Here is a 57,671-nt window from a genome sequence, read left to right on the forward strand (position 1 = left end):
TCCCTAACTTTTATTCCCCTGTGTTTTCTGCGTTCTCTGTGGTTTGATTTTGCGTGACCTGTGCGTAAGTCCTAAAAATCACCATGAGAAAGCATTCAAGCATTTTGAGTCAGTCAAAGGTCGTTTTGCTTGCGGAAAACACCCAAATGAGAAAGCAAACTGGGGTTTGAGTAAGTCAAAGCTCATTTTGCTTGCGGAAAACACCAAAATGAGTAAGCAAACACAGCTTTTGAATAAGTCAAATGCCATTTTGCTTGCGGAAAACACCAAAATGAGTAAGCAAACACAGCTTTTGAATAAGTCAAATGCCATTTTGAGAAAGCATTTAAGTATTTTGAGAAAGTAAACAGGTATTTTTATAAAGCAATGAGGCTTTTTGATAAAGTAAACAGCAAATATACTTGACGATTTAAAATCGCACCTGGACAAATGAAGTCGGCGATTAAATAACTTAATAGCTTTTCAGTAAAATCTCTGAACCGTAAGCAAGAATAAAGGATTAATTACCTCAGCTACTCATCTTCGATTAGAACTGTAACAGCAGCGATCGCAATCAACATTTCGTCATTTTTATCGTTGAGTTCGGGAATCGCCCGTCCTTGAACTATCATCCCCCCAGATTCTACGACAAGAGTTTTGCGCCCAAATGGTAGTACAGCGAGTACCTCTTCTTCCCTAACTTGTTCTGGATATGGAACTGCTACTTGAACCTCTATAATCATTTCATTGGGGTGACTTAAACCTGCAACCTCCCAAACACCAGGTAAGGCATTGTGAGCGATCGCATTACGTACTGCCCTAGATGCTGCTACTGTCGGTTCTTGTCCATGCTGATCTATTCCCATCCCCATCTCGATAATCAAGCGTTTACGCGCCATTACTATCTCCCGTAAATCCTGCACCTTTCACTTTATCTTTTTATTGCATAGCAATACAGAAATTCTCCAATAGACCCCCTCCCTTTGCTAAGGGGAGGGGATTAAGGGGTGGGGTGTTAAATTTTGGTTTTCAGGCTATCTTCTATAATTAATAAAACCTGCACACCTAATTCTAGGCATGAGATTGTGACCGAATCAGGAAGTTACAAAGATACTGTAAACCTACCCAAGACTAACTTTGATATGCGGGCAAACGCCATCAAGCGTGAGCCTGAAATCCAAAAATTTTGGGAAGAAAATAAAATTTACGATCGCCTTTTTGAAAATAACCCCGGTGAATTATTTATACTGCACGATGGGCCTCCCTACGCTAATGGCTCACTCCATATTGGTCATGCCTTAAATAAAATTCTCAAAGATATTATTAACCGCTACCAAATGTTACAAGGGCGTAAAGTTCGCTACGTTCCTGGTTGGGATTGTCACGGATTACCGATTGAGTTGAAAGTTTTGCAGAACATGAAGTCAGCAGAACGGCAAAATTTAACGCCTTTACAACTGCGGCAAAAAGCGAAAGAATTTGGTCTAGCTACGGTAAACGACCAACGCAATAATTTTAAACGCTACGGTATTTGGGGTGATTGGGAAAACCCTTATCTAACTCTGAAGCCGGCTTATGAAGCGGCTCAAATTGGCGTGTTTGGTCAGATGTTCTTAAAAGGCTACATCTATCGCGGTTTAAAGCCTGTTCACTGGAGTCCCAGTTCTCATACCGCTTTGGCTGAAGCTGAGTTGGAATATCCAGAAGGTCACGTTTCCCGCAGTATCTATGCAGCTTTTGCAATCACAAGTTTAGCAGAAACTGTAAAACCACTGTTGGCGGAATATCAGTCAGATTTGGGTGTGGCTATCTGGACAACTACACCTTGGACAATTCCAGGAAATTTGGCTGTGGCGGTAAATGCAGATTTAAATTATGCAGTGGTGGAAGTGGAACCCCACCCCCCAACCCCCTCCCCGCAAGCAGGGAGGGGGAGTGAGGAAGTAGCTTCCCCCTCTTTGTTAACGGAGGTGAGGTTCCGTTATCTCATCGTTGCTGCTGATTTAGTCGAACGTTTATCTTCAACCTTGGGAGTTGAGTTAACTGTAAAAGCCACGTTTAAGGGGAATGATTTAGAACATACTACTTACCGTCATCCTCTATATGATCGGGAAAGTCCGATTGTTGTGGGCGGTGATTATATCACTACTGAATCGGGTACGGGGTTAGTACATACTGCACCCGGTCATGGTCAAGAAGATTACATTGTTGGTCAGCGCTACGGTTTGCCCATCCTTGCACCAGTGGATGACAATGGCAATTTTACCGAAGAAGCGGGACAATTTGCGGGGTTAAATGTGCTGGGTGATGGGAATCAAGCGGTGATTGATGCCTTAAATGCGGCTGGTTCTTTGTTGAAAGAAGAACCATACCCCCACAAATATCCTTATGATTGGCGGACAAAGAAGCCAACAATTTTCCGCGCCACTGAACAATGGTTTGCTTCCGTGGAAGGATTTAGAGAAGAAGCGCTAAAGGCGATCGCAACTGTAAAATGGATTCCAGCCCAAGGTGAAAATCGGATCACGCCAATGGTGGCGGAACGTTCCGATTGGTGTATCTCTCGTCAACGTGCTTGGGGTGTACCCATTCCCGTTTTCTACGATGAAGCCACGGGAGAACCACTGCTGAATGAAGAAATTATCAACCACGTCCAAGGAATCATCGCAGAAAAAGGTTCCGATGCTTGGTGGGAACTTTCAGTTGAGGAATTATTACCCGAATCCTATCGTAATAATGGCAAGTCTTACCGCAGGGGTACAGACACAATGGATGTATGGTTTGATTCTGGCTCATCTTGGGCAGCTGTCGTCCAACAGCGTCCAGAATTACGCTACCCTGCTGATATATACTTGGAAGGTTCCGACCAACATCGCGGTTGGTTTCAATCCAGCTTGCTTACCAGCGTAGCAGTAAATGACATTGCGCCTTACAAAACTGTGCTAACTCACGGCTTCACTTTGGACGAACAAGGCCGAAAGATGAGTAAGTCAGAAGGAAATACGATCGATCCAAATACAATCATTGAAGGCGGGAAAAATCAAAAAGTAGAACCGCCCTACGGTGCAGATGTATTGCGATTGTGGGTGTCATCGGTTGACTACTCTGGTGATGTCCGCATTGGGAAAAACATCATTAAGCAAATGAATGATGTTAGAGGGAAGATTCGCAATACGGCGCGGTTTTTGTTGGGTAGCTTGGATGATTTTGACCCGGAGAAAGATGCAGTTCTTTTTGAGGAATTGCCAGAACTTGACCGTTATATGCTGCACCGCATCACCGAAGTATTTGAAGAAGTAACTGTTGCCTTTGAGAATTTCCAATTCTTCCGTTTTTTTCAAACAGTGCAGAATTTCTGCGTCGTGGATTTATCCAACTTTTATTTAGATGTGGCCAAAGATAGATTGTACATCAGTGCAAAAGATGCTTTCCGCCGTCGCAGTTGTCAAACGGTGCTGAAGATAGCAATAGATAATTTAGCACGAGCGATCGCACCAGTGTTATCTCACACCGCCGAAGATATCTGGCAATATCTCCCCTACAAAACACCTTACAAATCGGTATTTGAAGCCGGTTGGGTGCAGGTTGAGGAAAAATGGCGTAATCCTGAATTAGCAGAATTTTGGTCAGCGCTGCGACAACTCCGCACCGATGTTAATAAAGTGTTGGAACAAGCCAGGATAGAAAAACTGATTGGTTCTTCCCTGGAGGCGAAAGCTTTGATTCATATACCTGACAAACAATTAGGTGATGCTATCAAAGCCTTTAACCCGGTTAAGGGTAACGGGATTGACGAACTGCGGTATTTATTGCTGACTTCCCAAGTGGAATTATTAGATTCTGTTGAAGGATTGCAAGGATTAGAATATACAGCGCAGACAGAAGACTGGGGAATTGGGGTAGTGAAAGCAGATGGGCAAAAGTGCGATCGCTGTTGGAACTACTCTACTCATGTGGGAGAATCAGCAGAACATCCGCTAATTTGCGAACGGTGTGTAGCAGCCTTAGCTGGAGAGTTTTAAAAGCAAAAATTCCACGGCACTAGCAAACTACAAATGGCTAAATGGACTGACAGCAGTTTTCTTTTACATGAAGTACATAACTACAGGATTTGCGGCAAAAGACAGAAACAAGAAAGTAGAAACTCTTGATGTTTGATGCGTGAGTCCTGCATTTTGTACCTCATCTACTGGAAAACTGCAAGAATATAGAGACGAGCAGTGCTAAGTCTCTATTAGGGTTCTGTATAACCCATATTTAATTTCTGGAAATCTATTTTTAGCATGATGAAGTCCGCTTATGCGGACTTCGCTGTATAGCCTAGTCATTCCCAGAAATTACGCAACTAGCACAAAGTTAAATATGTAATTCAATCAGGTTGCAGTCAGCGACTGAAAAAATATTTTATGTAATACGCATTCTGGTTATTTCGTATTATGCATAAGTTCTAAGTGTAATATACTTTGGCAGCAAAAAATTGAGTATTATTACTGAACCTTTCTCCGTATTTTCCCTGGACTGTCTTCGATTAAAAAGCTGAATGGGGTGATTATTAAAAAAATATAAAGGTATGGATTAATACGTATAATCTCGTTTAAAACATTCATTAACTCAATCAAAATTTAAGAGATACAAGGATATGTCAAATAAAGTTGTTAAGGAATTGGCTGATTTTCTGCTGCAAATAGAACAGCGATCGCAGTTTCATGCAGGCTATCCATATAATTTAAGTTGTGATTACAGTGCGATCGGCAAATTTTTCAATTTTCTGTTAAATAATGCTGGAGATCCATATATTGAACCAGATTTTGGTCTCCATTCTCGTAAGTTTGAGCAAGAAGTGTTATCTTTTTTTGCCAACCTCTATAAAATCCCAGAACATGAGTTTTGGGGTTATGTTACTGCTGGCGGAACTGAAGGTAATTTATATGGGATGTTCTTAGCAAGAGAAATCTACCCTAATGGTATTCTTTACTCATCACAAGACTCTCATTATTCCATACCCAAAGCAGCAAAACTATTCCGCATCCAACACAATGTTGTTAACTCACAAATTAATGGAGAGATGAATTATGAGCATTTTGAACAACTCATTAGTGAAAATCGTAATTATCCTGCGATCGTCAATTTAAATATTGGGACTACTGTCAAAGGCGCAATTGATAACTTAGACAAAGTTATCGAAATTTTAGAGCGCAATCAGATTAAAGATTACTACATTCATTGTGATGCCGCACTTTCAGGATTAATATTACCCTTTCTAGATGGCGCTCCACAAGTTAACTTTCAAAAACCCATAGATAGTATAGCTATTTCTGCTAAATTCATTGGTTCTCCCTTACCTTGCGGTGTAGTTTTAACTAAGAAAAAATGGGTAGAAAAAGTTGAAACAGCAATTGAATATATTGGTTCATCAGATACAACCATTTTGGGATCTAGAAACGGTCATACCCCTTTGATTCTCTGGTATGCAATGCAAACAAGAGGTTATGATGGATTAGCCAAAGAAGCAAAGGCCTGTATAGATAATGCCCAATATCTTTTCCAACAACTGAAAATCAGAGAATATCCATGTATGCTCAATAAATTTTCCAATACCGTAGTGTTTCAAAAACCTTCTCAAAGGTTAATTAAAAAATGGCAGTTAGCGATTTTTGAAAATTGGGTACACATTATAGTCATGCAAAATATTGATCGGCACAAAATTGATACTTTTGTTAACGAGCTTTTGTTAGAAGAAGGGTTGCTTGATAACGTAAATAATTTTCAGCTACAGTCAGCACTACACTAAGAATAGATTGCTAAATGAAATTAATCACCCAGTTTAACAAGGTGTTTCTTTAAACAGAATTTGCTCCCAAGATTTTATCTTTTTAAAAAGTTTTTTCCGCACAAGTTAGCAGCAAGGAGTATTTCTACTTCTGCCCGTTCCATAGGTGGTAAGAAAAAATACCCTTGCCCATAATCACATTGTAAAGCTTTCAATTGTGCCAATTGATCTACAGTTTCTATACCTTCTGCTGTTACAGACATATTTAAATTATGGGCTAATGTCACAATCGCTTGAATAATTTCTAAATTTTCTCCTCGACTACCTATACTGGTGACAAAAGAGCGGTCAATCTTAATGGTTTTGATTGGTAGGCGATGTAGATAACTCAAGGATGAATAGCCAGTCCCAAAATCATCCATGTGCATTTCAACATTCAGCGCTGTTAATTGGGAAAGCACAATGGTAGCTAATTCAAAATTATCCATTAACAAGCTTTCAGTAATCTCCAATTTCAAATAGCATGGCTCCAGTCCAGTTTGCTGCAAAATATGTTTAACCTGTTTAAACACGTCAGGTTGCGTAATTTGTTTACCAGAAAAATTTACGCTAATTGTCAGAGGTTGTGAGGTAGGAAATTGTTTATGCCATTTGTGCATTTGGTAACAGGCTTCATAAAGCACCCATTGTCCGATACTAACAATCATTCCAGTTTCCTCAGCCAAGGGAATAAAATCTTGAGGTGAAATAAGTCCTCGTTCTGGATGATACCAACGTATCAGTGCCTCAAATCCAATAATTTTGCCAGTTGTTAGTGAAACAATTGGTTGGTAATCAAGGCGAAATTCTTCTTGCTTGAGCAGTGCATTTCGCAGAGCAGTTTCTAACTCTAAGAGCAAAGCTGCACCCTCGTGCATCTTTGGATCAAAAACCTCATAACGTGCCTTACCAAGTGATTTAGCACAATACATTGCCACATCAGCATCGCGTAGAATCTGCGCTGCTTGCTCATAATCTGCTCTACTTAAAGCGATACCAATACTAACATTAGTAAACACCCGATGCTCATTTAATTTAAATGGCAAAGCTAGCACCTTTTTAATTCGCTCGGCAACCTGTATGGCGGTGTTGATATCCTCAATTTCCTCAATTAAAATTGTGAACTCATCTCCGCCAAAACGGGCAACTATGTCTCCGCCTCGCAGAACTGACTTTAGCCGATGAGAAATTGCCATCAAAAGTTGATTTCCTAGTAGATGTCCAAGGCTGTCATTAACAACTTTAAAGCGGTCTAGGTCTAAGAAGAGTACGGCAAATAAATAATTATTTTGCTGTTTAGCCTGTTCTATTGCCTGCTGCACCCGCTCCATAAATAATCGTTGGTTAGGTAATCCAGTTAGCCCATCATGAAGACTATTGTACAGTAATTGGTCTTGTGCTTCTTGACGTTTAACAATGTCTTGTTGAAGTTGTTGATTAACCCTAATAAGTTCAATAGTGCGTTCTAGAACCAACTGCTCAAGCTGATAACGATACAGGACTAATTCTTCCTCTGCTAGCTTTCGCTTAGTGATGTCACGGACAATAACAATATATTCCCGAAGCAGAGAATTAAATGGCTGTGAAATCGTCGATTCAACAATTCGCAAACCTTGGTTAATTTTTAAGCTTTGCTCGCTCCTAATAGACCATTGCTCCGGTTTGCCGCGATAGCATATTAGGATTTGACTCAAGTTTTTCCCAAGTAACTGCTGAACACTTGTTTGAAATAATTCTTCAGCAGCAGCATTTGTCTGAGAAATATTTCCGTCTTCATCTAATACTAAAACAGTATCTGGTACGGTATCAAGAGTAGTAATAAATAGGCTTCTTGCTTGTTTGCGTGCTTCATCAATAGCAATAATTTGTGGTAAAGTTGTCCAGCAAGCGATTGCAACGCCTGTAAAAGAAAGCGTCACTAATAAAATCGCTAGGAAAGAATTTTGAGGATAATTAGAAAGTCTATCTAAAAAATCGCGAATAACCCAACTGATTGTGGCAGTAATACAAATCAATGATACTAAAACAATCACTTGTAATACTACAAAATCTGGATTATTTCTACTAGACTTAGTATCGTAACGCTGTGTCCACCAATTTGGGTGTAATGGTGCAAATCTTAAGCGACGTAGCATTACATCTCCAATCATCAAAATAATGGGTAATAATAATCCCACTAAGAAATCTCTCCAATTCCAAGCTAAACCTCCCACTATTAGAACTACCGCTTCTAGTAAGAAAAAACCAAGCGACCACCAAGGCCATAACACGTATGGTTTGCCACGACACATCCATAGTCCCAGATGTAGCCCCATAATGGACATGAGATAACAGGTGCCTGCTACTGTGACAAGTTGAGATACATTTCCCAAATTTAGACAAAGCAAACTCAGTAGAAAGGTAACTAGAATAGCAGGCCCAAGGACACCTTGACGGGAAACTAATGCAAATATAGGAGAAAGCTGTCTGTCTAAGGCAAGCTGGTATAATATCCGAGGAGAGTTAGAAACTGCTGTAGCAGAACTTAGAAGGCAAGATATAGTAATCAGAAGTGTTACTAGAAAGGAGGCAGATTCACCCCAAAAAGGTTTAGAAGCCTCTACCAGATTTAAGAACGCATCGTCACCTATTGTTGAATTTGAAACAGAACACATTAATACCCAAGAACCACCTAGAAATACCGGGGGAATTAACCAAGCAGCTACGGTTAAAAACTTTAAAGTTTTATATGGGTGGCGACTATCAGCAACAAAAGAAGAAGTGGTTTCACAAGCATAAATTGAATAACTAGCTAGAAAAAACCACTTTGCCCATTCTTGGAAGCTCAGGCTATGTGTACTAGTTGGGAGAAAATTAAAATTAGTAGATGAGAAGGCTAACGATAATACGCCTTGAACACAAAACAATAACAGTAATAAAATCGCTGGTAATACAAAAAATAAATGCAGGAGCGCCAAAGCACGGGTGCCACTGAACGCTAAAATAAATGGAATAGTTGTAAATAAGACTTTTAAGAAAGTTTCTGGACAAGAAATACCTAATGTTTCAAAATTAACTTTAATTAAGTTAGTGAGAATAATCGCATACAGTGCTGGTGCTGCTGCCCAGCTAAAAAAGTATCCTAATGCTACGTAACGGCCTAAGCCAGGAAAGTTCTTTAATAGCCTTGTGGTATAGTTTGGTGTTCCTCCAGCGACATCTGACCAATGCCTACCTAGACTTTGTACCTGCAAGTTAAGCAAAAAGGAAATAATCGTACCAAAAAACCAAACTAAGATAGCTTTCGAGCCTAACGCTGCATGAATGATGGGGGCAGTACCAATCCATCCAACATGACCAGTTAACCCGAAGCCCCAGGTTTCGAGATAACTCAGAGTCCGTGGTAGGCGCATTAGCAAGTGCTGATTGTTCTCCACCCGTGCAGAATCGTTACTAACCATTGTTTCTTAGTGAGATTTACTGGCCTTTTCACTCAATAGCTGAATCTCACCAATTATAGCTTCCGTATAACTGCTGAACTTTAAGAAAAGATAACTTATTTATTACTGAATTGTGGATTTTGAATTTTGGATTGACCTCATGCCTAAAGAGTTTTCTTGAATAGAGAATTTTAAATTGGGGATTTGAGATTTATTCCATGTAGCTTGTTTGTCACCGAGTAAGTATAAATTCTCTTTCTTCAGACCTTTATAAAAATTGAAAGGTTCAGATTTGCGACCTACTTAATAGACATAGACATCTCCAAAAATAAATTATTCATTGCCTGAAACACTTGTAAAGACGTAGGAATGCTACGTCTTTACATTCATCTCTCTAATTTAATAAATCGGAAATCATGTTGTTCATCAATGATTAACTAGAGCTATAGCTTTTGCAACAACTCCTGAGTTAACTGAAAGAAAGCTTTTGAACCTGCTGATTGGGGAGCATTTAAAACAGCTGGTATAAAACTATCAACAGCCTTAGCAACATTGACATCAACTGGTATTTGGACTTTACAAATTTTTTCAACACCAAAATCTTCTACAACGCGGTGCATTACTTGTTTATAGTATCTGCCAGTGAGCAGATTAGCGCTGGACATACTAAATACAATTCCCAACATTTTGATATCTATTTTGGTTTCATGTCCGTGACTATCTTTTAATTGGGCAATCCGTCTTTCTAGGAGTTGAATACCCACTACAGATAATGGTTCTGGTTTCGCAGGAAGTATGTAGAAATCACTGGCAGCTAAAGCGCTACGAGTCAATAGATTATAGCCAGGGGCGCAATCGAGAAGGATAAAATCATATTCTTGACGTACTGGTTTTAAGATATTATTAATCAAGACCCTTTCAAAGCGATTCCAAATCGTTTCAAAGTCCTGTTCGCCCAAAGCAGTTGCTTGCTGATGCAGCATTTCTGAAACAACAAATTCATCATATAAATCGATATCTCCCGGCAATAAATCTAGTCCGGGAAGATTACAAACCTGGGATTGAATGATATCCTGAATTGTGAGTTTTGCTTGTGGGTCTGGATTGATAACTTCGTCTATCAGATACCTAAATGTCTTACTTTGTTTACGACGCTTGGCAAAATCTAAAGGCGACATCAAACTGAGTGTGGCACTAATTTGGCTGTCTAAATCAAGGACAAGCACCCGCTTGCCATGATTTTTAGCTAAACAGGTAGCTAAGTTGACAGTGAGGGTGGTTTTACCAACACCACCTTTCATATTGGCAGTAGCAATTACATATCCCATTGATTGAGTCCTCTATTGACGCATTCCCATCTACTGGTTTGTCAAGAAATAATTGAGAGGTGCAGATTGTTTGTAGTTAGCGTTATAGCAGTTCTCGTTGACGTGAGGTACACCCGTAGGGGCACGGCAGACCGTGCCCCTACACCTTGCGATATAACGTTGTACCACATCTGAATGGGAACTGCTATAAAGCACAAACTACGAACCTATCAAATCAAGCTTGACAGACTACTAGGTAGCGTACACCTCTGCTGATATTTTAAATCTTCCATTAAATTTAATATTTTCGGAAATTCAAAAGAGTGATTTTAGCGATGTTTACTCGATTGAGGCAGCAACATATAGTTGGATCTTTACCTGAAATCGAGCTACTAGCATCTTTTACTCCACAATAAGAATTGTTTGGCTTAATGCTGTAACAGCTTGCTCTCATCAAAGCAATTATAGAGGTATTGACAAATACAGTAGCCCTAAATCAATTGTGAGAAAATAATAATGTTGTGAATATCACTAAGTATTGGGTGCAAAATGTGGATGCATTTGCTAATTGAATTGAACGAAGCAAATCGATCATTTCGTGAAATCAAAGGCGCATTTACACACAAACTTATAAGGTAATTAAAATGACTTACGATTCAGAAGATGTAGAACAAATCCTGCAAAAAGCACTCACTCGTAAAGACAAAGGTGAATTTTCACGAGAACAGCTTTTAGAAATGGCATCTGAGTTAGGTATTTCTTCTAATATTTTGGAAACAAGTGAACAAAAGTGGTTGGCTCAACAAGAAGAGGAGCTTTTACGACACACATTTAATACTTTCCGACGCAGAGCCTTTTGGACACACTTTATTTCTTTTCTAGCGGTGAATTTATTCCTCATTCTTTTAAATTTAATCACTAATCCTAGTTATTTTTGGGCTATTTTCCCAATATTAGGATGGGGATTAGGACTATTTTTTCATTGGTGGAGTGTTTATCAGAGTAAATCAGAGGATTACGAGATCGCTTTTCAGAAATGGCGTACACAAATTTAACTATAAATTCTGGATATTCAGCGATCGCTGTTATCCTAATTTGTGCCTCCTTCTAGATAAAATCTTCCCATGAACTGCTCACATTCACCGTAAGGGGTGAGTGTGAGCTTTGTAATTTATAGGGAATTGCCTGTAACATCGCAAAATAGATAAATTTGGGCAACCTTAAACTTCAGGAGTTGTATAATCACGCCCTTTGATCCTTATCCTTGTGCTTGCGAATTTGCCAAAATAGAGCTGTAGGCTAGAATAACTACGCTTTAAGAAGCTTGATTGCCTAAACTCAGGAGCAAGGGTCGGCTGGTTAATAAGTAAGAGGAAGGGAGTATGGACAACAACAACTGGTTACAACAGCTAATGATGGTGGGTCTTGGCACAACGTCTATAGTCGCAGAAAAACTGCGGCAAGTCAGCGATGATTTAGTTAAAGACGGTAAGCTCAATCCTGAGCAAGCCAAGGCGGTAATAGATGATATTGCCCAGCAGTTAAAGTCGGAACAGGGAAACTTGGATGTCCAAATGCAACGGCAAATGCGAAATATGATGCAAGATTTGGGGGTGGCTCGCCAGTCAGAAGTGGACGAACTCAGGGGTAGAATAGACCGTTTAGAGCGTCAATTACGCGATTTAGAAAATAAGCTTTGGCGTTAGAATGCCCTTTCTGATTTAAACTAAATGTGTCCTGTTGGTAATCTTTTTGCCAGGATACCTAAGTAAGGAGAACTGATTTTGAAACCAATTTTCCTCAGCGTGGCTTTCATGCTGGTTTGTGTTGTGCTTTTGGTTGTGGGGCAAGTAGGTAGTAAACAGAATACTGCCATTGCTGCTGAGTTAACCCAAACGCCGCCAGCGTCCACAACTGTAACTGAAAACAATATCTTAATTGCGAGTAATACTATGTCTGATGCTAATGCCGTAACCACTCCCTCTGGATTAAAGTATGTGGAGTTAAAAGAGGGGACTGGGGCGACTCCTAAACCTGGACAAACGGTTGAAGTTCACTATGTCGGCACTCTAGAAGATGGTACTCAGTTTGATAGTTCACGCGATCGCGGCCAACCCTTCAGCTTTAAAATCGGTGCTGGACAGGTAATCAAAGGTTGGGATGAAGGACTTAGCACTATGAAAGTTGGTGGTCGTCGTCAGTTAATCATCCCCCCAGAGTTAGGTTATGGCGCTCGTGGTGCTGGTGGTGTAATTCCACCTAACGCCACCCTGCTGTTTGATGTGGAATTGCTGGGAGTTAAGTAACTATTTGACTTCTTTGAGTCAGTGGCAATCATCACTGACTCAGAAAGCCAAGATTAGAATAGGGGCAACTGGTTGTAGTTTGATTCAGTCTTACCCAAAACCTCTAGTATGAGCTTCCATCGTTTTGAAGAATAGAAAGATTGAGACTTGTACCAAATCATTGGGTCACGATCTCGCTTGTTTGTATTGCACTTATGGCAAGCAGGGATAAAATTACCAAGGCAATCAGGACCACCTTTCGATACTGGTATAAAGTGATCTAGCACTAAATTAATAGTTGCACCACAATAGGCACAAGCATGATCAAACCTCTGCTTAAGAGATTCTATCTGGTGTAAAGAATAGTGAGCATGATGATTGTATAGTTTATAAGCTCTGCGTCTGAACTTAGCTCTTTTGGCAGCGACTTTTCCCTGAGGAGTTTGGCGAAATTTAGACATATACTGTCGCCAGGACTCTTTTCTTTGAGGAGTTCGCAAAAGCTTGGATTGTCTTCTGCGATAATCTTCTTTATGCTCTTGATAGTGCTTTGCGTGTTTCTGACGTATTTCTTCTCTATGTTGTTGATAATATGCCGCTGCGCTTTCTCTATTTTTATTTCGATGCTTCCAGTAAGATTTACGATTATGCCAAAGCTGGCATTCAGTACATACTCGATAGTCTTTTCGTCGTAAACTTTTACCAGTAAAATTCCAATCATGACCGTATTTACACAATCGACCTAGATAGAAACGGTTTGTGTCAAGTTCTGTTATATTCGTCATGTCAATCTAGTCTAATTAGGTTGACCAAGCCCAGGATGTTTGCAGCATCGCTGGGTACATATTTTACTTATTTTATCAGTAATGATTTGGTTTAGCTAAATTTTTAAACTTTGTAAAGTGTGCATCAAAAAGAAGTCTGATAGTTCCCGTTGGACCATTGCGATGCTTGGTAATAATTGCTTCCGCAACTCCTATTTCATGTCGGGGAGTTTCTTCCTTTAAATAATATTCTTCACGGTAAAGCATAATAACTATATCAGCATCTTGCTCAATAGATCCCGATTCTCTCAAATCAGATAACATTGGACGCTTGTTAGTACGTGCTTCCACCCCTCGACTCAACTGAGACAAGGCAATTATTGGTACTTTTAATTCCCGTGCTAAACCCTTTAAACTCCTAGTAATTTTTGACAATTCTTGAACGCGATTATCACCTGCCCCTTCCATCAATTGCAAGTAATCTATCATGATTAATCCCAATTCTGCACCTTGTTCTGCTTGTAAACGTCGCGCTTGGCTACGGATTTCGTTAACTGTAATATTGGGAGTGTCGTCAATAAAAATAGGCGTTTCTGTTAAGATATCAATGGCACGGGTTAATTTTTCCCAGTCGTTTTGACTAATGCGACCAGAACGGATATAACTACTTTCAATTGACGACTCAGTAGATAAGAGTCTTTGCACCAGTTGTTCTTTGGACATTTCCAAGCTGAAAATAGCAACTGGTAATTTATAAGAAGCGGCGATATTATGAGCAAGGTTCAAGCAGAAGGCCGTTTTTCCCATTGCAGGTCTAGCAGCGACAATAATTAAATCAGAACGTTGAAATCCGCTCGTCATGGCATCTAAATCATAAAAACCGGAAGGAATGCCAGGAATGGCAATACCTTGATTATTGCGATTCTCAATATCCTCAAAAGCATTAATCAAACTGTCAGAAATGTGAACTAAACCCGATTGGGGACGCTCTTGAGTAACGCCAAATACTTTCTGTTCTGCTTGATCTAAAACCTGTGGTAATTCGGTTTCTGTCTCGTAACCAAGATGTACAATCTCATTGCCAGCTTTAATTAAGCGTCGCCGCAGGTATTTGTCCATCACTAACCCTGCTAAGGCGTCGATGTTCACGGCTGACACTGTGCGGTCTACAAGAGTTGCTAATTTATTTCTGCCACCAATGCGGGCTAGCATTTCATGGTCTGTCAGCCAACTTGTGACTGAGAGCAAGTCTGTGGCTTTACCTTGGGCGTGGAGCCTCACAGCTGCTTGATAAATATCTTTGTGAGCGCTAATGTAAAAAGCTTCGGGAAGGAGGCGATCGCTAACTCGACTAATCGCTTCTGGATCTAGCAAAATACCCCCCAAAATCGCTTCTTCCGCCTCAATATTTTGTGGTGGGAGGCGTAGTTTACTGCCGTAGGCATCGCTACCATCGCCTTGAAAACTCAATTCTTCAGCCATAAACGATTTTAGTTTTGAGATTTTGCTAGAGACGCGATTAATCGCGTCTGTACAGGAGCTAGGAGTTAAGAGTTACGAGTTTCTCTTGCTCCCTCATCCCCTCATCCCTTCGTCCCTCTCCTGAGTTAGCTAGCGACTACTTGAATATCGACTTGCGCCGCTACTTCCGAATGCAGCTTAATTTCGGCTTGATAAGTACCAAGGTGGTTAATATCGGGGATGGTAATTCCACGCCGATCGATTTCTTGACCAGTGGCTGCCTTAATTGCATCTACAACATCTTGGGTGGTGATAGTACCGAAAATTGCTTCGTTTTCACCAACGGGCTTGGCAATTGTCAAGCTGCCAACTTTTTCTAAAGATTCTTTTTGCTCAAGAGCTTGTTGTCTGAGTTCTAATTGCCGTTGACGCTCTTGCTCGCGACGGCGTTCTACTTGCTTGAGAATACCAGGAGTGGCATTGGTTGCCAATTTCTGGGGAATCAGATAGTTACGAGCGTAGCCAGGAGCTACTTCCACTAAGTCGCCAGATTTTCCCAGCTTGCTGATATCCTGATTTAAAACTAACTGCACGCGTTTCGCCATCGTTTTTCGTTTTTCCTGTAAAATCTGATTAATTTGGGTGGGTTTGAGCAGCATAGCTCACTAAAACAGTGTTGTTAGCAGATAGCTAAGGTTGAGCCAGTGCTGAGTAAAGAGTCCTGAATAACGAGTGTTTTTTCAGAACTTAGAACTCCTGAAATGAGTATATTGTCCCAAGTAGCTTTGCCCATACCCTAAAGCTTACAGATCCTAGCGAAAGGAAGGGTGCGATCGCAACTATTAGCGTTAGAAAATTGGAGAAATGGGGGATGAGGGAGCAGAGGAGCAGAGGAGAATAATCAATGCCCAATGCCCAATCCCCAATATCTAAAAGTTATTTTTCATTTCCCGTATCCGCGCAAAAGTTTGCACTCCATCGCTACCCTTAACGGTTGATTGTAATGATGGCTGATCCCAACGTAAAAAGGGATTGGTTCGCTTCTCCATTCCCAACAGCGAGGGTATGGTAGCTTCTCCTCGACTACGATAAGTTTTCACTTCACTGAAGCGTTTTTGTAAGTCGGCATTGTCGCCATCCACAGTTAGGGCAAATTGCAAATTTCCTAAAGTGTATTCGTGGGCACACCAGATATGCGTATCATCTGGTAAAGAGCGCAATTTGGTTAAAGAGTCTACCATTTGAGTTGGTGTTCCTTCAAACAAGCGACCGCAACCGCCGGAAAATAAGGTATCGCCGCAAAATAAATCGCCTGTCTCACCAGATTTTTCAGGGGGAAAGTAGTAAGCGATATGAGCGCGGGTATGTCCGGGAACAAAAATAACTTCAGCTATGCGGCCTGCAAACTCAACGCGATCGCCTTGTTGCAAAAACACCTGCTGTCCCGGAATTCGCCCGCGATCTTCGACGCCACCGTAGACTGTTAGTTGCGGGAAGTGTTCTATTAATTGCTGATTGCCACCTACATGGTCATTGTGGTGGTGTGTGTTGAAAATCGCTACTAACTCAGCTTTTAACTGTGCAAGTTGCTTTAGTACTGGTTCAGCCTCTGCTGGATCGACAACAGCAGCAATTTGTTGCTGGCGATTTACCAGCAAAAATATGTAATTATCTGAGAGTGCCTCAAGCCTGATTACTTGCATTACTTAATATCTCCCTTTCCAGTAAATACTTTGAAATTTATCAGCAATCTTAAATATTTCAGTGAGAAAAGGTTGAGAAAGCCCATGAATACTATGATAGTATACAACCGTAATAATACTTAAAAATATGCTAAGTAACTATAAATTATATCTGAGCATATCAGTAAAATTTCTCTGGGAGGAAGTGTAAAAGCTAAGTTAGATTTATTCTGTTCTTTTTGTCCTAAAATTGTCTTTTTTACTCAAAAACACAAAAACAGTCATCAAAAAAATTTTTATTTGTACATACTAACTCTTAATACGGAATCTTATAAATTCACTTTGGGTTTTTTATAAAAGATAGATGTTAATAACGACAAATAGAGCAATCAATTATGGTAAAAAAAAGATGAGCTTTCCAATTTTTTCTTTGCAGGTTCATAGATGAAGTTAATCCATACAACTAGCTGGTATTTTCCAGATTCATCAGGCGGTGTTGAAGTATACTTAGATTCACTACTGCATGGCTTACAAGTACATGGACTTGAAAGTATTGTTGCTGCTCCTCAACAAGGTACAGAGGAAGATACCTACGAATACAATGGCATCTCAGTTTATCGTTATCCTGTTTTTCCTAACCCCAGTAAGATACGGGTACACAAACAGCTACCCCACGGAGGCTTCAAAACTTTTGCTAATTGGCTAGAAAACAATCGAGCCGATGTATACCATCAACATTCATGGCGATTTGACTGCGGTTTACATCATCTTGCTCTCGCCCGCCAGTTAGGGATGGCTACTGTAGTCACCGTCCACATACCTGAGCCTATATGTCTGCGTGGTACGATGATGCGCTGGGACGAAGAACCTTGCGATGGGCTGATTGACTCTGTTAATTGTAGTCAATGTTTGGGAGTACCAAAGCAAGTAGCACCTTCGATGCTCAAGGCTTTAAGCCGAGTTCCCTTGGATGTTGGGGTAGCAGCAGAAACAAAATTACTTACCTCTAAAAATTTTAAGCTCCGCCTGCTTGGTAAAACTCTTGGCATTCCTACTCTAGTGTCTCAACATAGACGCAATTTGATGCAACTAGCAAAACTAGCCGATCGCATTGTTGTAACGAGTAATTGGCAATACAATGCTTTTGTTGCAAACAACGTTCCTCCCGAAAAACTTACTGTCTCTCGGCAAGGTGTTGCTAATACTTTCAAACGTGAAATAATACCAAACAAACTACAAAACTCTACATTAAAAATCGGTTTTTTAGGCCGCTGGCAAGAAACTAAAGGGGTACAAGTTTTAGTAGAAGCGGTACATAGTCTACCGAATAATGTATCTGTAGAGTTAATTATTCATGCTACTCATCCGGGAAAATACGGTGCTGCCAATCGTGAAAAAGTTATGGCGATCGCTGCTCGTGATAGCCGGATTCGGATTGCTGAACCACTTTCACGCGAAGCAGTACCAGACGCATTAGCAGGTTTCGATATACTAGCAATACCGTCACAGTGGTTAGAAACTGGGCCCATAGTTGCTTTAGAAGCACAAGCTATAGGCATTCCCGTACTAGGTTCAAATTTAGGAGGAATTGCTGAGTTAGTCCATCACGGCATTGATGGTTGGTTAGTTCCAGCGAAAGATGTTCAAGCATGGGCTGAAGCGATCGCCACTTTAGCCAAAGACGCCGATTTACTAGCTAAATTACGTCAAGGTATCCAGCTAGTACGTACAATGGATACTGTTGCTTCAGAAATGTTGGCACTTTACCATGAAATCTTAAAAATTTCTCAAAAAAACTTTGTATCTTGATGGACTGACACCTAATTTATTATGAATAAACAAAATAAAAAATTAAAGGTTTCAATCCTCACACCTAACTTTTCTAAAGGTGGAATTGACAGAGCATATTTGCTAAGTCAAATTTTTAAAAAATTAAATTATGAAGTAGAAGTATTAGGATTTTTATTTGGAAAAAATATTTATCCAGAGCCACCATCTGATCTAGCAATTTTCTGTCTACCAGGCTGCAATTATCCACAATTATTCGGTTCTGTCAGGCAAATTTTAAATAAGATAGATGGAGATATTATCTGCGCTGTTAAACCAAAACCTACAAGCTATGGTGTAGCTTTAATTAACAAAATCCGCAGCCATAGACCAGTGATTTTAGATATTGATGATTGGGAATTAAGTTGGTATGGCGGCGATGAGTGGCAGTATCGCCCTAATTTGAAACAGCTAGCTAGAGAACTTCTAAAAAAAGAAGGTGCTTTAAGGAATCCAGACCATCCACTTTACTTAAAGTGGATGGAGTCATTGATCAATCATGCTGACGCTATTACAGCAGATACTCAATTCTTGCTGAATCGTTTTGGTGGTATTTATATACCCAATGGCAAAGATACTTGCTTGTTTGATCCCCAAAAGTACAATCCGCAAATTAGTCGCCAAAAATATGGTTTAGCTGAATACCGCGTTCTCATGTTCCCTGGTGCGCCTCGACCGCACAAGGGTCTAGAGGATGTTTTAATAGCACTTGACCAGTTACAAGAATCCGACTTAAGGCTAGTGATTGTTGGTGGTAATCCTTATGATAACTATGATGAACAGTTGATTGAGCGCTGGGGACAGTGGATTATTATGCTGCCTCAAACGTCAATAGAACAAATGCCGGAAGTCGTGGCTGCGGCCCATATTGTAGTAGTTCCTCAACGAGATACATCTGTAGCAAGGGCACAATTTCCGATTAAACTCATGGATGGCATGGCAATGGCAAAGCCAGTTTTAGCAACACGAGTAGGAGATATTCCCGAAATTTTAAATGAAGTTGGTTATTTAGTTGATCCAGCTTCTCCAGAACAAATTGCAGAACAAATTAAATTAATATTTCAGGATTTAGAAACAGCTAACGAAGTAGGTAAAAAAGCGAGAAGTAGATGTTTAGAAAAATATAGTGTAGAGAAAATGGCATCTACTATGGAGTCAGTAATTGCCCATTTATAACCAATGAATTGATTAATTAGTTTTGAAAAAATTGATATTCAGCAACTAAAACAATTAGCAAAAGCATTAATTAATTTATAAATTATGTTAACACTAAGTAAATCGTGATTATAAAAAACCAATGTCTAAAGGTCAACTAATCTTAAGATTCGCCAAACCCTATCCAGGTTTAATTATCCTAACGATGCTGTTAGGATTTTCTGGTGCTTTATTTAATGGTGTCGGTGTGACTTTGATTGTGCCAGTAATTTTGAGGATTGTCGGACAACCAGTAGATTTAACTGGTTTTCCTCCGATTCTCAAAGCTGTGATGTTTCCATTTGATAATCTTCCCGAAAATTATCGGAATTTGGGAATGGCTGGAACAATTATATTTATAATTTTCTTAAAAAACTTATCTAGTTATTGTAGCATTTTGGCATCGAGCGTTTTCACTCGGAGATTAAATGCGGATATTCGTGAAGCTAGCTTAGAGTTATTGCTAGATATTGATATAGATTATTATTCAAAAATGAAAGTAGGCGATATTATTAATCGCCTTGGCTCAGAAACAGCCCGCACTTCTAGCGCTATCGGGACTATCATCAATTTAATTATTTTAATAATTACAATTTTAGTTTTTGTTAGCTTATTATTAGCAATTTCTTGGCAGCTAACAATCGCAGCAACAATTCTGTTGGGTTTTATAACGTTAATCAATCAATACACAATTAGTAGAGCGAAAACATTTGGTCAACAACTATCAGAAATGTCTACATCTTATTCCATTAGTGTTTTAGAAACATTGAATGGAATTCGTTTGGTAAAGTCAACTGCCAATGAAGACAGAGAATATCAAAAGATTACCAAATTAATCCGCGATCGCGAAAAAGCAGATTTTCAATCTCAGGTAAACTCACAAGCGATCGGGCCGATAAGTGAGGTGATGGGAGTTATAGCCTTACTTCTGATTGTATTCTTGAGTAAAACTTTCTTTGCCAACCAGGTTTCTTTCATTTCAACGGTACTACTGACATATTTATTAGTATTACTGCGACTACTACCTTTGGTATCTCAGTTAAATAGTCTTCGTAGTAGCTTTGCCAATAGTGCTACTAGCGTAGAAATAGTGAGTGAGTTTTTAAGTCGCGATCGCAAGCCGTTTATGAAAAACGGTAATGTGATCTACACAGAATTAAAAGAAGGAATACGTTTTAATTTGCTTTCCTTTGCCTACCCTAGTCATGAAAAGTTAGTACTCAAAGATGTAAATTTATTTTTACCCCGTGCTACAACTCTCGCTTTGGTAGGTGGTTCTGGTGCAGGTAAGTCCACCTTGGCTGACCTCTTACCCAGATTTTACGATCCGACATCTGGCAGTATCTCTATTGATGGCACAGACCTGCGTGATTTTGATATCAAATCTCTCAGAACACACATGGGAATTGTCAGTCAAGATACATTTCTTTTTAATGACTCGGTGCGAAATAACATTGCTTATGGAAGACCTGAAGCTACAGAAGATGAAATTATCTCAGCAGCAAAACGAGCAAATGCTTATGAATTTATTGAAAAATTATCTCAAGGATTTGACAGCCAAATTGGCGATCGCGGCGTCATGTTGTCTGGTGGACAAAGGCAAAGATTAGCGATCGCTCGCGCCCTCCTGCAAAATCCAGAAATTTTGATTTTAGATGAAGCCACCAGCGCTTTAGATACCGTTTCCGAACGCTTAGTACAAGCTGCACTCGACGACCTGAGTCGCGATCGCACCACCCTTGTAATTGCTCACCGCCTTTCCACAGTCCAAAAAGCCGATCAAATTGCCGTATTAGATCAAGGACAGGTGGTAGAAGTGGGAACCCATGAAGCACTTTTACAAAAAGGGGGTTACTACTCACGCCTCTACTCAATGCAATTTGCCGTTCAGACTGAAGTTTCCACCAAAACTAATCCCAGCTTTAACCGCATTTCTCACGAACTGCGTACAAGGCTTAACTCAATGATTGGTTTCCTCGGACTATTAGTTGACAATCTAGTAGACAATGCCCAAGAGCGGCAGGAATTAATTGATCAATCATACAACTCAGCCTTAAGAGTTCTCAACGCCATCGATCTCTTCAGTGATGTAGTGAACCTGAAAATTAACTGGCAGTTATCGTCAGATATAGACCAAAATCAAGATGAAAATAACCAGTATCAAAACTTTAGTCATATTTCGGATGAGTTTCGCACGCGTCTCTATCCTCTGATTAGCTCTCTACGCTTACTAGCCGATAAATTAGAATCCGAACCCCAAAAACAAAATTTACTAATTGCAGAATCTTATCAATATGCTATTTACCTATTAGATGTATTAAAGCTTTTTGAAAATAAAGTTTAATTTTAGTTAATCTCAGGAACAAAAGTACTTATACCACAATCTTGAAAAACCTATCATCCCCAAAAAAATCATAAATTCTTAACTGAAAAATAACCGAATAAATACGATTTATGACTATTAAAACTGTTGGCATGATTAGCAGCTATTCAGGTCTGGCTAAAAACAAAGATTGGTTATGGCAACAAACTCCGCACTACTTTGGTGTTTGGAAGAACATGCAAATGTTGAAAATGGCACAAAAGCCAGACTTTATGCTGCTATATCAATTTGATTTCCCCCAAGCATCGCCGCAAAAATCTTGGTTAGATAGTTTTCGCAAACAGCAGCAAAAACCAGTAGTAAATGTTGAATCTCTACTGCGTGGTGTCAACAAAGAGCGGATTATTTATTTGCTCAGAGAACCGCCTTTAGATGAGGTTGTAAAAATAACTAATCATAATTATCAAGAAGCCCAGAAGTATTGTGGCTACGTTTCTGGCCCCGATGATTTTGCTCCCATTCCTGACTATATGCCTGCTATTTGGTATCACTCAAATTCATTTCAAGATTTAAATGAAATGCCACCGCCCCCAAAAGTTGCCCCATGTAGTTGGATTACTTCGGGAATTAGTCGCACAGCCAATCATCGCCAGCGTTTAGATTTTTTACAATCTTTGCAATCTAGTGGGATGAAATTTGATTTGTATGGGCGTAACTTACCAGAATGGGCAAACAGTTGGGGAGAACTAGGCAATAAATGGTATGGAATGGCACCATACTATTACAATCTGGCAATTGAAAACTATGCTGATAATAATTGGTATGTGAGTGAAAAACTTTGGGATAGTTTACTTGCTTGGTGTTTACCAATTTACTATGGTGGATCGGCTGCTGATAAATTATTGCCACCAGGTAGTTTTTTGCGGTTGCCCAGTTTAGATGAAAAAGGCATTGCCTACATCCAAGAAGTGACAGCTACCCCTGATGCTTGGTATGCTGCCAAAGATGCGATCGCAGAAGCACGTCAAATCATTTTACACAAATTAAACCTGCTTAACTGGTTATCAAATTTTGTTGATCAACACTCATAAATTATGAATGGTATTTGTACCCTTGGCAATGATTATGTTTTCGATCAACTGGTGGCTTTGCTCAACAGTATTGATATTATCTTAGGGCCAGAAACTCCTGTTTGTATTTATCCTTTCGACGATCGAACACAACGGATTGCTGACGAAATAGCTAAACGCCCTAATGTATTTCTTTACGATAACCAAGAATCAATCAACCGCTGGGATCAATTTATGCTCGCAGCAGCCCCAGAACGATTGAATCGGAGTAAATCCCGTCTTTATGGCGCTCACCGTCGTTTTTGCGCTTTTGATGGCCCATTCGAGAAGTTTATCTATTTAGATGCAGACACCTTGGTGATGAACTCACTCGCAGCAGTGTTTGAAAAGCTAGATAGTTATGATTTTGTGGTCTACGATTTCCAATTTAAAGACGTTACTAAAATATATAATGTTAATTCTCCCAAATTACTAAAAGTTTTTCAGCAAAAACGCATTGATTCAGAAATATTTTGCTCAGGCTTTTATGGAGCAAAACAGGGAATATTTAACTTAGAAAAAAGAGATTGGCTAATATCACATTTACAAAATGGTGAGTCAGAAATTTTGTATGGTGGTGCTGGCGAACAACCATTAATCAACTACATGGTAATGAGGTCTAATCTTCCTATTTATAACTTTGCTCGCCAACTGCCAGATAATGAAAAAACAGGATGTTCTGCTAGCTCTAAACACTTCGAGGAACGAGAAAACATTCTTTACGATCGCGGTACTCGACTAACTTATCTCCATTACATTGGGATTCCTCCTAATATCAATCAATCAGTCTGTGCCGGAGAAAATATTGAGTTTCCCTATCGAGATTTATTTCTCTATTATCGTTACTTACACGAACCAGAAAAGCGTCCAGTATTTAACAATCCTCCTAAGAATTATAATGACGCTCAAATACCAAATTTACTTACAAGAGCTTTGCGAAAATTTAAGTTAATTAACCAAGGATAATTTATGAGTAGGGGCATTTATATAGTTGCCAATGACCGTGTTATCGATAATGCTATTGCTCTACTAAATAGCATTCGTTACTATGACCCAGAAGTTACCATTTATCTTATACCTTTTAATGACAATTACCACAAGGTAGCAGAACAGCTTGCTACCTTACACAACGTCCAAATTTTCCCAGATTTAGAACTTATTGATACCTTTACTAAACGCATTGGAGAAATTTTTGATCGAGATTTTCTTGCCTTACCCAACAAAATGCGTAAACTGGTAGCTTGGTTTGGGCCTTTAGATGAGTTTATTTATATTGATACGGATATTGTCGTTTTTGAAAAAATTGCTGACAACTTAGACAAACTTTCAGAAGTCGATTTCTTCTGTTGTGACTACCATTACGCTAATGACAAGCTGCGAAATATCTTTTCCCCCTTGGTGAAAGAGCAGCAAATTTTTTCCGATACCCAACTTCAAGATGTTTTCAACAGTGGTTTTTGGGCTTCGAGAAAAGGAGTTATTACCGAACAGCAAATGGATGAAGCTTTGCGCGAGTGTGCAATGCATCGGGAATATTTCGATTTTTCTGAAGGAGTTACAGACCAACCAATTTTAAATTATCTTGTTCTCAAACTAATTTCCAAACGTGGAAATCTCGTCAAAATTCCTGGAGGAGGGCCCGGTAGTTGGGCGGGTTCACGAAATTTCCAACAGCAAGACTACGCCCTGTATGACCGAGGACAACGACTCAAATATATCCACTGGGCTGGTACACGGATGAAAACTGGTAGTCCCTATTGGCAATTGTGGGAACACTATCGCTATCTTCATGAGGGGAAATTTGCTTTCATCCCCAAACTAACTCGCCGTTTATTTCCCTTTGTTGCTGCCCGTACTTAATATTAGGAGTATCCCAATGATTGATGGCATTTATATCCTAGCCAATGATGTTGTCTATGACCAATTAGTGGCGTTGCTCAACAGTATGGAAGCTAATACTGGTAGGAAAATTCCTATTTGTATAATTCCATATAATAAGCAGTTAGACAAAGTAAAGGCAGAGATTGCATCTAGAGATAATGTTACTTTATTTGAAGATTCTGATTCTATAGCTTATTGGGATAACTTTGCTACTCAGATATGGAAAAATTATCCTAGAGCACAAAAAACTTGGCGAGAGTGGGGCTTTCCAGAACTCTATCGGCTACCAATGCACCGCAAAATGTGTGCTGTGGATGGCCCCTTTGATAGATTTATTTATTTTGATGCAGATACCTTATTAATGGGGCCTGTAGATTATGTATATGAAAAATTAGATGCCTATGATTGGGTAGTCAATGATTTTCAGTATAAGTCTGATTTAAAATTTGTTTTTGATGGTTCGTCAGAGCAGATGCAGCAAGTTTTTAACTTAGATAATTTACAATCAAAAGTATTTTGTGCCGGTTGGTTTGCCACTAAGAAAAATATTTTTTCTCAAGCTATAATAGCCGACTTTCTTGACAAATTAATAGCGGGTGAAGCTGAAGTCATGTGTTGTGTAGGACCTGACCAATCTTTATTTAACTACATGGTGTTGAAAAGTGGAATTCCATATTATAACTTTGCTTGTCATGACTGCAAACAGTCAACTGGAAACCACTGGAGTTCTAAATTTGATGTGGTAGATAATATCTTATACGACCAAGGGCGTAGGTTAACATACCTGCACTATATGAGTATATCTTCTTCAGATTTTACAAGGCTTTGCGGGGGTGAAGATGTTGATATTCCTTACCGCGATGTTTTCTTACATTATCGCTATTTAAAATCACCTGAAGAACGTCCTAAAAATTTCACACGCCCAAGCCAGCTAATGCTTTTGCAAAAATCTGCTAGTAGTTTTATTCAGCAAAGAGCTAACAATATTAAGCTAAAGTATCGCAATTTCAAGGATAGAATTACTCAAATGTAATTCGTCATTAAAAACTGTTTCGGACAGGTATTAAAGCAAGTGGTGTAATTACATACTTACAATTACGAATTGATTAAAGAGGTAATATTTTCATTATTTTACCACTCGCTTGTTCCTTTTAAGAAAAAGAATCTAAATCTAAAGATTGCATACCTTCGCGTTCTATAAAGGTCATCATACTTCCCAACTGCAACCAAACTAGCAAACAAGTGAACAGACTAATTGGTAGACCGACTCCTAAAGCCAAGGATGAGGGAAAGCCAAATATCTCTAAGCCTGAAGACATAAATAGACAAGTACCACCAGTTATACCGATAAATGGTACGAGTAATTGTTTCAATGAGGAACGTGGCTGAGTATTTTCTGCTCGTTCGCTTGGCCAGTTCTGCACAATTACTTTCAAAGTGCCAGATAATGCCAAACCAGATGTTAATGCAGTCAAAAAGCCAACAAGTAAAAGAAAATAAGGCGGTTGCAGAGGAAAATAGTACATGAAAACTCCTAATTTCAATTAAAGATTTTTTACTTTTTATTTGCTGGCTGGTTCTCAGCAAAAGACCCAAGTAATGTCGCTTTTGGCAGGATAGCAGCTGCACCTTCTCTGGATAACTCTGTTAAAATACCGATCGCTACATTTAATAAACGATCTGGTTTTAAGTCACCTTTAACCAGGTTCCACAAGCGTTGGACATCTTCGGTGTGCAGGCGGTCATCTTCAGTAAGAGCAAGCACCAACTGTCGCCGGAGAAACTTGCCTTCTTCCGACATTAAGTATTGGAACCCCATCTGCGCTGTAGGCAATACATCAAAGTTATTATCGGTACGAGCGATCGCAATCAAATTCTCTAACCGCTGCCACTGAAATTTACCATCTTTGAACAACACATTCAATAATCTTCGTCTTAATTCCGGCGATTCCCCTGTCAGTAATCGCCGTGCTATATAGGGATAACCCACTTCCACAATTTTGAAATCGGGGTTAAGGCTAAGGGCAATACCTTCTTGAGTAACTAGGGAACGAATAATCAAAGCAAACTTTGCCGGGACTCGGAAAGGATATTCGTACATCAGTTCCGAAAATTCATCGGTAATAGTTTTGAAGTTAAAATCCTTGACATTTTTGCCAATAGCGTTTCCTAGCACCGCTTCTAATGCTGGCACTATCGGACAAATATTCGTGTCTGGAGTCAGAAACCCTAATTTTACAAAGTCTTCGGCTAAGTCGGTATAGTCTTTATTCACCAAATGCACTAGCGCATCTACCAGCGTTTGTTTGGTGCTTTCTTCCAACTGATCCATCATGCCGAAGTCAATATAAGCCATACGACCATCGGGTACAGCAAACAAATTACCGGGATGAGGGTCAGCATGAAAGAAGCCATACTCTAAAAGCTGTTGCAATCCTGATGTCACGCCAATTTGGATGATCGCTTCTGGGTCTAAACCTGCTGCGCGGATGCGTTGAGTATCCGTCAGCTTAAAGCCGTCAATCCATTCCAGGGTTAAAACGTGGATATTGGTATAACGCCAGTAAATACCTGGAACTTTTACTTGTGGGTCATTGTGGAAGTTGCTAGCAAATTTCTCGGCGTTGTGGCCTTCATTAATATAGTCAATTTCTTCAAATAACTTTGTGCCAAACTCGTCCACAATTAAAGTTAGGTCGTGACCGAGATTTAAAGGCAACCAAGGAGCTAGCCAACCTGCTGCCCAACGCATCAAATATAGGTCGCGTGTAATTACCGGGTGTAAGTTGGGGCGTTGCACCTTTACGGCGACTTCTTCGCCGCTGACCAGACGACCCCGGTACACTTGACCCAAGCTAGCAGCAGCGACTGGATTAGGTGACAGTTCGCTAAAACTTTCCTGAATTGGACGGCCTAGTTCACTTTCGATAATCTGGTAAGCAATCGCATTATCGAAAGGTGGTAACTGGTCTTGTAACTTTATCAGTTCTTCTAAGAAATCTTTGCGTATCAGGTCAGGTCTAGTGGAGAGGGCTTGACCAACTTTAATAAAAGTCGGACCAAGGCGGGTGAGCAGTTCTCGCAACTGGATAGCTCGTTTAACCTTATTCTGCTCAACTCGATCTTGCCACTCGTCCCACTTCAGACTGAGTATAAATCCTGCAAAGGAGAAGATGATTCTCAGCAGTCGTCCCCAGGCTAGCCAGGGACGGTAACTATAGTAGCGAGCGATCGCATCTGGATTATAGAGTTTTAGTTGAGCAGGTTGATACTGACCCACGCCTTTTTTTGCCTCTTCGACTGAAAAATTTACAATGATTGTTTTTCTCTTGACTCACAAGTTAGTTGAATCAGGATAGCGGTAGTCTTTTATCTAAAACAACTAGAACTCTACCCTTTGGGGATAGTGTTCGAGGCGATTTTAGCATCTGTTACTGCCTAGATTTGTTTATCTTTTTCTTAATTATACTTTATAAAACTACAACTACTTATCCCACTTTTCGATTATTTTATCTTTTCTTAACTTTAATTTATGAAAATATAAATATGTACCTAATATATGTAAATTGAAACTCAGTAACCGCTTACAACATAAAGATCCCCGACTTATCTTAAAAGTCGGGGATCTTGGTACTATGTTTATTTATACCTGTGACTTAAGTGGAAAATAAAATATTTTATCTGTCCACAATAAAATTACAGTATCAACTAAAACCTTGGTAATTGTTAATAGCTTTGCCACAATTATCAATTACCTGCTTTTAATTGTCATGTAGTGCTATTTAGATTTGGCCTCCAAGTTTTCTAAACGGCTTCTCAATTCCTGGTTTTGTTGTTTGAGTTGGTCGAAATCTTCACGCAATTGACGCAGGGTTTTTTCTGAACCAATGTTCTTTTGCACCTTGGAAATTTCTTCTTCAGCAGAGCGACGTACACGCCCATCAGCTGTTTGTTCAGCTAGCGATCGCAAAATTCCCACTGCTTTGGGTGTTTCCATTTGTCCTAATGCTGCGGCTACGGATACTTGGGTTAAAAAGAAGGTTTCTTTGGCTAGTTCTGTTAATTTTTCTAAAATCCGTTCCAAATTAGCCGGACTTTGACCGACAGAAATCTTTCCTAAAGCGCGAATTGTGGCTAAACGTAGTGGTTGTGGTACACCGAGTTTGGTGTATTCGATCAGTAAATTTAAAGCTGCTTCCGAAGTTTTAAATTCAGCTAAACCAGCAACTGCCCCACTCCGCACGACTTCATTCCAACCTGCCTTTTCTTCTAAAACGGATTTCAGCAGCTTTAATACTTTGTCTTCCTTGGGTTTTTCTTCATAGTTTGCCGATGCGATTGCCCCGATAACACGAGAAGCAGCAGCTTCTACGTAATAACTGGCATCGCCCTTTTGCACTAACCCTCTCACAACTTTATAGCTTTCAGCAGTTTTGAATTGAGTAAGTGTTTCCACTACAGCTCGTCGCACATAAGCATTTTTATCTTTTAACCCAGCAATTAAGCCATCAAAGGCTTGATCTAAATTGATTTGGGCTAGTTGTTTTGCTACTTCCACACGCACACCCCACAATGGGTCATTTTTTAGCGATGCAGACAATGCAATGATAGCTTCTAACCCACCTTTTTTCGCCAAAGCTACTGCTGCATAACTACGCGAAATCGGGTCGGGATCGAATTCTAACTGTGCTTTTAACTCCGCGATTGGATATTCCAAAGCTACTGTTTTTAGGTAATTATTTTCAACATCAAAGCTAATAAATTGGGGCTTATTTTCTAAGGGAAAGTAGAAGCTTTGTTCGCGTTCATTTACCCGGACGGTGAAAGTTTTGAATTGTGAGTTAGGAGTTATGAGTTTGGAATTATTTTTAACTCCTAACTCCTCACTCCTCACTTCTTCTTGTTGCGTATAGCCAAAACCAATAGGTATTTTTAAATCAAACAAATCCTTACTGCCATCTTTACCTTCAGCAGCTTGGGTTTGAGTTACTGTAATTTTTGCTAAATTAGCATCCCCATCCCAAGAGTAAGCAACTTTAAAATCGGGATGACCACCACGATAAACGTATTGGTCAAAGAGGAATAAAAGATTACGTCCGGTTGCCTTTTCAATTGCCCTGAGTAAGTCTACTGTCTCTACGGTTTTATGAGCATTATCTTGGACAAATGTTTGAATTGCCTGCCAAAACAACTCATCTCCCAATTGGGCCCGAATCATGTGATAGACACAAGATCCTTTTTCGTAGATGTGGCGATCATAAAGTTCAATAGCTTCTCGGTAAACGTGTGTTACCATTGGACGGCGATAACGACTGCTATCTTCACTTAAGTAACGACGAGCTTCCAATAAGCGATAGTAAGCTGCTTCTTCTAGACTATATTCCTGTTCTGTCCACATCACCTCAGAGTAAGAAGCCATCCCTTCTTTAATCCAAGCATGAGACCAATGCTTAATCACCACCAAATCACCAAACCACTGGTGCGCGAGTTCGTGAACGACTAAAGCTTCGGTGTTGCGGTTATCTAAGGCGGCCCGTTCATCCAGTAAACATCTATCTGTTAACAGTGTTGTGGAGGTGTTTTCCATGCCGCCAAAGATGAAGTCATCGACGCAAACTTGGGCGTATTTCGGAAAAGGGTATGGATAACCATACTTTTGACTCAAAAATTCGATCATTCGGGGAGTTTTGTGCATGCTGCGTTTAGCATCTTCCTCCCGTCCCTTTTCTACGTAGTAGGTAACTGGTTTACCATTCCACTCATCCTGAATTTCGGCAAAGTCACCTATTGCCAAAGTCATTAAATAGGTAGGATGAACTTGTTGCTGTGACCAATGATAGATTTTGTAATCACCATCTTCTGTGGTGTTAATCAATTCACCGTTGGAAATCGCCACGAGAGGGTTGGTAACACGGACACGAATTTCCGAAGTAGACAGTTGTCCTGGATAGTCAAAGCAGGGGAACCAAAAGCGAGAGTCTTCGTCTTCTCCTTGAGTCCAAACTTGAGTAGGTTTGTTTGGATAGTGCTTATCTGGTTGAATAAAATAAATACCGCGTTGCGGTTTTGTCACCGAATAGGCGATCGCAATCAGCAAGCGTTTACCAATCTGGGTTGCCTGAGAAAGTTGGATGGAAAGCTGTTCCCCGTCATAGTCAAAATTTTGTGGCACTTCGTCCACCTGCACAGACTCAATATTTAGGTTGACAGCATCCAAAGTCAAACGATCAATACCATTACGGATTGGCAAGAGGCAAATGCTACAACTGCCCTGATAGCTTTGCTTGGGAATATCCAGGCTGAGATCGAGAAAAATATGCTCTACCTGTCCGGGGCGATCGGGGTTATAGTGTGGTCTTGCTCCCGGTAACTCAAAGGGTTTGTGTCCATTATTATCTGTATCAAAATAAGACTGCGACATTGATGCTTACTGACCTTGTAATCCTGAAAAGTCTAGCTGGTTGGATGTAGTTAAGTAAAATACCGGTGTAGTAAATGTATTTCCCAAATCAACAGGGCATTATGGAGGTGAGAACTCCCCTTTGGGATTGGGGAATTAAAATTAATCTCACCCGAACTTCCGCAGATCGGCTACCGATCCTGGGATTTTTTCCATATCCCTCCTGCATTTACTTTTCCTGATGTTCTGCACTTTTTTGGCATTGAGTCAAGAGTCTCTTGCACTTTGTTGCACCTTGATAGATTTTCATTAAGTACAAATACTCCTAATTATTTTTATAACTTAGGATAGCTTGCTGCTGCTGAACAGGTTCTTTTGTTTAAGATGAACAGCATATCATTTGCAGATTCGCTCCTCATCTGGTTGAAGTATTTTTGAGAGTAATTTTAGACCACTAATTTGTAAGATTACTAATTTTATCAGTAAATACCAACTGGAGTTGAAACTAAATGTAGCATACCAGTTGTGTAAGAGTACAATAACCGATTTCTGTCTCCGTAAAAACTCCCACACTGGCGAGTGCCCGAAATAGTCGATTGTAGGGAACGCTTGTAGATTGACGTTGTGCTTCCCAAATCCTCTTAACTCCTTTAACAAATCGGCGTAGGCGTAGCCCGTCGTAGACATCGCTAGCTAGCTTGTTTGCTGTATAGATCGACTGCGAGATCCAAGTGCTATAGCAATCTGAAATCATTCGTAAACAATGAGATTTTCAACTTCATAAGAGTTGTCGGGAATCTTAGCCTTGCAATTTTTACAAATCAGATAGGATTGCTATGTATTTAATTTGCAAAAACCCATTTGTAGTGAAAAATCACTTTTAAGTTGGATGTTTGCTGATTAAGACATGAGTTTAACTGAGAATTTTTATGATTAGTATCTGATTAATGATGGATGTCAAAAGCAACAATTTTCTGCAAGTAGGAGGTAGATGTGCAGCTTGTCAACGAGCGTGCTGCTGAATCCTTTTGTCATGGGTTAGTCTAGCAATGGATTAGCGGAAATTATTATAAATCCGAAAACTCTATAGTGACACTTGTATAAATCTCGGTGACAATCTGAGCAAAAGAGGATAACAAAATGCCTGAAAGTAAATCAAAATTTCTCATTCCTGCTGTTGGTGCTGCCGTTGTTGTCGCCGGAAGTATAGCAGCTTATACGTACTTTAAAGGTCCATCAGGAGGTAGTTCAGACGCTCTAGGCAGTGCTAAGGTAGTACCTTCAACAGCATTGATGGCAACTTACATTACTACTGACTCTCAAGCCTGGGCAAAATTACAGCAGTTTGGCACTCCAGAAGCACAAAAGTTAGTGGCAAAAGGTCTGGAAGATTTCAATAAGCAAATTTTCAGTGACAGTAACGTTTCTTATGAAAAAGACATAAAGCCTTGGGCTGGTAGTGTGATGATTGCTGTATTGCCACCAAATCCTGTAAAATCAGCACAGTTAAAGGTACCCTCTAGGACAACTAATGTACCAACAAATTTACAGCAGGAATCAAATATCTTGATAGTGGTGGGAATCAAGGACAAACTCAGCGCCTTGAATTTTGCGAATAAATTGAAGTCACAAAAAGGAGTTAAATTACAGGAATCTGACTATCAAGGTCAAAAAATTGTCGAAACTACACAAAATGGTAAGCCGACGTATAGCGTAGTTTTAAATGATAGTCAGTTGGTATTAGCCCCCGAAAAGCAAGCTGTAGAAAAAGCAATTGATACGTTTAAAGGACAGTCTTCTTTTGCTAGTAAAGAAGGTGCTAGCAGCATTCTTAAAGGAGTGGATGTTAAAAACAGCCTCGCCCAAATTTATGTACCAGACTATGCCAGTATGATACAGCAATTAACTGCTGGAAATCCACAGGCAAAGCAGTTACCCCCACAAACCCTGACACAGCTCAAGCAGATAAAATCTGTGGTAGCGGGTGTTGGTGTTGATGATGCAGGAGTGCGGGTAAAAGCGATCGCTAATTTAGATCCACAATTAAATAAATTTCAGTATCAATCAAGTCCTGGGAATATAGTCGGGCAATTTCCTGCTGATACCTTTGCTCTGATTAGCGGAAATGGTATCAGCCGTGGTTGGGAAGTGCTAGTAGAACAGTCAAAAGATTATCCAGAAATGAAGCAAGCTCTGGAACAAGCGCGAGGACAACTAAAATTCGCCAATCTAGACTTAGATAAGGATATTTTTGGCTGGATGAATGGAGAATTCGCCTTTGGTGCGATTCCATCAAATCAAGGAGTGTTAGCGAATGTTGGTTTTGGAGGTGCTTTAGTATTTGATACTAGCGATCGCAAAACTGCCGAAGCCACCTTAACAAAATTGGATACTCTTGCCAAAAACCAACAAATCAACGTCGCCAACAGAAATATCGGTGGTAAAGACGTAACTGAATGGCAAATTCCCCGACAAGGAGCTTTATTGGCACATGGTTGGCTAGATCAAGATACTGTATTTGTAGCTCTTGGTGGCCCAATTGCTGACGCAGTTAGCGATCGCAAAAATCCATCTCTCGACACTAGTGACGCCTTCAAAGCCGTTACTGGTTCTTTGCAAAAGCCTAACGGAGGCTATTTCTACCTGGATATGGATAAAACTAAAACTGTGCCCCTGATCAATAGTTTTGTATCATCTAACGCTGATACCATTACCATCCTGAATTCCATTCGTGGTCTTGGTTTTACCGCTATTAGCCCTGATAAATCTACTAGTGAATTGGAGATGTTGTTAGCTCTCAAGCCTACTGCAAAGTAGGGCATTGGGCATGGGGCATTGGGTATTGGGTATTGGGTATTGGACATTGGGTATTGAGTATTAATTATTTTCCTCTGCTCCCCTGCTCCCTCATCCCCCCACTCCCTACTTACAAAACTTGATTATTCCGAGTTTCCAAGGTTTGGTTGAGTCTATCCAACGCGCCAGTCAATCTTTCTTGGGCTACAAGGTTAGGATCTGGCAAGGGTTCATCGGCGACTTCTTCTTGTCTCTTGAATTTTTGTAAGGCTTGAATTGCCACAAATAAAACTAAGGCAATGATTAGAAAGTCAACTATTGCGCCAAGAAACTCACCAATCTTGATTCCCGGACTAATAGTGATTGTTCTCCAGTCTTTGCCAGTAAAACTAACCAAGGGATTAATCAATGGCATGATCACATCTTCAACAAAGGAAGTGATAATCTTGCCAAAAGCAGTACCAATGATGACAGCGATCGCCAAGTCAACTACATTACCTTTAAGGGCAAATTCTTGAAAATCTTTTAAAAAGCCACTTGCTCTTCTTCTTGCTCTGGCCATACTTGACTCTCAATAAGCTTAACTTACTGTAATTTTCTTTAGAAATGGCACTCAGCTTTTTGCCATCCCTGTTGAGATAGATATTGCTAAGTATCAAAATTTTACCAGTCTTGAATAAAATTCTTTGATAAAGAAATATAAATTGGAAACCAGCATAATTCACATCTTCTCAGAACTTTGCTGTTCTCCAAATATCAACCTTCTATAATATTTGTTGCTTAGAGCAAGTAGAAAGGAGGCAGACTGCCGTTATACAATTCAATTCATTTCTAGACTGCCGTCCAGCAAGTATGTCATAAGTAGAAAAGGCTGTTAAATGCAAACTGATTTATGACTGCTGCTGTAAACACTAATCCTGGTTTAGCTTCTCGCTTGGTGAATGGCATACTGGCAATCCAGCCTTTAGCCAACCTAGCCAAGCATCAAGCTAGACAAATGATGATTAAACGTGCCGAGAGAATTGGTGTGCCTTGGACGCAAGAAGTCGAAACACTACAAGGGCGTGATTGGAAGGACGATCTCACTCAAGTACAAAATCCTCAGCTTTCCTACCCCAATTACTACGTCACCTCATTCCATGCCTACGAAACCGGAAATCTCAGTTGGCAAGCCGCTTTTGAGGTAGAACCTGCTGCTTACGCTGTCCACGCTAAGATTTGGCAGGGATCTGAAGAAGCGCAAGGCGATCCGATGCTGCGCCAAAGCTACCACAATATCCTGAAAAGTCAAATTCCCAATGAGCCGCAAGACATCTTGGATGTAGGATGTAGTGTTGGCTTGAGTAGTTTTGCCCTACAAGAAATTTATCCCCATACCAAAATTACAGGCTTAGACTTATCTCCCTATTTTTTAGCCGTTGCCAATTACCGCGCTGGGCAACGTCAAGCTAAAATTAACTGGCTTCATGCCCAAGCTGAATCTACCGGGCTACCTGATGCCTCGTTTGATTTAGTTTCCATTTTTCTGATGTGCCACGAATTACCCCAATCAGCAACCCGACAGATTTTTGCTGAAATGCGGCGTGTACTGCGTCCGGGTGGCTACTTGGCAATCATGGATATGAATCCCAAATCTGAAGTTTACAAGAAAATGCCAGCCTACATTTTGACTTTGCTCAAAAGTACTAAACCTTATTTAGATGAATATTTTGCTTTAGACATTGAGCAAGCTATTGTTGAGGCGGGTTTCCAAACTCCCACTATCACCAACAATACCCACCGTCACCGTACAGTAATTGCTCAGGTGAGTGGTTGATTTATCTCTAGTGTTGTGGGCAGCAATACCACCCTTGCTGCTGCTAACCTACTACTACTGTCGAGTACCATTTGCCCCACCTTTGTTAAAGTTACTGATGTTCTTTATCATCGGGGCAATATCTGGTCTTTTAGCTCTTAGACTCGAATCGGATTTTGAAATTGTAGCGAACTCTTTTGTAGACTGGCAACAGATTAAACGTTGGCTTCCTGGTACAGCCTTGCGGCAGCTTGTGGAAATAGGCCCAATTGAAGAAGGCTGCAAGTTGGCTGCGGTTATTGTCCCAACCTACTATCTGCGACATAAGTATCGATTACTTCACTCTAGCGTTTTCCTCTTTACAATCGCCGTTTCCCTTGGATTCACTGCTGAAGAGAATTGGATTTACCTTTTCCACGGTACAGCATCAGTTTTTGAACGTACCATTGGCACGCCAGTCCATGCTATGTTCTCTGCACCTTGGGGATATGCATTAGGAACCTATATTTCCTCTAAAAATCGGTTAAATCGAGATAAAAAGTTTATTTTTATGGCTTGGCTAAATTCTGTAATCTGTCATGCCCTAGTGAATGTCCTATCTATTGCTTGGGGTTACTCATTACCTCTACGTTTCCTGAGTTATGGTTTATTTCCGTTTCTGTTGTGGATGTTTTGGCGACTAGAACAATTACTGCGAAAAGTGCAAGGTAAACCTGTAATTACCCTGATTTCAGATCGTACACCCCAGCGCCGTAACTGGCAGAGGAGTTTAGTACTGTTTGCCCTCGTGCTGGGTGGAAATGCTATTTTTGGGCTGTTTCTCTTAGTCAGGAAAATTAGTCCTTTGAGTCCGTCAAAACTTTTTGACACTTATATTTTGTGGTTTATATTTAGTCGCTTTTTACTAAATCTCTTTTTTGGAGTTTTAGCGTGGGGCATTTATCGCTATTTGCGACATTCCGCCCGTCGTCGGTATTTTTAAAATATGATTTAGGAAAAGGCTAGGAGGTTTACTATGCAAACAACTCCAGTGCGTTGGACGACTGCTGACCGAGAGCTATTTGCTGGCGATTCTCGTTCCGAGACACTTCGTGAACGCAGAAATCGCTATGAGATTATTGATGGAGAACTATTTGTGACTAAATCACCTAGTTGGGATCATCAATCAAGTTATGGCAATATTGTTACAGTTCTTAACAATTGGTCAGATGAAACTGGTCTGGGTAAAGCTGCGTAGATGCGAAGCAGCTTGTCGTTAGACATCGCACCTGGAATTATTTTCTCAGATTCTGACAATGTGATCCCTGATGTGGTATTGGCAAGTCATGAACGTTTAAAAAACTTGCTAGATGAAGCTGGACACCTCACGGGCGCACAGGAGTTAGTAGTAGAGGTTTTATCTCCCGGCGAAAAAAACGAGAAACGCGATAAGGAAACAAAGCTAAAGCTGTACTTAGTGCAAGAGGTTCAAGAATATTGGATTTGCGATTCTATACAGAAGAAAGTTGAGGCTTATCGACGCGAACAGGCTGCATTAAAGTTAGCAGCTACTTTATTTAGTCAAGATGAACTGACAAGTCCTTTGCTACCAGGTTTTAATTGCTTAATAGGTAAACTTTTCTAGGTGGGCATGGGCATGGGCATGATATAGATTCCCTATGTCCTATGCCTAATTTTCAATTGGCTAAACTCGTGCTAATACTGGCTGATTCACACTTGCACTGACTGAATCTGATTCAGAGTCCATACAGTAGATTTCACAGGAGTTATTGGGACTTTCAATCAGTTTTACTTTGTAAAGTTTAGCTCCCAATTCCTCAATAGGCGATTGCAGCAAATTACTAATGTAAAGTGCGATATTTTCAGCAGTGGGTACAACTTCGGCAAAATAGGGAATATCTTTGTTTAAAAAGGTGTGATCGAATGGCTCTACCACATAATCTTCTATTACTTGGTTCAAAGCACCTAAATCAACAATCATCCCTGTCCGTTGGTCAATTTCCCCTTTCACAGTAACTTCTAAATGGTAGTTGTGTCCGTGACCGTTGGGACGAGCGCATTTACCATAAATTTCAGTGTTTTCTTCGTTACTGAGGTTAGGATGAGCTAGCCGATGGGCGGCGCTAAAGTGAGTACTGATGGTGAGGTAGGCTTCCATTGCGTTTCCCATATAATCGGCCCAAAGTTCAGGATGTTCAAATAACTGCACGCGGACTAGAGGCAAATGAGGTGCTAGCCGCTGCCAGATAATCCGTGCAATATTCTCAGTGGTAGGCAGAGTTTGTTGAAATTCTGCCCACACATCATTGAGATAAGAGAAGTCCAATTGACTGGTAACTTCCCGTTTAATTACATGTTTCACATTAGACAAGTTCAGCACCATACCATATTCATCCAATTCTCCGGCTAGGGAGATGAATAAAACATAGTTATGCCCGTGTCCCGGAAATCTAGAACCAACACCAAATTTCTCAATATTTTCGGCTTCACTCAGTTCTGGCAACCAATAACGATGACTTGCTGAAAACTGGGCGCGGCGATTAACAATGCATTGCATGAGCACACTATGAGCAGAATTTAAAATTTCTTAATCTTTTTCTGTTTACAGCATAAACTAATTCCTAAGTTATGTGTTATTAGTCATTAGTCATTTGTCCTTTGACATCCAGCAATATTGACCCATGCCCAATAATTATGTAACAGACGCTTGTGCCTCACAGTGCAATCTCGTAGCTATGCGGAATAGTTCATGACCTGTGTGTAAATAACGCTCATCGTAGTTCAAAGGAAAATAACCTAATTCATCGAGTCCATCTGCTACTTGATCAAGGCTGTAGTAAAGGTGAGCCGCTGTTCTTGCGAGACTAGGCGGATTTGGCAGGGAGCGAAAAGTAATTTGTGCCTGCTTGAGGTCATCTCGACAGGTTTTTAAGTATTCCTGAAATCCATCTAACAACTCATCATCAAAGGGATCGGCAGCTAATTGCTCCATTTGTTCTTCTAACGAATAAAGAATCGTACAAAGCAAGCGATTTACTGGTTGGTAAACTTGGCGTAGCCATTCTTCAACTTGCTCGTCAACATCCCGTCCAGTTTTTCGTCTTGTCTGGTAATGATTTTGCGCTGATGCTGTACGCTGTTGGCGATCGCTATTTAATTTTTGGGAGTCATCTTGCAGTTCTTGGTCATAATTACGGCGATTTTGGTTGTCGCCTAAGACCTCATAAGCTGCATTGATGCGGATAATCTGCTCGCGATCGGCTGTTTGCTGATTACTGTCAGGATGAAACAACTTAACCAAGCGGCGATAAGCTTGCTTAATCTCCGCAAGGCTTGCACTTGGACTAACTTTGAGAGTTTCGTAATGGTTAGAAACGTGCTTAGAATTGACCATTAATTCAATGTACTGTTAACTGACGCTAGCGGCCAATCTTGCCTCCAGGTCTTGGAACAACGGTGTACTCAAATACCTCTCACCAAAACTGGGCTGAATCATTACAATTAAACGTCCCTTATTTTCTTGACGTTGGGCGACGCGAATTGCTGCACATAAAGCTGCTCCACTGGAAATACCAGATAGTAGCCCTTCTTCTTTTGCCAAACGCCGACTATAAGCGATCGCTTCTTCATCGGTGACGGTAATCACTTCATCAATCAATTTTATCTTGAGTACTTGGGGAATAAACCCAGCACCAATTCCCTGGATTTTGTGGGGGCCTGGTCGTCCCCCAGATAAAACTGGGCTATTGGCTGGTTCAACTGCGATCGCCTTAGCATTAGGCTTGCGTGCTTTAATCACTTCTGCTACACCAGTGATCGTACCACCTGTACCCACTCCTGCCACAATTATATCAACTTGTCCATCGGTATCTTCCCAGATTTCCTCTGCCGTAGTTTCCTGATGCACTTTTGCATTAGCTGGATTGCGGAACTGCTGCAACATATAGGTATTTGGTGTAGTATTAACTATTTGCTGCGCTCGTTGAATTGCCCCACTCATGCCTTCCATTCCTGGTGTTAGTTCCAGTTCTGCCCCGTATGCTCGCAACATTGCCCGACGCTCTCCACTCATCGTCTCTGGCATTGTCAAAATTAATCGATAACCCTTAGCTGCTGCTGCCATTGCTAGGGCAATTCCGGTGTTTCCAGAAGTGGGTTCTACCAATACTGTCTTCCCAGGAGTAATTAGCCCCTCCTCTTCAGCAGCGTTAATCATACTTACCCCAATCCGGTCTTTGACTGATGCCGATGGGTTCATACTTTCCAGTTTCACCACAATTTCTGCAACACATCCTTCTGTTTGAGGAATGCGGTTCAACTGCACTAGGGGTGTACAACCAACCAGTTCTGTAATGTTACGAGCTATTCGCATAAATTAGTCCTTTATTATTAAGTAGAGTGACATAAATAATTGTAATTAAGACAAGGCAGGAAACAAGAGGCAGGGGGCAGGAGGGAAGAGGTTTTTAGCTATTTTGCCCTTGACTGATATAGTTAAGTTTATTTGTGTCTTCCTACTTAATTATTTAGTTATTAGCCATTGGTCATTAGTCATCAAAAAATGACAAATTACTCTTGACTAAATGTAGTACATGATATCTAATTGCTGCCGCGAATCTCGTTTTTCACAAAGATCCTGGAGCGTATATTTTTGCAACACTGAATTTGCTGCGCGACTTGCTTCTTGCCAAATTTCTTCTATAACCGAACTGTCTACAGTTTTGGAATTAACGTTTTCTTCACCAGCCCGCGCCTCTAACCCTTCTAAACATTCCAAAATCTCAAAAAGGATTATTTTTCGAGGTTCTCGCGTTAATAGATAGCCACCTTTTGACCCACGCTGACTTTTAACTATACCGCCACGCCTCAAGGTTGCTAGTAGCTGTTCCAGATAGCGATCAGGTATATTTTGTTGTGCTACAATTTGTCGAATTTGCAGAGGTTCGCCGCTTTCGTAATTAGCGGCTATCTCTAATAAGGCGAGAATTGCGTATTCCGATTTACAGGATAGTTCCACAAGCAGCAATAAGTTAGGGGTAGAAATTAGGAGTTAGGAGTCATTCAATGTGGATTTGAGACTTTCCTACGGAACACTACGCGTAGCTTGCTTCCCCGGAGGGGTAAGGTGTGAGCGCTCAGTCGAACGCTTTTTCCTTCAATCTCAAATCCAAAATTCAAAATCTCAAATTGGTAGAGTTAAGATATTACAAAATATGTAACTTTATACCGCCAACTTCTACTAAAAAAGCTCGCTTAGAAAAAGTTGCTCACGGCGTAAGTCACTTGTAGAGTGGGCATTACTCTAGTCTATTCATAGCAAACCCGCCATAACGGATAACTCCTAACTTTTTTAGTATACTCCGGTGAACTACTGGGGTTTATCCATTATTATTACTGAAAACAAAAAACCCCGCCTAATGGCGGGGAGAAATAGAGTTCAAAATTGTCACTGGAAAATCAACACTTTAGAAGGTGAAAGTAGTTCTGAGCGTACCGATAATAGCATCATCGTTATCGCTGTTTTGACCAGGAGAGGTCAACCAGATTACGCCAGGGGTTACAGAGATGTTATCCGACACACGATACTTGTAGAAGCCTTCAAAGTGATAGGGTATATCATTGTTGCCGCCAAAACCTGGGCGGTTAAAGGAATAGGGTTCTGCACCAGCAAAAACACCTAAAACGTTACCCTTTTTACCGAAATCAGGTAAGGCTACCCCTAAACCGTAGCTCCAAGCTTCATAATCATCACCTGCACCGACACCTGTAACGTCATGGTAAGAGACAAAACCACTAATGGACAATTTGTCGCTAGGTCTAAAAGCAGCCGACACACCGTAGGAGTTGCTGCTAGATGGGGTTACACCTGCTGCATTACCTAAAAAGTTAGCTTGTCCAGTACCGACATCAAAAGCTCCAGTTGCTCCGTCTGTACCAGAGTCAAATAAAGCACCACTTGCGCTATATCCGTGGACGTAGGTAGCAGCTAAAGCCAAGCGATCGCCAACACTAAAGTTCAACTGTCCCAAAGCAGCATAGTTCCCGTTGGTCAGACCTGTATTAAGACCAGGATTATTAGCTTGGGATGCCAAATAACCTGCAGTAATAGAGCTATTTCCCAAAATACCGCCACCTTTACCAAGGGGTACATTGAGTGCTATACCTGCACCACCACCAATCCGATAGATAGGACTTTCAGAAGCAAAGGTAGATAAAGCGCCATTACCACCGTCGTCCGTGTTGTCAAAAAAGTAAGGATTGTTGACAGCTGCATACTGGCTATGCCGTCCACCACTAGCTGCGAGGTATACTTGGGCTGGGCCTATGGGAGCTTCATAAGTCAAGCGGTCTAGTCTGACACCGTTGTTACCATTGCCTATACCAACTTGATATGTTTGTGTGCCTTCAGCAGTACCGATCGGATTATTCGCGTCGTCAAATTGTGTAAAGGCTGTTGAATTACCTGCTGCGAGACGAGTATGTAAAATATCTCTACCAGTAAAGCTGGTTTGCAAGTCTAAACGTACCCGATCTTGGAAGACAGTATTGTTGTTGTCACCAGTGTTACTCCCAAATATATCACTAACGGCAAAAATGGCTTCACCAACTAGTTTTGTAGTAGTGGAGAACTGATTTGCTTCCAATTCAGCAGTCCGCGCTTCTAAGGAATCTACGCGACCACGTAGGGTTGCCAATTCTGCGGAAAATTCTTCTTGCAACCGTTGTAAGGTAGCTAAATCTTGTTTAGTCACCAAGTCAGCTGTTGCTGTGGCAATCAATTCGTTAACCCGATCCAAACAAGCATTCAAACCAGCGGCAAATTCATAACGGGTCAAAGCACGATTACCGCGATATGTGGAATTCGGATAACCTGCAATACAACCATAGCGCTCAACCAAGGACTGCAATGCTTGGAATGCCCAGTCAGTAGGTTGTACATCAGAAAATTGAGAAACCGATGTTACTTGAGACTGAGAATTACCTTGGTTGCCTTCGTTACTGTAGCGATTAACTTGATCTATGGTTGTTTGAGCCAATATTTCTGGCTGTTGGGCAACTTCGGTTACACCTAGTTGTTTGGCTGGTGATACTTCAGTGGTTGGGTTTGGGGCGGCCATTGCTGTTGCCGAAACTAACAATGTTGCTCCAAAAACTGCTGGGCTAACCACTAAGGATTTCCACAATAGATTAGACATCTTAACTTTACTCCTCACACCTTGTTTAGATAATTGGTTTCGCTGCACCTAATTTTCAAAAATGCGACATCTCATTGAAACCTGTGGATGAGATACAGTTGCCACTACTACAATTTTAGTTTTTGCAAAGCTAATAAACGATTAACTTTGGGTTAAAAACTTATGTGATTAACTTATGCAAAAACATATCTTTATATCATAACATTATAAAACATCTGATCTAGATGGCAATATTGGAGCGATCGCCTTAATAACTGTCACACATACTTATCTAAATATCTAAGCAGGGAGTAGGGTTTGGGTCATTAGCTCTCTACGCAAGCTAAATTGCTGAAAGCTTTAGACACTTAGCAGTTTGCCATCAAAAATCACTTCTTCCACTTACCCCTAATATAAATCTCACGCCAGTTAGAACACACGCCTCGGCTATATAAACCGTATATCGCGGTGACTTCCTATCGTCTGGTGCAAGATGTTAAAAGAAATCACTTAGTCGATCTGGGAAATCACCTGTGCTACATCAAAGTCTGATTGCGTCAATCCGCCTGCATCGTATGTTGTAAGTGTAATCTTCACTTTATTGTAGGAAATCTCTATATCTGGATGATGTCCGGCTGACTCAGTCGGCTTAACCAGCTTATTGACAAACTCAATTGCTTCAATAAAATCTTTAAATGTATGAGTAATCTGCAACTTGGAGTCTTTAACAGTCCAATCTGACAGAACCTTTGCCTGTTCTTGAATTTCCGCTTCGGTGAGTAGTTGTGCTATATCAAGAAATTCATACTTATATATTTGTTACATTTTGCATTTGACAAAGGCAAACCCCTTTTATTCTCCACACAGAAAGTATGGGAGGATAAATTAAGCCACAATGCGTATGTCTAGATTGAAATCATACTTAGCAGATAGACGCTATTTCTCACATTTGGTCAGACTCTAAGCTTTAATGCAAGATATTTATTCTTTTTAAGAAAACTTAAATAGGTTGGCTTTATCCGCGACAGCGATCGCTATCTATCTTTTAAAAGTAACCACTGATAAAACAAAAATCACCTATAAAAAACTATCCGCCCTGATTTAGATCGGATGATCTAAGTCAGGGCGGTCTAGCGGGTCTTCAGGTTGCAACCAGACTGCCGGAAGGAACTCCGAGCTTGCCTAGCTACTTGAGCTAACTTAGTATCTCAAAGATAACTAAGGCTAACTTTTAGAGAACAGCTCCGGCACACAGCCGGCTAACTGCAACCTGATGACCCATGCATTTACTACTTTCTATCATGGGCATCACCTCCTTATTGCCTAAGCGGTCTCAGTTTCAAAAGGGCAGAGGATTTACTCTGGGTTCATAACCTTTTTCTAAGATAACATATAAATTTAGAAATATTAACCATATATAGAAAAAATCTCCCATCAAAACATGGGAGATTACTGGAGAACAGTGAAAATTGACACTTTATTGGGTGATTACAAGAAGATTATTTTATCTGGGTGTGTCAATTTCTGCCAACCACAACCCTAATTCAGGTCATGGTCAAATTTGAATTCTTAGAGAGCGTTACCGCGAGGTAGAACTTCTTCAGGGAATACAAATTGTTCGTGGGGTTGATCTTGAGGAGCCATCCAAGCGCGGATACCCTCGTTCAGCAAAATGTTTTTGGTATAGAAGGTTTCAAACTCAGGGTCTTCCGCTGCCCGTAATTCTTGGGAGACGAAATCATAAGCCCGCAGGTTGAGTGCTAAACCGACAATGCCGACGGCGCTCATCCACAAGCCTGTGACTGGCACGAACAACATAAAGAAGTGCAGCCAGCGCTTGTTAGAAAAAGCAATCCCGAAAATCTGTGACCAGAAACGGTTTGCCGTCACCATTGAGTAGGTTTCTTCCGACTGGGTGGGATTGAAGGCGCGGAAGGTGTTAGCACCATCACCGTCTTCAAACAAGGTGTTTTCGACTGTGGCACCATGAATGGCGCACAATAAAGCACCACCCAATACCCCAGCAACACCCATCATGTGGAAGGGGTTGAGTGTCCAGTTATGGAACCCTTGCAGGAATAGTAGGAATCGGAAAATTGCAGCCACCCCAAAGCTGGGTGCAAAGAACCAGCTAGATTGTCCCAAGGGGTACATCAGGAATACGCTGACGAATACCGCAATCGGAGCCGAGAAGGCGAGGGCGTTGTAAGGACGTATTCCTACTAAACGCGCAATTTCAAATTGCCGCAACATGAAGCCAATCAAACCGAAGGCTCCGTGTAGTGCCACGAATGGCCACAAGCCACCCAATTGGAACCAACGGGTGAGGTCGCCTTGAGCTTCTGGACCCCACAACAGCAATAGGGAGTGTCCCATGCTGTCGGCGGGGGTGGATACTGCCACTGTCAGGAAGTTAGCACCTTCTAAGTAGGAGGAGGCTAATCCGTGGGTGTACCAAGAGGTGACGAAGGTGGTGCCAGTCAGCCAACCGCCTAGTGCTAGGAAGGCGCAGGGGAATAGTAGTATCCCTGACCAACCTACGAATACGAAGCGATCGCGCTTGAGCCAGTCGTCGAGAACGTCAAACCACCCTCTACTGGAGGCACGTCCAACTGCGATGGTCATTAGAGCAAATCTCCAAATGTTTATAAGTACAGGTTGTATCTGTATTATAGACGACTATAAAAAAGCCTTCTATAAGCAGAAAGTTAACCGGGTTGTTAACCTAGTTTACAATTTTTTACACACCTTTAATCATATTAGGTGTAAATTGCTAATTTTTCTAGGGGTTTTCTCATAAAAATTAATTTTTGATTCAGATCAGGTGGGGAGATGAGGGAGCAGCGGGAAAATTCCTCTCCTTTGCACCCTTCCCCCTGCCCCTCTGCCCCTTGTGCCCAATCCTCATTTCCCTAGAATCACTCAGCTGACGCTAAAATGAGTCCACAGTTAAATTTGATTATTGCTAAATGTTTACCATCGATTTAAGCATCAGAAACACTGCTTTCCCTATCTCGGTACAACGTAAGTCAGCAGAGGATGCTGAGGCTGTCTATCAGCTAATTTTGGCAGCAATCCGTTCTGGGAACCCTGACATTGTAGAACTCAAGTGCGAAGGCAAAACAGAGAAAAAAATTGCTGTCCGCGCTAGTGAAATTTCTGGGGTGCAGATTGTTCAGAAAGATGGTACAACCCCTGGTGGCGGCAGACCACCTGGCTTTTTCGCTGTAGCTGCTGAGTAACCAAGGTTGACAAATGGCTCAAGTGGGCATTGAGGTCAAGGATTTAAATTTCAGTTGGCCTAATGGAGAGAAAGTTATCAAATCTTGCTCTTTAGAAGTACCCAAGGGTGAGTTTTGGATGCTCTTGGGTACAAATGGCAGCGGAAAATCTACTTTACTGAGACTGCTGGCAGGGTTATTAGCTCCTGAATCTGGCGAAATTCGGCTTTTGCACCCTGTTGGCTTTGTCTTCCAAAATCCGGATCATCAACTGGTGATGCCAACGGTTGGTGCTGATGTGGCTTTTGGATTGGTGGAAGAAAAGTTGCCATCTGCTGCTACTAGAGCCAGGGTTGAGGAGGCGTTAGGGGCAGTGAATTTGCTTACCCTGCAACGACGCCCTATCTATGCACTCTCTGGGGGACAGAAACAGCGAGTCGCGATCGCAGGTGCGATCGCCCGTCGCTGTGAAGTCTTATTATTAGATGAACCCACTGCCTTATTAGATCCAGATAGCCAGTTGGATTTAGTTGCTGGTGTCCGCCGCCTTGTCAAAAGTCGAGGTATTACAGCCCTTTGGGTGACACATCGATTAGATGAGTTAAATTACTGTGACGGCGCTTTCTTGCTAGAAAAAGGCTCTCTGGTTGATAGTGGTGAAGCCCAACGTCTCAAACAACGTCTGATGGAGGTACACAGCGAAGCCTCTTAATTAAGTGCTGAGTAAAATTCATTGCATTCAGCACTTCTGAATACTACTAAAAAAGAACTGTAACGCGCCTTTTAAACAAAGGCGCGTTTTAAGTTGGTGCGTCTATCTGAGGTTTGAGTTTTGTGAGGCTACCGTATTTTTTATTCTGTGTAGCATAGTGTTACAGACTATGCATCAATTATTATAAAACTTATGAATGAATTTTGTTAACTCTAGAAAATTGTGATTAAAAACCATGCCCCGTTCCTTACTCCAAGACGTTTTGTTAGTGGACGGCTACAATATCATAGGCGCTTGGCCTTGCCTTAAAAAAACGCGTGATAGCGTTGGACTAGAGGCTGCACGGGGTGAACTTGTGGAAGCTATGACTGGTTATAGTGCGTTTCAAGGTTACACAACTCAGATAGTTTTTGATGCCCAATATCAGAATACCTCTAGTAATAAAGAAATTATTACTGAGCTTTTATCTGTTTATTACACTGATTTTGGACAAACAGCAGATACTTATATTGAAAAATCCTGCGCTTCTTTTCGCCATGAAATAGCCCAATCTTTGATTTCTCGTGTGATTGTTGCTACATCAGATCGGGCACAGCAGTTGATGATACAGGGGTATGGGGCTGAATGGTTGTCGGCACAACAACTCTGTAAGGAAGTGGAAACCAGTGTTTGCCGGATGCGACAAAAGTATCATACGCGCAAACAATCTAAGAGTAGGTTTTTAGCTAATGGCATTGACGCTAAGGCGCGGCAGCGTTTGGCTGAATTACGAATGGGATTGTAGTAGATATTTAGTATCTAAGAGTCTCTGCTTAAGTTCCTGATGGATTTTGACTGCAAAAATTATCTATAATTTAAGTTTCTAAAAAAAATATTGGCGAAAGTACTTGCCAAATCCTATTTTTAGCCCTAAGATTATAAATCGTGAGTGATCCTCAGTAGCTCAGTGGTAGAGCGATCGACTGTTAATCGATTGGTCGCTGGTTCGAATCCAGCCTGGGGAGTTTATCAATTTTGGATTCTAGATTATCCATCAGAGACTTATAGTCGCTTGACTTGGCTGTGACGTTTCTGAATCATGGGTGTTTTGCTGCTTGTCCTAAACAAATGCTGGAGTTTCAACAACGTTTGCGATCGCATCAAGGGTCTGTTCTGCACTTGTAGCAGTCAACATTGGCCCATTTGCCAAATAAATATTTTTCTCAGATACCACGTTTAAGGCAGGAGACGCGATGAATCGCCGTCTCTACAAATCGGTCTTTCGTCTTGACGGCAATTTATCGCGTCTTTGTGATCTAGAATTTTCATCAAAAAACCTTAACCGAACTGTATTGAATGGGGCTTGTCATGATATGGCAAAAGCACGTACCCAAAAACTAGATCGCAAAGACATTATCGGGCTAGTGCTATTCTTTTAGGTGATTGCACTTAGCTGAAACTAGGATAAACGCTTTACATGACTTCTGGAGCGCTGCCTGACAATCCTTTTGTGGCTGCGGGAATGATTGAAGATCCCAGGCTGTTTGTTGGTCGTAAAGATGAGTTACACGCGATCGCATCTCGGATGAAGGGCGATCAGCCTACAAGTATAAATATAGTTGGTGAGAAGCACATTGGTAAATCTTCGTTGCTGCATTATTTCGTTCTGACTTGGCAGCAGCGAGGATTAGACGCGAACCGTTATGTGGTAATTTACCTACCGTTACGGGGTGTAGATTGCCAAACTGAAACGGGTTTCTATGAGGCTGTAGCTGAAGGTTTACTGAGTCACGTTCCAGGATGGCAACAACGCAGTCTGCAAAATTGTTGGAAGAGTAAACCGCTTAATCGTCAAGCATTTTCAGATGCGGTGAAGGAATGGAAACAGCAAGGAAAGCTACCCGTCCTCTGTCTGGATGATTTTGAAAGCCTTTTGAAATATCCCGATAAATTCGATAATGGATTTTATGACAATTTGCGATCGCTGATGGATAGCAACGCCTTGATGCTTGTGGTAGCTTCGCGTAAACAATTGGATGTTTATGCTAACGAGCATCGGTTTGTCTCTAGTTTTTTCAATATTGGTCACACTATTTATGTGAAAGAACTAACTACAGATGAGGCTATTGAATTGTCGCGCTTACCAACTAGGTCTACTAATGGTGCAGCTTTGAGTGTAGATGAACAGAGTCATGCCCAGCAATGGGGCGATCGTCATCCTTACAAGTTGCAATTGGCTGGTTACTATTTGTGGGAAGCACGTCAACAAGGCAAGCCAATCAAGTGGGCGAAACAGCAGTTTAAACAACAGCTTGAAGATCCTAAATCGAAACCAAAAGGAAAATGGTGGCAATCATTGCTGGGTTGGTTATGGGATATACCGTTGCGTCTGGGTCGTCTAGCCACATTCATTGGCACGAGTTGGGATGATGTTAAAAGCAGGATCACTGGAATGTTGATTCTGATGGTGATTGGTTTGGGTCTGGTGCGTGTACTTACCCTGCCTCAAGTACAGGAGTGGTTGGGAACAATTTTTAACTTTGTGAAATAGTTATGAGTAATATTCCCACAGCATCGGGCTTTTGGACTTATGTGGCTGAATGCGTGCGCCTGCTGTATTGGATTTACTTCAAGCCTTTTACCTTTAAACGTTGGCTGCGCGATATTCATCCAGAACTGAAGCCGACAGATAACCCCTTTGATAAACGGGCTGAGTTTGGTACTAACCCCCGCCTGCGTCGCTATGCTGGGCAAATTTGGTGGCTAACTGCTGTAATCCCAATGGTTGCCGTATTGCTGGTAGCACCAGTTTACACTCTGGTTAGTGGTGAGTCATTTAACTGGTTTATAAGCTTTGTTTTTTTGGTGGGCTGGTTTATAGGAAGGCTTCTAGACCGTGGTGGTAATAAAAATAGGCTAGTTATTTTCCTTGTTGCTGCTGTACTTACCTATTTTCTTGCAGCTAGATTTTTATTATCAGACGTGGCGTTCGGCATGGCGTTCGGCGTGGCGGGAGGCGTGGCGGGAGGCGTGGCGGCGGGAGGCGTGGTGTTCGGCGTGGCGGGAGGCGTGGCGGGAGGTGTGGCGTTCGGCGTGGCGTTCGGTGTGGTGGGAGGCGTGGCGTTAGGCGTGGCGTTCGGCGTGGCGTTCGGCAGCGTGGCGGGAGGCGTGGCGGGAGGTGTGGCGTTCGGCGTGGCGTTCGGCGTGGCGGGAGGCGTGGCGTTCGGCATGGCGGTAGGCGTGGCGTTTATTTTAGGTGTGCTGCGGGTTTACTTCTGGTTGCCAGAATTACTATGGATACTCACCCTGTTTTTATTGTCTCGCAATGGAAAGCGAGTAAATTGTTTGCGATATCTGCCTCCTCGCTTTGATGAATTGATTATTTTGCCTCTGCCTTTCATGGATGTGATGATTGTAGAGGCTTATCGAAAGAATCCAGATGTTGCCCGTGAGACTATAAATTATCTAATTACATCCACCAATCAGCAAAAAGTTGCAGCACAGGCAATTTCTAGTATTGCTGTAGATATTCTCAACCGTTGTCAGAGGTTGAGCGATATTGTAGAAATTGCCAACCAATTAGCGTGGATTCCCTCACCACCACCAAAGGAACTTGGCATTGTACTACCCCAATTTTTAGAAATCAGTCAGAATGTCCGGGCATCAGAGGAAGCAACTTCACCTTATCGTAAATATGAGTTACTGAACATTCCCATCAACGCATTACGCCAACTGGGGCAAAGTCTAGCTTTGACAAAAGATGCTCGCGTTGCTGTCTCTTTTGGCAACGCTGCACAAAGCTGGCTAACTATACTAGAGACGGCACAGCGCACTTTAAACGAACAGGCACAGCAATCAAAAGAGATTCGGCAAGTTTATATTGCTGGTAACTCGCTAGACCCCGAAACAGCAAAGAATCGTTTTAAAGGGCGAATTGATATATTTCGGGAAATTGAAACTTTGGTGCTTTCTGAGCAACCGCCAGTGCTGTTACTCTATGGAGGGCGGAGGACAGGGAAAACCTCAGCGCTGAAATATCTACCTTATAGAATTGGCTCAAATATTGTACCTTTGCTGGTAGATTTACAGGGTGCAGCATCAGCGACAACCTTAAAAGGATTGGCTCAAAATCTAGCTCAACAAATTATCGAAGCTGCACGGCGATTACCCCGCACAGTAAACTTGCCTTATCCAGATGCCAAGAAGCTAGCAGAAGATCCATTTCCGGCGCTGCAAACTTGGTTAACAGAAATAGAACACAGCAACCGCAGTCAGCGATTTCTCCTCTGTCTGGATGAATATGAACGCCTAGATGAAGTAGTGAAAGCAACAAGCAGCCGTGCGCCACTCAACTTTATTCGTAACCTGCTGCAACACCAACAGAACTGGATTGTAATTTTTAGTGGTTCACATGAGTTATCTGAACTTGACGATTACTGGAGTGACTATTTAATTAACACCCGTGCTTTGCGAATGACCTACCTGCAAGAGTCAGAAGCCCGCGATTTGATTTTACATCCAGTGGAGAACTTCACCAATATATATGAACCAACTGCTGTAGATGCAATTATCCAACTGACTCGCTGTCAGCCTTTTCTTGTTCAGTTGGTATGTTACGAGTTGGTCGAGTCGCTAAACAGCGATATTAGAAAAAACCAGGGAAATGCAGATACAGTAAAAGCCACTGCCCAAAATGTCGAAGAGATTATTCCTCAAGTGCTTGAGGTAGGCGTTCAGTATTTTCGGGAATTATGGACGAGTTTAGCAGATAGCGATCGCTCTCTCCTGCGCCGGATAATCCACGGGGAAACTCCCACGCAGCAAGACAAAGGCGTTGTCCGCAAACTAACGCGAAAAGAAATTTTGACTCCCGAAGGCAATACTTTTCAAGTGCCTTTAGTGCAAAAATATATAGAACAGTTGTTAGAAGAAGAATAAACGTAATTCGTAATTACCGCTTGTTAATTTGTTGTTATCGCAATTTTCGTTACAAACACTACGTTTTCATTACCAACGTCACGATTTTTGTTACAAACACGACGATTTTCGTTACAAACACTACGTTTTCATTACCAACGTCACGATTTTTGTTACAAACACGACGATTTTTGTTACAAACACTACGTTTTCATTACCAACGCTACGATTTTTGTTACAAACAAGATGATTTTTGTTACAAACACCGCGATTTTGTGACAAACATCATAATTCTCGTTACAAACGTCACGATTTCGTGCTGTAGTCGCTTGCTAAATTCAACTTAACTATGAAATATCACAGACAGTAGAGGCAGGAACGCCAACAAAAAGCCATGCCAGGATTGCAATTGAGTTTCTGAGGTTGCTTCTGGTGGTGCTAATAAAGCTTCTACTCTTTGTTCTAAGCGATCTGCACCAGAGGAACCTAATGCAGCACAGCAAATTTCCGATAAAACGGGGCCGCTACTAACTACTAATAAAAGTGATTCTGCTAACACCAGAGGGTCTACCTGCAATGCTGCATAACCGTCGGCACGGAGTTCGCGCAAAGCTAACAGTTCTTCCCACAAAGGCTCTGTATTCGGCAACCATGCAGTGCAGGAACGCACCCAACCCAGCCAGAAAAACCAGAATGTATCCCTGTAATAGTGATGCCCTTGCTCATGGGCTAAGACGCTTTCTAAATGAGCTGGTGAGAGAGTTTGCACTAATCCTTGGCTAACCACTAGTTCTGGTTGCCAAAAACCGATTTGACCGGCAAACAGCGCCCCCGTTTGCAGCAGTCTGGCTCGTCTATCGCCAACGTTCACTAAAGGGCAGTTACGGGCAGATTCTACAGACTGCCAACCTTGGAAGGCAAGTTTAATGCATGAAATGGCAAAAAATGCCAAATAAATTAATGCAAGTAAATAGCTAATTGAGCCTGTATACATTCCCCCCATTTGTCCTTGAGGCCCCATGAACAGCACAGCGATCGCAGTCATGAAAATTAGCAAGGGGGGGAAGAGAAACAAAAATAGCGATCGCTGCCACCGTAGATTCCAATTGCCTTGGCGTTGATTCCAAGAGGATCTTAACCACCAGGCAACTGCCAAAGCATTCAAAATCATTATTAGATGCATCATTTTTCCTCCCTGGCTTGGCGTGCAGATTGAATACGTTTGGCGATCGCTGCTATTTGCTCACTAGCTGCTTCATCTAGACTATCGGCAAAGGCAGCAACAACATCGGGATTCCCCACCGCTAGAAATCGCTGTAACTGCTCGTGAGCTTTAATAACATCTGATTGCTGCTTACTCAGTAACGGCCGCCAATAGAATGCCCGCTCCTTCTTGTCGCAGGCTAGCCAACCTTTATCAGTGAGGCGACGTAAGACGGTGGTGACAGAAGTATACGCTAATTCACGGTTGGGATCGGCGAGAATGCGATCGTGTACATCCTTGACTGTGGCTGAACCAAGTTCCCAAATGATATTTAAAATTTCCGCTTCTAACGGGCCTACAGATAGTTGTTTAGGGCGATAGTCGGGTAAAGGTGCCATAACGATTTTTGATTTGGGATGAGCGGAGTGGAGGTAAAAATTTTAGTTTCTATTTGGCAAGTTTAGTCAGGATGTGTAGTGGTGCTAACTTGAAATGCCAAATACAGCTTTAGAAAATCTGTTCTTGTTTTAGATTACAGGATAGTGCAGCAAATCTGAAAGTCTAAAAGGGCTTTTTAAGTATTTTTGTCTTGAATGGGTTAGATTGTGCATTTTGATGTTAAAAAATACTTTGGGAACAATTGTGATTATAGTTAGTGACACCAACTAGGTAGAATGTTATTTGCCGCAGTAGTATATAAAACAGGTGTATCCAGCCCGTGAAGTTATTCGTATACCACACTCCTGAATTGACTCCAACGGATAAAGCGCCAGAATGTGCGATCGCAGTCGATGTCTTGCGAGCCACTAGCACAATTGCGACAGTTTTGGCAGCTGGAGGCGAAGCTGTACAAGTATTCAGCGATTTAGATCAGTTAATTGAAGTTAGCGAAAAATGGCCTGCTGAAAAACGTCTACGGGCTGGAGAACGCGGTGGCGCGAAAGTAGCTGGCTTTGAGTTGGGTAACTCTCCCCTCGACTGCACACCAGAATTAGTCCAAGGGCGTCGCTTGTTTATCAGTACCACCAATGGCACCCGTGCTTTGCAACGGGTACAAGACTCCCCAAATCTATTAGCAGCAGCCTTGATTAACCGGGCGGCGGTGGTGCAATTTCTTTTAGAGAAGCAACCAGAGACTGTGTGGATTGTCGGTTCTGGTTGGGAAGGCAGTTTTTCTTTAGAGGATACAGTTTGTGCGGGTGCGATCGCTCATAGTATTTTGCAACAAACCCAGTTGTCACTTGAAGAACTCGCCGGGAATGATGAAGTAATTAGTGCGATCGCTCTTTATTCTCAGTGGCAAGATAACTTATTAGGATTACTTCACCAAGCTAGTCATGGCCAACGATTGTTACGCCTTGACTGTTTAGATGATTTAAAATATTGTTCCCAAACTGATATTTTAGATGTCTTGCCCATACAACGTGAAACGGGAGTATTAAAAAGTCAAAAGAAATAGGGAATGGGAGTGGGGAATAGGGAAGTAACTTAATCAACAATGCCTTATACCCTATGCCCAATGCCCAATTTTCAAATCTGTGACCATTTGCGCAAGTCTTTGTCTCCAATGGGGGGGATAAGTCCCTAAAATTGCGGAAATTTTTCCATAAGCAAGGACGGAATAAGCAGGGCGACGGGCTGGCGTGGGATATTCAGCAGTTGTAATGGGGACAATACGATCAACTTTTAAAGGGAAGCCTAGCTGTTGTGCTTCTTCAAAAATGGCAACGGCAAAGTCATACCAGCTAGCAACGCCGCTATTAGTGTAGTGATAAGTACCGCTAATTTCTGAGGTTAACTGGGGAATCATCTGGGATATAACTGCTGCTATATCTTGTGCCCAAGTCGGGCTACCAATTTGATCAGCGACAATACGGAGTTCTTGGCGTTCTGCACCTAGTCGCAGCATGGTTTTGACAAAATTACTTTTGCCAAAGGTTCCATAAACCCAAGCAGTGCGGAGGATGAGGTGATGGGCGGAAGTTTCCCGAATTGCTTCTTCTCCAGCAAGTTTGGTTTTACCATAAACACTCAAGGGATTAGTTGTGTGGGTTTCTTGGTAAGGGCTACAGCCATTGCCATCAAAAACGTAATCAGTTGAAATATGAATTAGAAAAGCTCCTAATTTTTGGCTTTCTTGGGCAATAATTAGGGGTGCAGTAGCATTAATAGCGGTAGCAAGTTCGGGTTCACTTTCGGCTTTATCTACAGCAGTATAAGCGGCGGCATTAATGATGATTTGCGGCTGCTTGGATCTGATAACTTTGCGGAGGGTATCGGGTTGAGCAAGGTCTACTGTTGGGCGTGCTACTGAGATAATATCGCCATAAGATGAGAGTATTTGTTGTAGTTCCTTACCCACTTGACCGTTGTTACCAATCAGCAAAATTGATTTAGTCATTTGTCATTTATCATTTGTCACTTGTACTGAGCGTTCGCGTAGCGTCTCGTAGAGAAGCCGAAGTATTTGTCATTTGTCCAAGAGAAGCCACGCTCACTTTTCAACGTGGTTTGAATTAGTCCGATGAAAGACAGAGTTTTTACGCCCACCAGAAAAGTAAGCTTAGGGTATCACAAGAGACGGGGTATGTACCAATGACCAATGACCAATGACCAATGACTACTTAATCAAATACTTCAGCAGTTCTCAAAAATTTACCAGCTTGGTCTTTAGCTGATAAAATCAGTGGCCCACTCAGGGGCCAATCTATCGCTAAATCTGGATCGTTCCATAGAATTGTGCGATCGCTTTGGGGCACGTAGTAATCTGTAGTTTTATAGAGAACTTCGGCTATTTCTGAAAGCGCAAGAAAGCCGTGAGCAAAGCCTGGTGGTATCCACAGTAGGCGTTTGTTTTTAGCACTGAGTTCATAACCCACCCACTTCCCAAAAGTAGCCGAGCTTTTTCTAATGTCTACGGCTACGTCAAAAATAGTCCCGACAATAGCCCGGACAAGTTTACCTTGGGGTTGTTGGATTTGATAGTGCAATCCACGCAGGACGTTTTGTTTTGAGCAAGAATGGTTATCTTGCACAAAGTTTGTCACAATACCCGTTTGTTGAGCAAATTTTTGGTGGTTGTAGGCTTCAAAAAAGAAACCGCGATCGTCTGCAAATACTTGGGGTTCAATTTGTAGAACTTCAGAAATTTTGGTATGTACAATACTCATTAATATTATTTATAGGATGTGCCGCAGTCTTCTGATTGTTAAATGAATTTAGCATCTATAATTTTACAGGTACTGTGTTCCAACTTTAACGATGGCTTGTCCTATTTTTAATAAGTGAATCAGGTTAATTCAATTTGACAGTCATCGCCAATCAAAAATCGCAAGGCTTTGGGGCGACGGGGTGCAATACTCAATTGTGCCCTTTGTCCAATCACGCTATCAATAATGCGCTGATGAATTCCGGCGATTTTAGCACCTTCTAAAATCACACTGTGTTCTAAATCAGTATCAATTAGTGTGGCATTATTAGCAATGCTACTATAAGGGCCAATAAAGCAGTTTTCTAAATGGCAATTGTTACCAATGATTACTGGCCCCCGAATTGTACAGTTAATTACTTTAGATTTTGCACCGATTTGAACTCGCCCAATAATCTGACTTTGGGCATCAACTTCACCAATAACTGATGCTGTTAAATAGGTGTCGAGAATTAATCGGTTAGCTTCTAATAAGTCATCTTTTTTACCAGTATCTAACCACCAGCCTTGGAGATTGTGGGCTACAACCTGCTTTTGCTGATTAATGAGGTATTGAATAGCATCAGTGATTTCTAACTCGCCTCTGGTGGAAGGTTGGATATTTGCGATCGCATCATAAATGAGGTGAGAAAAGAAATAAACCCCTACCAATGCCAGATTTGAAGGGGGAACTTTGGGTTTCTCAATTAACTGTAATACCCGTCCTGTTTCATCAACCTCAGCCACACCAAAGGCGCTAGGATTGGCAACCGAACGCAAGAGAATCAGGGCATCTGGCTGTTGCTGGCTAAATTGTTGCAGAAAGTAACGTAACTCACCTAGTTGAATCAGGTTATCACCCAAGTACATGACAAAGGGAGAATCACCTAAAAAGGGACGGGCGATTTGAACGGCGTGAGCAAGTCCAAGTGGCTGGTCTTGTACGATGTAGGTGATATTTGCTTTAAAGCATTCTCCATTTCCGGTTTTTCCTTGGACTTCTGTCCCAGTTTCCGGGCTGATGATGATGCCAATATCGGTAATACCAGTAGCGACCATTTCTTCAATGCCATACCATAAAACAGGTTTATTAGCAACTGGTACAAGTTGTTTTGCGCCGCTATAGGTGAGGGGACGTAAGCGTGTACCTTTACCACCAGAGAGAATTAGTGCTTTCATAAGGATTTATCATAGGGCATTGGGTATTGGGCACTTGTACTGAGCGTAGTCGAAGTATGGGGCATT

47 protein-coding genes, 1 tRNA gene and 1 pseudogene are annotated in these 57,671 nt (G+C 41.3%); 25 read left to right on the forward strand and 24 right to left on the reverse strand.

Annotation, left to right across the window (positions count from 1 at the left end; translation table 11 throughout):
* Positions 1–49: 49 nt before the first annotated feature.
* Complete coding sequence (locus V7K60_RS11945) at positions 50–346, forward strand: hypothetical protein (protein WP_334925730.1); 297 nt, start codon at positions 50–52, stop codon at positions 344–346.
* A gap of 166 nt (positions 347–512) precedes the next feature.
* On the opposite strand, the gene V7K60_RS11950 is transcribed toward V7K60_RS11945, so the two are convergent.
* Positions 513–878 (reverse strand): Lin0512 family protein, encoded by a 366-nt coding sequence (locus V7K60_RS11950; protein ID WP_292786799.1) that lies wholly within the window; start codon positions 876–878, stop codon positions 513–515.
* A 186-nt stretch (positions 879–1,064) separates the two neighbouring features.
* On the opposite strand from V7K60_RS11950, the gene ileS reads away from it, so the two are divergent.
* Both ileS and V7K60_RS11960 read left to right on the forward strand, forming a co-directional pair.
* Positions 1,065–4,001, forward strand: a complete 2,937-nt coding sequence (gene ileS / locus V7K60_RS11955; RefSeq protein ID WP_334925732.1) for an isoleucine--tRNA ligase — start codon at positions 1,065–1,067, stop codon at positions 3,999–4,001.
* Positions 4,002–4,618: 617 nt separating this feature from the next.
* Positions 4,619–5,770, forward strand: coding sequence for a histidine decarboxylase (locus V7K60_RS11960; protein WP_334925734.1), 1,152 nt, complete (start codon positions 4,619–4,621; stop codon positions 5,768–5,770).
* A gap of 74 nt (positions 5,771–5,844) precedes the next feature.
* Here V7K60_RS11960 and V7K60_RS11965 read toward each other — a convergent pair whose 3' ends face one another.
* Both V7K60_RS11965 and V7K60_RS11970 read right to left on the reverse strand, forming a co-directional pair.
* Complete coding sequence (locus V7K60_RS11965) at positions 5,845–9,228, reverse strand: amino acid permease (protein WP_334925736.1); 3,384 nt, start codon at positions 9,226–9,228, stop codon at positions 5,845–5,847.
* A gap of 422 nt (positions 9,229–9,650) precedes the next feature.
* On the reverse strand, positions 9,651–10,535 hold the full coding sequence (locus V7K60_RS11970; protein ID WP_334925738.1) for a ParA family protein: 885 nt from the start codon (positions 10,533–10,535) through the stop codon (positions 9,651–9,653).
* A gap of 623 nt (positions 10,536–11,158) precedes the next feature.
* Here V7K60_RS11970 and V7K60_RS11975 point away from each other — a divergent pair.
* From V7K60_RS11975 to V7K60_RS11985, 3 genes are all read left to right on the forward strand, one after another.
* The gene (locus tag V7K60_RS11975) at positions 11,159–11,569 is read left to right on the forward strand and encodes a 2TM domain-containing protein (protein WP_334925740.1); all 411 of its coding nucleotides are present in this window, start codon (positions 11,159–11,161) and stop codon (positions 11,567–11,569) included.
* Between the two features lie 327 nt (positions 11,570–11,896).
* Positions 11,897–12,220 carry a phasin family protein gene (locus V7K60_RS11980; protein WP_104906051.1) on the forward strand — a complete coding sequence of 108 codons (324 nt, stop codon included), beginning with the start codon at positions 11,897–11,899 and terminating at the stop codon, positions 12,218–12,220.
* Positions 12,221–12,298: 78 nt separating this feature from the next.
* Entirely contained in the window at positions 12,299–12,820 is a 522-nt protein-coding gene (locus V7K60_RS11985) for an FKBP-type peptidyl-prolyl cis-trans isomerase (protein WP_334925741.1), read from the forward strand.
* Between the two features lie 53 nt (positions 12,821–12,873).
* Here the strand turns inward: V7K60_RS11985 and V7K60_RS11990 are convergent, their stop codons facing one another.
* The 4 genes from V7K60_RS11990 to gloB all read right to left on the reverse strand — a co-directional run bounded on the left by V7K60_RS11990 (position 12,874) and on the right by gloB (position 16,727).
* On the reverse strand, positions 12,874–13,584 hold the full coding sequence (locus V7K60_RS11990) for an HNH endonuclease (protein ID WP_334925743.1): 711 nt from the start codon (positions 13,582–13,584) through the stop codon (positions 12,874–12,876).
* Positions 13,585–13,659: 75 nt separating this feature from the next.
* Positions 13,660–15,045, reverse strand: coding sequence for a replicative DNA helicase (dnaB, locus tag V7K60_RS11995; protein WP_334925745.1), 1,386 nt, complete (start codon positions 15,043–15,045; stop codon positions 13,660–13,662).
* Between the two features lie 125 nt (positions 15,046–15,170).
* Positions 15,171–15,629 carry a 50S ribosomal protein L9 gene (gene rplI, locus V7K60_RS12000; RefSeq protein WP_094352304.1) on the reverse strand — a complete coding sequence of 153 codons (459 nt, stop codon included), beginning with the start codon at positions 15,627–15,629 and terminating at the stop codon, positions 15,171–15,173.
* Between the two features lie 324 nt (positions 15,630–15,953).
* A complete protein-coding gene (gene gloB / locus V7K60_RS12005) occupies positions 15,954–16,727 on the reverse strand; it encodes a hydroxyacylglutathione hydrolase (RefSeq protein ID WP_334925747.1) in 774 nt (257 codons plus the stop codon).
* Positions 16,728–17,150: 423 nt separating this feature from the next.
* Between gloB and V7K60_RS12010 the strand changes: the two genes are divergently transcribed.
* From V7K60_RS12010 to V7K60_RS12040, 7 genes are all read left to right on the forward strand, one after another.
* On the forward strand, positions 17,151–18,515 hold the full coding sequence (locus V7K60_RS12010) for a glycosyltransferase (protein WP_334925748.1): 1,365 nt from the start codon (positions 17,151–17,153) through the stop codon (positions 18,513–18,515).
* 21 nt (positions 18,516–18,536) lie between these two features.
* Complete coding sequence (locus V7K60_RS12015; protein WP_334925750.1) at positions 18,537–19,709, forward strand: glycosyltransferase family 4 protein; 1,173 nt, start codon at positions 18,537–18,539, stop codon at positions 19,707–19,709.
* A gap of 121 nt (positions 19,710–19,830) precedes the next feature.
* Positions 19,831–22,071: an ATP-binding cassette domain-containing protein gene (locus tag V7K60_RS12020; RefSeq protein ID WP_334925752.1), complete on the forward strand. Its 2,241-nt coding sequence runs from the start codon at positions 19,831–19,833 to the stop codon at positions 22,069–22,071.
* Positions 22,072–22,181: 110 nt separating this feature from the next.
* Positions 22,182–23,141, forward strand: coding sequence for a glycosyltransferase family 10 domain-containing protein (locus tag V7K60_RS12025; protein WP_334925753.1), 960 nt, complete (start codon positions 22,182–22,184; stop codon positions 23,139–23,141).
* A 3-nt stretch (positions 23,142–23,144) separates the two neighbouring features.
* A complete protein-coding gene (locus tag V7K60_RS12030) occupies positions 23,145–24,125 on the forward strand; it encodes an Npun_R2821/Npun_R2822 family protein (RefSeq protein ID WP_334925755.1) in 981 nt (326 codons plus the stop codon).
* 3 nt (positions 24,126–24,128) lie between these two features.
* Positions 24,129–25,019, forward strand: a complete 891-nt coding sequence (locus tag V7K60_RS12035; protein WP_334925757.1) for an Npun_R2821/Npun_R2822 family protein — start codon at positions 24,129–24,131, stop codon at positions 25,017–25,019.
* 16 nt (positions 25,020–25,035) lie between these two features.
* A complete protein-coding gene (locus V7K60_RS12040) occupies positions 25,036–26,073 on the forward strand; it encodes an Npun_R2821/Npun_R2822 family protein (RefSeq protein WP_334925759.1) in 1,038 nt (345 codons plus the stop codon).
* 118 nt (positions 26,074–26,191) lie between these two features.
* On the opposite strand, the gene V7K60_RS12045 is transcribed toward V7K60_RS12040, so the two are convergent.
* From V7K60_RS12045 to V7K60_RS12060, 4 genes are all read right to left on the reverse strand, one after another.
* Complete coding sequence (locus tag V7K60_RS12045) at positions 26,192–26,566, reverse strand: hypothetical protein (RefSeq protein ID WP_104906063.1); 375 nt, start codon at positions 26,564–26,566, stop codon at positions 26,192–26,194.
* A gap of 29 nt (positions 26,567–26,595) precedes the next feature.
* A complete protein-coding gene (locus V7K60_RS12050) occupies positions 26,596–28,320 on the reverse strand; it encodes an ABC1 kinase family protein (RefSeq protein ID WP_334925761.1) in 1,725 nt (574 codons plus the stop codon).
* A 498-nt stretch (positions 28,321–28,818) separates the two neighbouring features.
* Positions 28,819–31,461, reverse strand: coding sequence for a M1 family metallopeptidase (locus V7K60_RS12055; protein ID WP_334925762.1), 2,643 nt, complete (start codon positions 31,459–31,461; stop codon positions 28,819–28,821).
* Between the two features lie 484 nt (positions 31,462–31,945).
* Positions 31,946–32,194 carry a hypothetical protein gene (locus V7K60_RS12060; RefSeq protein WP_334925764.1) on the reverse strand — a complete coding sequence of 83 codons (249 nt, stop codon included), beginning with the start codon at positions 32,192–32,194 and terminating at the stop codon, positions 31,946–31,948.
* Between the two features lie 386 nt (positions 32,195–32,580).
* Between V7K60_RS12060 and V7K60_RS12065 the strand changes: the two genes are divergently transcribed.
* Complete coding sequence (locus V7K60_RS12065) at positions 32,581–34,257, forward strand: DUF3352 domain-containing protein (RefSeq protein ID WP_334925766.1); 1,677 nt, start codon at positions 32,581–32,583, stop codon at positions 34,255–34,257.
* A gap of 109 nt (positions 34,258–34,366) precedes the next feature.
* Here the strand turns inward: V7K60_RS12065 and mscL are convergent, their stop codons facing one another.
* Complete coding sequence (gene mscL / locus V7K60_RS12070; RefSeq protein ID WP_334925768.1) at positions 34,367–34,798, reverse strand: large conductance mechanosensitive channel protein MscL; 432 nt, start codon at positions 34,796–34,798, stop codon at positions 34,367–34,369.
* A gap of 330 nt (positions 34,799–35,128) precedes the next feature.
* Here mscL and V7K60_RS12075 point away from each other — a divergent pair, with 330 nt between their 5' ends.
* The 3 genes and pseudogenes from V7K60_RS12075 to V7K60_RS12085 all read left to right on the forward strand — a co-directional run bounded on the left by V7K60_RS12075 (position 35,129) and on the right by V7K60_RS12085 (position 37,655).
* Positions 35,129–36,052, forward strand: coding sequence for a class I SAM-dependent methyltransferase (locus V7K60_RS12075; protein WP_334925770.1), 924 nt, complete (start codon positions 35,129–35,131; stop codon positions 36,050–36,052).
* The gene (locus V7K60_RS12080; RefSeq protein ID WP_334925772.1) at positions 36,045–37,013 is read left to right on the forward strand and encodes a PrsW family intramembrane metalloprotease; all 969 of its coding nucleotides are present in this window, start codon (positions 36,045–36,047) and stop codon (positions 37,011–37,013) included. Before V7K60_RS12075 ends, V7K60_RS12080 begins: the two co-directional genes overlap by 8 nt.
* Positions 37,014–37,046: 33 nt before the next feature.
* Positions 37,047–37,655 (forward strand): annotated as a pseudogene (locus tag V7K60_RS12085) (Uma2 family endonuclease).
* A 60-nt stretch (positions 37,656–37,715) separates the two neighbouring features.
* On the opposite strand, the gene V7K60_RS12090 reads toward V7K60_RS12085, so the two are convergent.
* The 7 genes from V7K60_RS12090 to psbD form a co-directional block, all read right to left on the reverse strand.
* Positions 37,716–38,588: a 6-carboxytetrahydropterin synthase gene (locus V7K60_RS12090; RefSeq protein ID WP_334925774.1), complete on the reverse strand. Its 873-nt coding sequence runs from the start codon at positions 38,586–38,588 to the stop codon at positions 37,716–37,718.
* A gap of 135 nt (positions 38,589–38,723) precedes the next feature.
* Positions 38,724–39,425, reverse strand: a complete 702-nt coding sequence (locus tag V7K60_RS12095; RefSeq protein WP_334925776.1) for a J domain-containing protein — start codon at positions 39,423–39,425, stop codon at positions 38,724–38,726.
* Between the two features lie 15 nt (positions 39,426–39,440).
* Complete coding sequence (cysK, locus tag V7K60_RS12100; protein WP_334925777.1) at positions 39,441–40,403, reverse strand: cysteine synthase A; 963 nt, start codon at positions 40,401–40,403, stop codon at positions 39,441–39,443.
* A 207-nt stretch (positions 40,404–40,610) separates the two neighbouring features.
* The gene (locus V7K60_RS12105; RefSeq protein ID WP_334925779.1) at positions 40,611–41,048 is read right to left on the reverse strand and encodes an RrF2 family transcriptional regulator; all 438 of its coding nucleotides are present in this window, start codon (positions 41,046–41,048) and stop codon (positions 40,611–40,613) included.
* Between the two features lie 448 nt (positions 41,049–41,496).
* Positions 41,497–43,227 carry an iron uptake porin gene (locus tag V7K60_RS12110; RefSeq protein WP_334925781.1) on the reverse strand — a complete coding sequence of 577 codons (1,731 nt, stop codon included), beginning with the start codon at positions 43,225–43,227 and terminating at the stop codon, positions 41,497–41,499.
* Positions 43,228–43,716: 489 nt separating this feature from the next.
* Positions 43,717–43,998 (reverse strand): 4a-hydroxytetrahydrobiopterin dehydratase, encoded by a 282-nt coding sequence (locus V7K60_RS12115; RefSeq protein WP_334925828.1) that lies wholly within the window; start codon positions 43,996–43,998, stop codon positions 43,717–43,719.
* 777 nt (positions 43,999–44,775) lie between these two features.
* Positions 44,776–45,831 (reverse strand): photosystem II D2 protein (photosystem q(a) protein), encoded by a 1,056-nt coding sequence (gene psbD / locus V7K60_RS12120; RefSeq protein ID WP_334819344.1) that lies wholly within the window; start codon positions 45,829–45,831, stop codon positions 44,776–44,778.
* A gap of 344 nt (positions 45,832–46,175) precedes the next feature.
* On the opposite strand from psbD, the gene V7K60_RS12125 reads away from it, so the two are divergent.
* From V7K60_RS12125 to V7K60_RS12155, 7 genes are all read left to right on the forward strand, one after another.
* Positions 46,176–46,448 carry a hypothetical protein gene (locus tag V7K60_RS12125; protein WP_012410874.1) on the forward strand — a complete coding sequence of 91 codons (273 nt, stop codon included), beginning with the start codon at positions 46,176–46,178 and terminating at the stop codon, positions 46,446–46,448.
* 13 nt (positions 46,449–46,461) lie between these two features.
* Complete coding sequence (locus V7K60_RS12130) at positions 46,462–47,139, forward strand: ABC transporter ATP-binding protein (RefSeq protein WP_334925783.1); 678 nt, start codon at positions 46,462–46,464, stop codon at positions 47,137–47,139.
* A gap of 235 nt (positions 47,140–47,374) precedes the next feature.
* The gene (locus tag V7K60_RS12135; RefSeq protein ID WP_334925786.1) at positions 47,375–47,923 is read left to right on the forward strand and encodes an NYN domain-containing protein; all 549 of its coding nucleotides are present in this window, start codon (positions 47,375–47,377) and stop codon (positions 47,921–47,923) included.
* 148 nt (positions 47,924–48,071) lie between these two features.
* Positions 48,072–48,143: transfer RNA gene (locus V7K60_RS12140), tRNA-Asn, on the forward strand.
* Positions 48,144–48,371: 228 nt separating this feature from the next.
* Positions 48,372–48,557 carry a hypothetical protein gene (locus V7K60_RS12145; RefSeq protein WP_334925787.1) on the forward strand — a complete coding sequence of 62 codons (186 nt, stop codon included), beginning with the start codon at positions 48,372–48,374 and terminating at the stop codon, positions 48,555–48,557.
* 38 nt (positions 48,558–48,595) lie between these two features.
* A complete protein-coding gene (locus V7K60_RS12150; protein ID WP_334925789.1) occupies positions 48,596–49,669 on the forward strand; it encodes an AAA family ATPase in 1,074 nt (357 codons plus the stop codon).
* A gap of 2 nt (positions 49,670–49,671) precedes the next feature.
* The gene (locus V7K60_RS12155; RefSeq protein ID WP_334925791.1) at positions 49,672–52,056 is read left to right on the forward strand and encodes an ATP-binding protein; all 2,385 of its coding nucleotides are present in this window, start codon (positions 49,672–49,674) and stop codon (positions 52,054–52,056) included.
* Between the two features lie 322 nt (positions 52,057–52,378).
* On the opposite strand, the gene V7K60_RS12160 is transcribed toward V7K60_RS12155, so the two are convergent.
* Both V7K60_RS12160 and V7K60_RS12165 read right to left on the reverse strand, forming a co-directional pair.
* Positions 52,379–53,218, reverse strand: coding sequence for a M56 family metallopeptidase (locus V7K60_RS12160; protein WP_334925829.1), 840 nt, complete (start codon positions 53,216–53,218; stop codon positions 52,379–52,381).
* Positions 53,218–53,637, reverse strand: coding sequence for a BlaI/MecI/CopY family transcriptional regulator (locus V7K60_RS12165; protein ID WP_229465396.1), 420 nt, complete (start codon positions 53,635–53,637; stop codon positions 53,218–53,220). The genes V7K60_RS12160 and V7K60_RS12165 overlap by 1 nt, the downstream gene beginning before the upstream one ends.
* Positions 53,638–53,957: 320 nt before the next feature.
* Between V7K60_RS12165 and V7K60_RS12170 the strand changes: the two genes are divergently transcribed.
* A complete protein-coding gene (locus tag V7K60_RS12170; protein ID WP_334925793.1) occupies positions 53,958–54,698 on the forward strand; it encodes a 2-phosphosulfolactate phosphatase family protein in 741 nt (246 codons plus the stop codon).
* A 51-nt stretch (positions 54,699–54,749) separates the two neighbouring features.
* On the opposite strand, the gene rfbD is transcribed toward V7K60_RS12170, so the two are convergent.
* From rfbD to V7K60_RS12185, 3 genes are all read right to left on the reverse strand, one after another.
* On the reverse strand, positions 54,750–55,640 hold the full coding sequence (gene rfbD / locus V7K60_RS12175; protein WP_334925795.1) for a dTDP-4-dehydrorhamnose reductase: 891 nt from the start codon (positions 55,638–55,640) through the stop codon (positions 54,750–54,752).
* Between the two features lie 223 nt (positions 55,641–55,863).
* Positions 55,864–56,409: a dTDP-4-dehydrorhamnose 3,5-epimerase gene (gene rfbC, locus V7K60_RS12180; RefSeq protein ID WP_334925797.1), complete on the reverse strand. Its 546-nt coding sequence runs from the start codon at positions 56,407–56,409 to the stop codon at positions 55,864–55,866.
* 119 nt (positions 56,410–56,528) lie between these two features.
* Positions 56,529–57,605, reverse strand: a complete 1,077-nt coding sequence (locus V7K60_RS12185; protein ID WP_334925799.1) for a glucose-1-phosphate thymidylyltransferase — start codon at positions 57,603–57,605, stop codon at positions 56,529–56,531.
* Positions 57,606–57,671 lie beyond the last annotated feature (66 nt).

Source organism: Nostoc sp. (assembly GCF_036917555.1).
Taxonomy (GTDB): Bacteria; Cyanobacteriota; Cyanobacteriia; order Cyanobacteriales; family Nostocaceae; genus Nostoc.

Bases quoted from the DNA above. Each gene is read 5' to 3' on its own strand.
- V7K60_RS11950 (WP_292786799.1), bottom strand. From the start codon at position 878: ATGGCGCGTAAACGCTTGATTATCGAGATGGGGATGGGAATAGATCAG.
- V7K60_RS11960 (WP_334925734.1), top strand. From the start codon at position 4,619: ATGTCAAATAAAGTTGTTAAGGAATTGGCTGATTTTCTGCTGCAAATA.
- V7K60_RS11965 (WP_334925736.1), bottom strand. From the start codon at position 9,228: ATGGTTAGTAACGATTCTGCACGGGTGGAGAACAATCAGCACTTGCTA.
- V7K60_RS11970 (WP_334925738.1), bottom strand. From the start codon at position 10,535: ATGGGATATGTAATTGCTACTGCCAATATGAAAGGTGGTGTTGGTAAA.
- V7K60_RS11975 (WP_334925740.1), top strand. From the start codon at position 11,159: ATGACTTACGATTCAGAAGATGTAGAACAAATCCTGCAAAAAGCACTC.
- V7K60_RS11980 (WP_104906051.1), top strand. From the start codon at position 11,897: ATGGACAACAACAACTGGTTACAACAGCTAATGATGGTGGGTCTTGGC.
- V7K60_RS11990 (WP_334925743.1), bottom strand. From the start codon at position 13,584: ATGACGAATATAACAGAACTTGACACAAACCGTTTCTATCTAGGTCGA.
- dnaB (WP_334925745.1), bottom strand. From the start codon at position 15,045: ATGGCTGAAGAATTGAGTTTTCAAGGCGATGGTAGCGATGCCTACGGC.
- rplI (WP_094352304.1), bottom strand. From the start codon at position 15,629: ATGGCGAAACGCGTGCAGTTAGTTTTAAATCAGGATATCAGCAAGCTG.
- gloB (WP_334925747.1), bottom strand. From the start codon at position 16,727: ATGCAAGTAATCAGGCTTGAGGCACTCTCAGATAATTACATATTTTTG.
- V7K60_RS12010 (WP_334925748.1), top strand. From the start codon at position 17,151: ATGAAGTTAATCCATACAACTAGCTGGTATTTTCCAGATTCATCAGGC.
- V7K60_RS12015 (WP_334925750.1), top strand. From the start codon at position 18,537: ATGAATAAACAAAATAAAAAATTAAAGGTTTCAATCCTCACACCTAAC.
- V7K60_RS12020 (WP_334925752.1), top strand. From the start codon at position 19,831: ATGTCTAAAGGTCAACTAATCTTAAGATTCGCCAAACCCTATCCAGGT.
- V7K60_RS12025 (WP_334925753.1), top strand. From the start codon at position 22,182: ATGACTATTAAAACTGTTGGCATGATTAGCAGCTATTCAGGTCTGGCT.
- V7K60_RS12030 (WP_334925755.1), top strand. From the start codon at position 23,145: ATGAATGGTATTTGTACCCTTGGCAATGATTATGTTTTCGATCAACTG.
- V7K60_RS12035 (WP_334925757.1), top strand. From the start codon at position 24,129: ATGAGTAGGGGCATTTATATAGTTGCCAATGACCGTGTTATCGATAAT.
- V7K60_RS12040 (WP_334925759.1), top strand. From the start codon at position 25,036: ATGATTGATGGCATTTATATCCTAGCCAATGATGTTGTCTATGACCAA.
- V7K60_RS12045 (WP_104906063.1), bottom strand. From the start codon at position 26,566: ATGTACTATTTTCCTCTGCAACCGCCTTATTTTCTTTTACTTGTTGGC.
- V7K60_RS12055 (WP_334925762.1), bottom strand. From the start codon at position 31,461: ATGTCGCAGTCTTATTTTGATACAGATAATAATGGACACAAACCCTTT.
- V7K60_RS12060 (WP_334925764.1), bottom strand. From the start codon at position 32,194: ATGATTTCAGATTGCTATAGCACTTGGATCTCGCAGTCGATCTATACA.
- V7K60_RS12065 (WP_334925766.1), top strand. From the start codon at position 32,581: ATGCCTGAAAGTAAATCAAAATTTCTCATTCCTGCTGTTGGTGCTGCC.
- mscL (WP_334925768.1), bottom strand. From the start codon at position 34,798: ATGGCCAGAGCAAGAAGAAGAGCAAGTGGCTTTTTAAAAGATTTTCAA.
- V7K60_RS12075 (WP_334925770.1), top strand. From the start codon at position 35,129: ATGACTGCTGCTGTAAACACTAATCCTGGTTTAGCTTCTCGCTTGGTG.
- V7K60_RS12090 (WP_334925774.1), bottom strand. From the start codon at position 38,588: ATGCAATGCATTGTTAATCGCCGCGCCCAGTTTTCAGCAAGTCATCGT.
- V7K60_RS12095 (WP_334925776.1), bottom strand. From the start codon at position 39,425: ATGGTCAATTCTAAGCACGTTTCTAACCATTACGAAACTCTCAAAGTT.
- cysK (WP_334925777.1), bottom strand. From the start codon at position 40,403: ATGCGAATAGCTCGTAACATTACAGAACTGGTTGGTTGTACACCCCTA.
- V7K60_RS12110 (WP_334925781.1), bottom strand. From the start codon at position 43,227: ATGTCTAATCTATTGTGGAAATCCTTAGTGGTTAGCCCAGCAGTTTTT.
- psbD (WP_334819344.1), bottom strand. From the start codon at position 45,831: ATGACCATCGCAGTTGGACGTGCCTCCAGTAGAGGGTGGTTTGACGTT.
- V7K60_RS12125 (WP_012410874.1), top strand. From the start codon at position 46,176: ATGTTTACCATCGATTTAAGCATCAGAAACACTGCTTTCCCTATCTCG.
- V7K60_RS12130 (WP_334925783.1), top strand. From the start codon at position 46,462: ATGGCTCAAGTGGGCATTGAGGTCAAGGATTTAAATTTCAGTTGGCCT.
- V7K60_RS12135 (WP_334925786.1), top strand. From the start codon at position 47,375: ATGCCCCGTTCCTTACTCCAAGACGTTTTGTTAGTGGACGGCTACAAT.
- V7K60_RS12145 (WP_334925787.1), top strand. From the start codon at position 48,372: ATGAATCGCCGTCTCTACAAATCGGTCTTTCGTCTTGACGGCAATTTA.
- V7K60_RS12150 (WP_334925789.1), top strand. From the start codon at position 48,596: ATGACTTCTGGAGCGCTGCCTGACAATCCTTTTGTGGCTGCGGGAATG.
- V7K60_RS12155 (WP_334925791.1), top strand. From the start codon at position 49,672: ATGAGTAATATTCCCACAGCATCGGGCTTTTGGACTTATGTGGCTGAA.
- V7K60_RS12160 (WP_334925829.1), bottom strand. From the start codon at position 53,218: ATGCATCTAATAATGATTTTGAATGCTTTGGCAGTTGCCTGGTGGTTA.
- V7K60_RS12165 (WP_229465396.1), bottom strand. From the start codon at position 53,637: ATGGCACCTTTACCCGACTATCGCCCTAAACAACTATCTGTAGGCCCG.
- rfbD (WP_334925795.1), bottom strand. From the start codon at position 55,640: ATGACTAAATCAATTTTGCTGATTGGTAACAACGGTCAAGTGGGTAAG.
- rfbC (WP_334925797.1), bottom strand. From the start codon at position 56,409: ATGAGTATTGTACATACCAAAATTTCTGAAGTTCTACAAATTGAACCC.
- V7K60_RS12185 (WP_334925799.1), bottom strand. From the start codon at position 57,605: ATGAAAGCACTAATTCTCTCTGGTGGTAAAGGTACACGCTTACGTCCC.